52 protein-coding genes (1 of these 52 running past the window's edge) are annotated in these 57671 nt (G+C 53.3%); 40 read left to right on the top strand and 12 right to left on the bottom strand.

Annotated elements, in window-relative coordinates; translation table 11 throughout:
* The 4 genes from HS100_17725 to HS100_17710 form a co-directional block, all read left to right on the top strand.
* Window positions 1–150 carry the final stretch of a hypothetical protein gene (locus HS100_17725; protein MBE7435760.1) on the top strand. 168 nt of this gene lie to the left of the window's left edge, so only the last 150 of its 318 coding nucleotides appear in the window; its start codon lies beyond the left edge, outside the window; it ends in the stop codon at window positions 148–150.
* Window positions 140–619 carry a hypothetical protein gene (locus HS100_17720; protein MBE7435759.1) on the top strand — a complete coding sequence of 160 codons (480 nt, stop codon included), beginning with the start codon at window positions 140–142 and terminating at the stop codon, window positions 617–619. The genes HS100_17725 and HS100_17720 overlap by 11 nt, the downstream gene beginning before the upstream one ends.
* Window positions 620–1134: 515 nt before the next feature.
* Window positions 1135–1425 (top strand): hypothetical protein, encoded by a 291-nt coding sequence (locus HS100_17715; GenBank protein MBE7435758.1) that lies wholly within the window; start codon window positions 1135–1137, stop codon window positions 1423–1425.
* Window positions 1426–1556: 131 nt separating this feature from the next.
* Window positions 1557–2132 (top strand): LysM peptidoglycan-binding domain-containing protein, encoded by a 576-nt coding sequence (locus tag HS100_17710; protein MBE7435757.1) that lies wholly within the window; start codon window positions 1557–1559, stop codon window positions 2130–2132.
* Window positions 2133–2221: 89 nt separating this feature from the next.
* Here the strand turns inward: HS100_17710 and HS100_17705 are convergent, their stop codons facing one another.
* Together HS100_17705 and HS100_17700 are read right to left on the bottom strand one after the other, a co-directional pair.
* Window positions 2222–2443 carry a hypothetical protein gene (locus HS100_17705; GenBank protein MBE7435756.1) on the bottom strand — a complete coding sequence of 74 codons (222 nt, stop codon included), beginning with the start codon at window positions 2441–2443 and terminating at the stop codon, window positions 2222–2224.
* A 32-nt stretch (window positions 2444–2475) separates the two neighbouring features.
* The gene (locus tag HS100_17700; GenBank protein ID MBE7435755.1) at window positions 2476–2670 is read right to left on the bottom strand and encodes a PspC domain-containing protein; all 195 of its coding nucleotides are present in this window, start codon (window positions 2668–2670) and stop codon (window positions 2476–2478) included.
* Window positions 2671–2880: 210 nt separating this feature from the next.
* On the opposite strand from HS100_17700, the gene HS100_17695 reads away from it, so the two are divergent.
* Window positions 2881–3816, top strand: a complete 936-nt coding sequence (locus tag HS100_17695; protein ID MBE7435754.1) for a hypothetical protein — start codon at window positions 2881–2883, stop codon at window positions 3814–3816.
* Between the two features lie 38 nt (window positions 3817–3854).
* Here the strand turns inward: HS100_17695 and HS100_17690 are convergent, their stop codons facing one another.
* On the bottom strand, window positions 3855–4499 hold the full coding sequence (locus HS100_17690; protein MBE7435753.1) for an RNA methyltransferase: 645 nt from the start codon (window positions 4497–4499) through the stop codon (window positions 3855–3857).
* Window positions 4500–4557: 58 nt separating this feature from the next.
* On the opposite strand from HS100_17690, the gene HS100_17685 reads away from it, so the two are divergent.
* Both HS100_17685 and HS100_17680 read left to right on the top strand, forming a co-directional pair.
* Window positions 4558–5352 carry a hypothetical protein gene (locus HS100_17685; protein MBE7435752.1) on the top strand — a complete coding sequence of 265 codons (795 nt, stop codon included), beginning with the start codon at window positions 4558–4560 and terminating at the stop codon, window positions 5350–5352.
* Window positions 5353–5398: 46 nt separating this feature from the next.
* Entirely contained in the window at window positions 5399–5953 is a 555-nt protein-coding gene (locus HS100_17680) for a pseudouridine synthase (protein ID MBE7435751.1), read from the top strand.
* Here the strand turns inward: HS100_17680 and HS100_17675 are convergent.
* The gene (locus HS100_17675) at window positions 5897–7423 is read right to left on the bottom strand and encodes a methylenetetrahydrofolate reductase C-terminal domain-containing protein (protein ID MBE7435750.1); all 1527 of its coding nucleotides are present in this window, start codon (window positions 7421–7423) and stop codon (window positions 5897–5899) included. The genes HS100_17680 and HS100_17675 overlap by 57 nt on opposite strands.
* A 111-nt stretch (window positions 7424–7534) precedes the next feature.
* Here HS100_17675 and HS100_17670 point away from each other — a divergent pair, with 111 nt between their 5' ends.
* The 5 genes from HS100_17670 to HS100_17650 all read left to right on the top strand — a co-directional run bounded on the left by HS100_17670 (window position 7535) and on the right by HS100_17650 (window position 12283).
* Window positions 7535–8521 (top strand): LysM peptidoglycan-binding domain-containing protein, encoded by a 987-nt coding sequence (locus HS100_17670; protein MBE7435749.1) that lies wholly within the window; start codon window positions 7535–7537, stop codon window positions 8519–8521.
* 103 nt (window positions 8522–8624) lie between these two features.
* On the top strand, window positions 8625–9515 hold the full coding sequence (locus HS100_17665) for a formate/nitrite transporter family protein (GenBank protein ID MBE7435748.1): 891 nt from the start codon (window positions 8625–8627) through the stop codon (window positions 9513–9515).
* Window positions 9516–9531: 16 nt separating this feature from the next.
* Window positions 9532–9762, top strand: coding sequence for an Lrp/AsnC ligand binding domain-containing protein (locus HS100_17660; protein MBE7435747.1), 231 nt, complete (start codon window positions 9532–9534; stop codon window positions 9760–9762).
* Between the two features lie 182 nt (window positions 9763–9944).
* Window positions 9945–11435 carry an acyltransferase family protein gene (locus HS100_17655; GenBank protein MBE7435746.1) on the top strand — a complete coding sequence of 497 codons (1491 nt, stop codon included), beginning with the start codon at window positions 9945–9947 and terminating at the stop codon, window positions 11433–11435.
* Window positions 11436–11593: 158 nt separating this feature from the next.
* Entirely contained in the window at window positions 11594–12283 is a 690-nt protein-coding gene (locus tag HS100_17650) for a HAMP domain-containing histidine kinase (GenBank protein ID MBE7435745.1), read from the top strand.
* 55 nt (window positions 12284–12338) lie between these two features.
* On the opposite strand, the gene HS100_17645 is transcribed toward HS100_17650, so the two are convergent.
* Both HS100_17645 and hemG read right to left on the bottom strand, forming a co-directional pair.
* Window positions 12339–13661, bottom strand: coding sequence for a BCD family MFS transporter (locus HS100_17645; GenBank protein ID MBE7435744.1), 1323 nt, complete (start codon window positions 13659–13661; stop codon window positions 12339–12341).
* A gap of 60 nt (window positions 13662–13721) precedes the next feature.
* Complete coding sequence (gene hemG / locus HS100_17640; GenBank protein MBE7435743.1) at window positions 13722–15107, bottom strand: protoporphyrinogen oxidase; 1386 nt, start codon at window positions 15105–15107, stop codon at window positions 13722–13724.
* Window positions 15108–15316: 209 nt separating this feature from the next.
* Here hemG and HS100_17635 point away from each other — a divergent pair, with 209 nt between their 5' ends.
* From HS100_17635 to HS100_17625, 3 genes are read left to right on the top strand one after another with little or no spacing between them, the layout of a single operon-like run.
* Window positions 15317–15733 (top strand): DUF4491 family protein, encoded by a 417-nt coding sequence (locus tag HS100_17635; protein ID MBE7435742.1) that lies wholly within the window; start codon window positions 15317–15319, stop codon window positions 15731–15733.
* Window positions 15733–16065 carry a DUF4491 family protein gene (locus tag HS100_17630; protein ID MBE7435741.1) on the top strand — a complete coding sequence of 111 codons (333 nt, stop codon included), beginning with the start codon at window positions 15733–15735 and terminating at the stop codon, window positions 16063–16065. The genes HS100_17635 and HS100_17630 overlap by 1 nt, the downstream gene beginning before the upstream one ends.
* Before the next feature lie 46 nt (window positions 16066–16111).
* A complete protein-coding gene (locus tag HS100_17625; GenBank protein ID MBE7435740.1) occupies window positions 16112–17206 on the top strand; it encodes an alpha/beta fold hydrolase in 1095 nt (364 codons plus the stop codon).
* A gap of 188 nt (window positions 17207–17394) precedes the next feature.
* On the opposite strand, the gene HS100_17620 is transcribed toward HS100_17625, so the two are convergent.
* Complete coding sequence (locus HS100_17620; GenBank protein MBE7435739.1) at window positions 17395–17979, bottom strand: hypothetical protein; 585 nt, start codon at window positions 17977–17979, stop codon at window positions 17395–17397.
* 220 nt (window positions 17980–18199) lie between these two features.
* On the opposite strand from HS100_17620, the gene HS100_17615 reads away from it, so the two are divergent.
* From HS100_17615 to HS100_17530, 18 genes are all read left to right on the top strand, one after another.
* On the top strand, window positions 18200–19288 hold the full coding sequence (locus HS100_17615; GenBank protein MBE7435738.1) for an alpha/beta fold hydrolase: 1089 nt from the start codon (window positions 18200–18202) through the stop codon (window positions 19286–19288).
* Window positions 19289–19315: 27 nt separating this feature from the next.
* Window positions 19316–20209, top strand: a complete 894-nt coding sequence (locus tag HS100_17610) for a DMT family transporter (protein ID MBE7435737.1) — start codon at window positions 19316–19318, stop codon at window positions 20207–20209.
* 256 nt (window positions 20210–20465) lie between these two features.
* Window positions 20466–21482 (top strand): hypothetical protein, encoded by a 1017-nt coding sequence (locus HS100_17605; GenBank protein ID MBE7435736.1) that lies wholly within the window; start codon window positions 20466–20468, stop codon window positions 21480–21482.
* Window positions 21483–21628: 146 nt separating this feature from the next.
* Window positions 21629–23056, top strand: a complete 1428-nt coding sequence (locus tag HS100_17600) for a trimethylamine methyltransferase family protein (protein MBE7435735.1) — start codon at window positions 21629–21631, stop codon at window positions 23054–23056.
* A gap of 14 nt (window positions 23057–23070) precedes the next feature.
* Window positions 23071–23787 (top strand): hypothetical protein, encoded by a 717-nt coding sequence (locus tag HS100_17595; protein ID MBE7435734.1) that lies wholly within the window; start codon window positions 23071–23073, stop codon window positions 23785–23787.
* 413 nt (window positions 23788–24200) lie between these two features.
* Window positions 24201–25835 (top strand): ABC transporter substrate-binding protein, encoded by a 1635-nt coding sequence (locus HS100_17590; protein MBE7435733.1) that lies wholly within the window; start codon window positions 24201–24203, stop codon window positions 25833–25835.
* Between the two features lie 78 nt (window positions 25836–25913).
* Entirely contained in the window at window positions 25914–26942 is a 1029-nt protein-coding gene (locus HS100_17585) for an ABC transporter permease (protein MBE7435732.1), read from the top strand.
* 3 nt (window positions 26943–26945) lie between these two features.
* On the top strand, window positions 26946–28871 hold the full coding sequence (locus HS100_17580) for a dipeptide/oligopeptide/nickel ABC transporter permease/ATP-binding protein (GenBank protein ID MBE7435731.1): 1926 nt from the start codon (window positions 26946–26948) through the stop codon (window positions 28869–28871).
* Window positions 28868–29863, top strand: coding sequence for an ABC transporter ATP-binding protein (locus tag HS100_17575; GenBank protein MBE7435730.1), 996 nt, complete (start codon window positions 28868–28870; stop codon window positions 29861–29863). The genes HS100_17580 and HS100_17575 overlap by 4 nt, the downstream gene beginning before the upstream one ends.
* Before the next feature lie 32 nt (window positions 29864–29895).
* Window positions 29896–30669, top strand: coding sequence for an RNA methyltransferase (locus tag HS100_17570; GenBank protein ID MBE7435729.1), 774 nt, complete (start codon window positions 29896–29898; stop codon window positions 30667–30669).
* On the top strand, window positions 30666–32231 hold the full coding sequence (locus HS100_17565) for a diguanylate cyclase (protein ID MBE7435728.1): 1566 nt from the start codon (window positions 30666–30668) through the stop codon (window positions 32229–32231). Before HS100_17570 ends, HS100_17565 begins: the two co-directional genes overlap by 4 nt.
* A gap of 173 nt (window positions 32232–32404) precedes the next feature.
* Window positions 32405–32494 (top strand): potassium-transporting ATPase subunit F, encoded by a 90-nt coding sequence (locus HS100_17560; protein MBE7435727.1) that lies wholly within the window; start codon window positions 32405–32407, stop codon window positions 32492–32494.
* On the top strand, window positions 32494–34206 hold the full coding sequence (gene kdpA / locus HS100_17555) for a potassium-transporting ATPase subunit KdpA (protein ID MBE7435726.1): 1713 nt from the start codon (window positions 32494–32496) through the stop codon (window positions 34204–34206). The genes HS100_17560 and kdpA overlap by 1 nt, the downstream gene beginning before the upstream one ends.
* A gap of 88 nt (window positions 34207–34294) precedes the next feature.
* Entirely contained in the window at window positions 34295–36379 is a 2085-nt protein-coding gene (gene kdpB / locus HS100_17550; protein ID MBE7435725.1) for a potassium-transporting ATPase subunit KdpB, read from the top strand.
* A 110-nt stretch (window positions 36380–36489) separates the two neighbouring features.
* On the top strand, window positions 36490–36660 hold the full coding sequence (locus HS100_17545; GenBank protein ID MBE7435724.1) for a hypothetical protein: 171 nt from the start codon (window positions 36490–36492) through the stop codon (window positions 36658–36660).
* Entirely contained in the window at window positions 36657–37220 is a 564-nt protein-coding gene (kdpC, locus tag HS100_17540) for a potassium-transporting ATPase subunit KdpC (protein MBE7435723.1), read from the top strand. Before HS100_17545 ends, kdpC begins: the two co-directional genes overlap by 4 nt.
* A 5-nt stretch (window positions 37221–37225) precedes the next feature.
* Window positions 37226–39886: a sensor histidine kinase KdpD gene (locus tag HS100_17535; GenBank protein ID MBE7435722.1), complete on the top strand. Its 2661-nt coding sequence runs from the start codon at window positions 37226–37228 to the stop codon at window positions 39884–39886.
* Window positions 39883–40569 carry a response regulator transcription factor gene (locus HS100_17530; GenBank protein MBE7435721.1) on the top strand — a complete coding sequence of 229 codons (687 nt, stop codon included), beginning with the start codon at window positions 39883–39885 and terminating at the stop codon, window positions 40567–40569. The genes HS100_17535 and HS100_17530 overlap by 4 nt, the downstream gene beginning before the upstream one ends.
* Before the next feature lie 164 nt (window positions 40570–40733).
* Here the strand turns inward: HS100_17530 and HS100_17525 are convergent, their stop codons facing one another.
* From HS100_17525 to HS100_17505, 5 genes are all read right to left on the bottom strand, one after another.
* On the bottom strand, window positions 40734–42611 hold the full coding sequence (locus HS100_17525) for an ABC transporter ATP-binding protein (protein MBE7435720.1): 1878 nt from the start codon (window positions 42609–42611) through the stop codon (window positions 40734–40736).
* Between the two features lie 63 nt (window positions 42612–42674).
* Window positions 42675–43043 (bottom strand): four helix bundle protein, encoded by a 369-nt coding sequence (locus tag HS100_17520; GenBank protein ID MBE7435719.1) that lies wholly within the window; start codon window positions 43041–43043, stop codon window positions 42675–42677.
* A 25-nt stretch (window positions 43044–43068) separates the two neighbouring features.
* Entirely contained in the window at window positions 43069–44907 is a 1839-nt protein-coding gene (locus HS100_17515) for an ABC transporter ATP-binding protein (protein ID MBE7435718.1), read from the bottom strand.
* 291 nt (window positions 44908–45198) lie between these two features.
* Window positions 45199–46881, bottom strand: a complete 1683-nt coding sequence (locus HS100_17510) for a serine/threonine protein kinase (protein MBE7435717.1) — start codon at window positions 46879–46881, stop codon at window positions 45199–45201.
* Window positions 46878–49316 (bottom strand): hypothetical protein, encoded by a 2439-nt coding sequence (locus tag HS100_17505; protein ID MBE7435716.1) that lies wholly within the window; start codon window positions 49314–49316, stop codon window positions 46878–46880. Before HS100_17505 ends, HS100_17510 begins: the two co-directional genes overlap by 4 nt.
* Window positions 49317–49400: 84 nt before the next feature.
* Here HS100_17505 and HS100_17500 point away from each other — a divergent pair, with 84 nt between their 5' ends.
* The 7 genes from HS100_17500 (at window position 49401) to HS100_17470 (ending at window position 57415) form a co-directional block, all read left to right on the top strand.
* Entirely contained in the window at window positions 49401–50273 is an 873-nt protein-coding gene (locus HS100_17500) for an aminotransferase class IV (GenBank protein MBE7435715.1), read from the top strand.
* A gap of 235 nt (window positions 50274–50508) precedes the next feature.
* Window positions 50509–51027, top strand: coding sequence for a transposase (locus tag HS100_17495; protein ID MBE7435714.1), 519 nt, complete (start codon window positions 50509–50511; stop codon window positions 51025–51027).
* 27 nt (window positions 51028–51054) lie between these two features.
* Window positions 51055–52356, top strand: coding sequence for a hypothetical protein (locus HS100_17490; protein MBE7435713.1), 1302 nt, complete (start codon window positions 51055–51057; stop codon window positions 52354–52356).
* Between the two features lie 28 nt (window positions 52357–52384).
* Window positions 52385–53239, top strand: a complete 855-nt coding sequence (locus tag HS100_17485; GenBank protein MBE7435712.1) for an Mrr restriction system protein — start codon at window positions 52385–52387, stop codon at window positions 53237–53239.
* 164 nt (window positions 53240–53403) lie between these two features.
* Window positions 53404–54543, top strand: coding sequence for a tetratricopeptide repeat protein (locus tag HS100_17480; GenBank protein ID MBE7435711.1), 1140 nt, complete (start codon window positions 53404–53406; stop codon window positions 54541–54543).
* Window positions 54540–56753, top strand: coding sequence for a GAF domain-containing protein (locus HS100_17475; protein ID MBE7435710.1), 2214 nt, complete (start codon window positions 54540–54542; stop codon window positions 56751–56753). The genes HS100_17480 and HS100_17475 overlap by 4 nt, the downstream gene beginning before the upstream one ends.
* 14 nt (window positions 56754–56767) lie before the next feature.
* Window positions 56768–57415 (top strand): response regulator transcription factor, encoded by a 648-nt coding sequence (locus tag HS100_17470; GenBank protein MBE7435709.1) that lies wholly within the window; start codon window positions 56768–56770, stop codon window positions 57413–57415.
* Window positions 57416–57671 lie beyond the last annotated feature (256 nt).

The following is a 57671-nucleotide window of genomic DNA, read 5'->3' as shown; positions in this document are numbered from 1 at the left end:
CGAGTTCATCGAGGCATCGAGTCCCTGCGGGGGAGGAACTCGGCGTTTGAGCCTCGCGAGGCGGGGAGGCAGGCGCCGTGTCGAGCCTGTCGAGACATCGAGAGGTTGTTTGAGGCGTTGTTGGCGGAGAGTTTTGGAGATGGGAGATAAATTGTTAGAACGCGAATTTCTTGAGCGCCGACTTCCAATTGTTGAGGAACGCATTAAACATGTCAGCAACTTTGAAGTCGACAAAGACGGAAGATTCCATTTGCAATATCAACCGTCACCCCATATCGAGTATGCTTTGATTCGTGAGGCACGTTTGATTGAGAAAATGCTGGTACAAGTCGAAGAGGGGAAAGTATCTAATGCGCTTACATCTTGGAGAAAGATATTGGGCGAAAAATTATTGAAACATCGAGAGTATTATCGCCCAATGCAAGAAGCATATGACCACTGGCTTAGCCTGCCTTTCCCAACTCGAATAGAAATTCCTGAACCCCCTGCACCACCAGAGCTAAACATCATCGATTCGCAAGGAAGTGAATGGATAGTGGATGAGCATCTACTTAAAGTGATAGACGATGTTAATGATAGATTGAAAAAGTGGATTGAGAGCGATGACGATGAAGAATGATAATCACTTTTATCTACTCTCGAATTTCTACTCTCTGCCCTACGCGGGCGGCGTGTCGACTGCCCGATAGGGCGTGTCGAACCATCGAGGGGTTGTTTGAGTCCTTGTTGAGCGAGGCTTTCAATGGGTAGGGGCGACTCTTCAATGCCATCGGGCGTATTGTCAAGCAAGAGAGTCTAGCCAGACAAGGCGCAAGTCAGCCCCAGGCGAGTCACTCCTACAGATGCGTGTGCGACCCGCCGCACTTCGCGGGTCGCATTTGGGGTGGGCTAGGGAGGGGCAGAAATGCCGCGCCCACCCAGGAGCAGCCCCAAAATCAGAACCCACGCCATCGAGCTGCGAAAAGAACTTACCCCCGCCATACGCAAACTCTGGGCAGCCATCTGCAACGACCAGTTGGGCGTCAACTAGTGATCCGCTTTTGGAACAACGATGTGATGAACGAAATTGATGGCGTTATACTTGCCATCATCCACGCGCTCGAAGACGATACCACTCCTTGAGGAGCTTTAGATATGGCGAAGGTCAACATCATCACCAAAGGTCGCTCCGGCACGATCCAATATACCGAAGGCTCACTGTTCAAGAAAAATACCTGCGAGTTTTATTGGGAGTTCGGCGGCGAGGGTACCTTCGCCATCATCTGGTTTCCGAAAACGGACGCCGAATGGGACAAGGCATATCCGTGGGCGGCTGGGCGGCGCATGGATATCGTCCGCGATATGGCTGAGCAAGTCCGCAGGAAGGAAGCGCCCTCGTCCACGCTCAAGTGGGAGGAAGGGACCGTGCTCTTGGTCGGCGGATAAAAATGCTCTGCTGACCTGGTGCTTGAACATCGGCGGGAAATGCCTATAATGAGAACTGCGAATCCATTGCGGCTGAACCGGGTTCTTATGGATGATCTTGAATTGCTCGAAATTCTGAAAGGAGAGATTGTATGACCCAGAAACGAAGAATTCAAATATTCCTTCTGCTTGCCGTCCTTGTTGCTGCTCTTGGTTTTACCCGGCCCGCCTCCGCCTGGTATTGTAGTTCCTATGTCACCGTCCAATGGGGAGATACCCTGAGCGGGATCGCCGCTTATTGCGGCACCACCGTCGAAGCAATCCGCGCCGCGAACCCGGGCTTGGGCTGGTGGGTGTATGCCGGGCAGGTCCTTTACATCCCGACCGGGTCTTCGTACTCCTATACACCGGTGACCTATTCATATTCCTATTCCGGGACATATGTCGTCCAGTGGGGCGATACCCTTGCGAAGATCGCAGCCGCGCATGGGGTCACCGTCAACGACTTGCTTGCCGCCAATCCGAATATCTGGAGCGCCAGCCTGATCTATGCCGGTCAGGTGATCTACGTGCCCGCCGCGCCCGCCTATCACACCGTCACCTACGGTCAGACCATGCGGAGCATCGCAGCCTGGTACGGAACCACCGTCTACGCCCTGCAGCAGCTCAACCCGCAGATTTGGGATGTCAATCTTATCTACCCGGGTCAGGTGATTCGGGTTCGCTGATTCTGCACGCTGAAATAAAAAACAGGATGCGCCTGCGAGTCCGGCTTCGCAGGCGCAATTTCATCTCATCCGCGGCGCGAGCCGCTTTTTTACATCCCAAGGAATTTCAGGGCTTCAAATACCAGCATCGCCGGCCAGATGATTCCTTTCAGGATGCCCAGCAGGCCCATCCCAAGGGAGGTTGCTGTCGAGAGGTAGTAATACCACGCGCCGAGCAGGCCAAATCCATACACCGCATCCGACCCGCCGCCTCGATAAAGGTATTTTGTTTTTTCTTTTTTCTCGCCGCTTGAACTGACGTCAGTGGACATGTCGTTCTCCTTCCATGTGTTGGATATGGTTATTACTCCGACGGGATGACGACCATCGCGATGAGGTAGATCAAAATTCCCGGCACGCCTCCCGGAATGAAGGCGATGAACATGGCAAGGCGGAACCAGAATGGGCTGATTCCGAAGAACTCGCCAAGCCCGCCGCACACCCCGGCGATGATTCGGTCGTGTTTTGACCGTCGTAAAGCTGTTCGTTGAGCGTTCATTTTTTCTCCTTGATGTTGCATACGCAGGTCGGCTGGAAAAGTCGCATGCCCGCAGAGAAACACTCGGTCCGCGCCGGTAAGGGCATCGCCGTGGAAAAGACCGCCGTCATGTTCGGTGTATAATGCCCGTCTTGCGGTTGCGATGAAATATCTCACGATTACCGGAGCGATTGGAAATTCCCGCCCTTTGTTTGCTGGTGTAACCTCAATATGAAATCCTTTTCATTCGGCGCTCATGATTTTCGGGCGGGGGGCTTTCGCCGGTCGATGAATGTTCTCTATTTGGTCTTTTTGTTTTTGGTGACGGCTTGCCGGCAGGAGATTCATGCAGATGGATCGGTCCCCATCGTGACTTCTGTTCTGAGGGCATCTTCGACTCCCGAAAGTACGCCTCAGCCCACCCCTGTGCCTGCCACACCGACCTTTGACTTTTCCTCCCCTCGGGATCTGCCCGCCGGACCCATCAACATCATTACCATCGGCGACGACCTCACCAGGGGAGACGGTGACGAGATCGGGCGTGGCTATCCGGGACGGCTATTGGAGTGGGTAAGCCAAATTCGTCCCGGTTCCACAGTGATCAACTTTGGGCAAACCGGCTGGACGTCCGACGACTTAATTCGAGGGGATGAGAATTTTTCGGGTCAGTTGGAGCGCGCGGTTTCCGAAGTGGAGTCTGCCAGATCGCAGGGAAGGCCGTCCGTGGTGCTGGTTTGGATTGGCGGAAATGATCTCTGGGAACTATATGCGGGTGAAGCGCGGGTGACATCTGGGAATGAAGACGCGGACCTGGAACGATTTTCCAGGAACCTTGCCCAGATCTTATCCGACTTGCGCAAAGCCGGGGCGGAGGTGATCGTCGCAAAGTTGGACGACCAGTCGAAACGTCCGGCGCAGACCCGCAATGAGATCTATCCCTCCATCACCGCAGAGGAACTCGAGCGGATGTCCCTGCAGGTCGATCGTTATAACCGTGAAATTTCAAGCATGTCGGGGGAATACGGCGTCCTGACAGTCGATTTTTATGGCAGCGGGATCTTCACCAGCGACGAAACGCTTTCACCCGATGGTTTTCATCCCGATGGCTCGGGTTACGAGGCGATCGCCCTGCTGTGGTACAAGGCGCTCATTCCCATATTGCCTTGAGTTTACGTTGTCCGGCTGCGATCGAACCGTTTCCATGTTTATTTGCTTAGTGCGTAAGCCGCTACGCTGAAAGCGATTGCCACGTTCAGAGAGCGCTTCTTTCCGCGCATGGGGATGAAAAGAATTTCGTCAGAAAGGGCGATCAACCCCGGGTCGATTCCCGTCACTTCATTGCCGAGAATGAGGACAGATCTTTCACCTGCGGCAGGCGGCGTTTGCCCTATTTCATTTGCGGTCTGTTCATCCTCCAACGCGATCACCCGCCAACTCTCCTTTTTTAGTTCCATGACGAGCTCCACGGCGTCTTTGTGATACGTCCATTGAATATTTTCTTCGGCGCCGAGCGAGGTTTTAACCACCGCCTCGTTATCCGGTGTGGGCGTGATTCCGCATAGGTGGATATGGTCGAAGCCGAAACCGTCTGCGCTGCGAAAGATCGAGCCCACGTTCCATGCCGAGCGGATGTTGTCTAGCAAAACTGCGCGTTGAGTAGCGATTCGCTTCCCCCTTCCATCGAATTCGCGTTCTCTGTCCGGAATGGGCTTTTGCAGGACGGAGCGGGTCTTTCCCAGGCAGGTTGGGCAGCGCCCTCCCGCAGAGGGTGTAACTTGCAAGGGGTATCGCAGGCCGCAATTCTCACAGACGCGTATTTCGAAGATGGGGTTGGTCGTATTTTTTCTCATATTGGTGATTGAAGTTTGAGTTCTTATTTCCTATAATTTACATTGGAAGGAGGCAGCCATGACCAAGCCGAATGTCGTAAAAAAAGGTACGGATATGACCGCAGAGGTGGAACCGGAAAACGAACAAACCAGATACTGGGAATCGATCAACAAACCTCCTCTGACAGTGATCGTTCAGGCGATTCTGACCATCTACCTGAATATTACCTTGATTTTGTGGGGGGTGCTGGTCTTCGACGTCGCGACCCTGAAGTTCGGTTTCATAAAGTGGTTATTGAAAATCGATAAGGTGGAGGAGACCGACCCCCTGATTCTGATCATGCTTGCCCTTATTGGCGGGGCGATCGGCGGCATTCTGTTCGGGATGAACAAACTTTATAAATACTCGATTAAAGGAAAGTTCGATATTCGGTTTGCGGGCGATTATATCTTCCGCCAGATCGGTTCTGCGGCGTTGGGAGCGATTGTTTTCGCCCTGGTTGCCTCCGGTCTGATGACGGTGGGAGTCCCCGCGATTGGAGACCAGTCATCGGAGCAGGCAGCCGGATCCGTGAGTACTGAAGCCGCGCCAATGGGGACCGTGGTACCGGAAGAAAGCACCGACGATGGCGGCAGTGCGGTCGTTCCCACCGAAACACCGGAATCCAATTCCAATGAAAATGGAACGAACGACGCAAAAAAGGATGGAGACGATAAGGATAAATCCCCGTTCTCACGGGCGTCGGGTTACTATGTATTTGGGCTGGGTTTTCTGGCTGGGTTTGGGAGTTATCAGGTCACCAAAAAATTGGATCAGATCATCAAAGTGATATTCGGGCAGCTCACAAGCCAGGATATCGAAGATAGATCTTGAGTTTTAATCCATGGCATGGCAGGCATGAAGTATCATTGCGCCTGCCATGCGTTATATCATCTTCAACAAACCTTACGGTGTGCTCTCGCAGTTCACCGATGAAGGGACGGGGCATCCCACTCTGAAGGATTTTATAAACATTCCGGGCATTTACGCGGCAGGGCGGTTGGATCGCGACAGCGAGGGATTGTTGCTGCTTACCGATGATGGCGCCTTGATAAAACGCCTGACCGACCCGAAACATCATCTGGAGAAGACGTATCTGGTGATGGTGGAGGGGGAGCCGACTCCCGAAAAGTTGAACCAGCTCTCCAGTGGGATCCAGATCAAAGGGCATTTCACCCGTCCCGCCTCCTTCCGCCTCATCGCTGACCCAATCCTGCCAGCCAGACCCAGGCCTGTCACCCCGCACGGACCGACTCACTGGCTTGAAGTGAAATTGAGCGAGGGCAAAAAGCGACAGATCCGTCACATGACAGCGGCGGTTGGCTTGTTCGCATTGCGGATAATTCGTGTTGCGATCGGTACCGTTCGGTTGGGGAATTTAGAAGCTGGTCATTGGCGTGACCTGACCGGGGACGAGCTCATCCAATTGACCTGATTTTCGATTATCCGCGTTTGACCCCACTTTATTGCCCAAACCCGCTTCGACGACGATTCTCGGCACGATCTCTTCCCAGCCCACCGCCATGATGTGTATTCCGTTCACGCCCTGTTTGGTCTTGATCTTTTCCACCAACTCCAGCGCGATCTGTAAGCCTTCATCCTTTTCATTCCCTTTTTCTTTTGCCTTTTCCATGCGCTTGAGGATTTTCTCCGGCACGAACACGCCGGGTATTTTCTTGTCCATGTACACGGCGGTCTTGTAACTCTTGAGCGGCGTGATTCCGATCATGATGTAGACCTTGTCGAGAATGTCCCGCTTGGCGATCTCGTTCAGCCATTCATCCAACGCATCCGCATCGAAGACCACGTTGGTCTGGAAGAACTGCGCCCCGGCATTGACCTTCTTCTGTTCGCGCAGTGCCTGAAATTTCATATTCGAAGCGAAGGGCGATGCCGCCGCGCCCAGGAAGTACTTGGGCGGGGTTTGAATCTCGCGCCCGTCTAGATACTTCGCTTCGTCCCGCATCCGGCGCAGGATCCACAGCATCTGGATCCCGTCAAGGTCCACGATATCCATGCGCCCCTGCGGACCTGGTCCCAGAACCATGCTGTCCCCGGTCAGACAGAGCACGTTGCGCACGCCCAATACAGATGCGCCCATCACGCTTGATTGTAAATTGACCCGTGTATGATCTCGCCCGGTGATCTGCATGACAGGGTCAGCGCCCAGGTCTAATGCCATTTTGCTGCACGCCCAGGAGGATATGCGCGGAATCGCCGAAGCACTGTCAGTGAAATTGATCGCAGCCACATACGGCTTGAGCAATTCGATGTTTTGTTTGAGTTTATCCGTGTTGATCGATAGGGGAGGGGTGACTTCTGCCGCAACGACGAATTCACCTGCTTTTAGTCTGCGTTCGAGTTCTGAGGCGGGCGCGGTATATTTCGGCGCGTGATATTCCGCGTCGCCTTGCCACCAATCGGGTTGGCGCACAGGTTTGAAGATGGAATCAAGTGTCCGGGTCACTGCACCGGCTTCCCCTGAAGTCAGACCCGTGACAATGTTCTTTATCCCCACCTTGCCAGCCTGTTCGAACACATCGCTCCAGGCATCCGTCCCGGTTTTGCTCCAATCCATCGGCGGCAGAACTTCGAGCAGCAGTGCCTCACGCCCCAGCTTGAACGACCTTTCGTAGATCTTGTACCAGATGCACGGACGCGACTCATCGACATAACATTTCTCGGGGGTCGAGCCGCCACAGGGACCATTGCGTAGCCCTTTCGGGCACTCCATCGGGCAGATCAACGCCGTCTCCTGCAGGAGGCAGTTTCCACACATGCGGCATCCAAATAATGGACCTTTGACCGCAAGTTCGATGGCGGCCAGCGCGCGTTTTTTGAACGGCTGGCGCTTGAACGGCATAAAGGGGGGTTGATACCGGCGTCCCGGCGTGAAACCTGGCATGACTACTCCTACAGATTATACATTATATATAATTTTACCTCCAGCTTGAACGTTTTGAAAAGGTACAAATTACCCAGCCTGGGCAATTTGCCCGCCCGGTATAATTTTTTCATGAAAAATTTTTCCTTCTGGATGATAACCCCGCTTCTTGTTCTGACCTTTGCCTTGATTCCGTCCGAACGGGTGGATGCCACGCCGCAGGATTTTTCTTTCCAACAAAGCGCTGTCGATTTGATCGATAAGGTGAATGCCTTGCGCAAATCGAAGGGATTACCGGGGTACACACCGAATTCCATCCTGATGAAAATTTCACAGGAACATGCGGGGTATCTTGCCAGAACCGGCGTGTTGACTCACTTCGATCAAAACGGTCTCCGTCCGTTCGAGCGGGCGATCGCTTCGGGATACCCGGTGGGGGGCGAGCTGGCGGCGGGTGGATTGTTCGCCGAAGCGATACATTCCGGTACCGGGCTTTCAGAGGACGATGTGATCGCAATTTGGCAGGCAGATGCCAATAATTCTCGCGTTTTGCTTTCTCCGGAATATAAAGATGCGGGCGCTGGCATTGCCGCCGCCAATGGTGTGACATATTTTGTTCTGGTTGCCGGGTCTGGTGATAAGGTTGTTGTCACTACCGTTTCACCGGAGGTAGGATCCCTTACTGTGATGCCCGGTACGGTCATGCCGAACACCCCTCTTCCAGGCGGCGAGATCTATCACATTGTGCAAAAAGATGAAGCTCTGTGGAGTATTGCGATCGCCTATAACACGACCATCGCAGAACTCAAACTTTTGAACAGCCTGTCGAGTGATGAGATTTTTGAAGGGCAAAAACTCCTCGTTCGCCGCGCATCCACTGAAACCCCGACTCCGACCAGTATTCCCGTTACAGTGACTCTCGGGATACCGACTTCGACGGCGACCCGGCCGGTGACGCCAACCGCGACTCAAACCTCGACTCCTCTTCCCAGCGCCCCGACCTCCCTGCAGGCTGGGGGTAAAGTCGTTGGCGGCATTACGCTGGCTGCGCTTGTTACCGCCGGTTTGGCTTCCTTCCTTCTCAGCCGCAGAGCCGGAAATAAAAAGTCAATGGAGTAATATCACTCGCTTTCCATTACATACTAAACTGCTCCAAATTAAACCCATTCTGTTATACTTGAATTGTGAATAAAATCACAATAAAAACGAAAGGAATGTAGTTATGACTGAATTCCGTATCGATTCGCTGTTGCCATCAGAAATGGCTACTCGGGCTGAGTATCTGGGTGTCCGAAAGGCGGAAATGCCAACCTTCACCATGTTGATGCTGGCTATTCTGGCTGGAGCTTTTATTGCGCTTGGAGCGATCTTCGCAACGACTGTATCGGCGGGGGGGATGGCTGTCAATGCCGCAGATGGCAGCCAGGTTTTTTCCACCGGGTTGCCCTACGGTGTGACCCGTCTGCTGGCTGGCCTGGTCTTTTGCCTGGGCCTGATTCTTGTGGTGGTGGGTGGTGCAGAACTTTTCACCGGCAATAACCTTATCGTCATGGCTTGGGCGAGCGGTAAGGTAACGACGTGGGGGCTTCTCTGGAACTGGGGGGTTGTTTATTTGGGAAATTTCATCGGTTCGATCGGCACTGTCATCCTGATGTTTTTCACCAAACAATATACATTCGGCTCGGACTCGGTCGGGATCGCCGCCTTGAGAATCGGCGTTGCCAAATGCCAGCTCGAGTTCCTTCAAGCCATCGCGCTTGGCATTCTCTGCAATGGTTTGGTTTGTCTCGCGGTCTGGCTCACGTTCAGTGCCCGTACCACCTTGGACAAGATCATTTCTATAATTTTCCCCATCACTGCATTCGTGGCCGCGGGATTTGAGCACAGCGTTGCCAATATGTACTTTATCCCCTACGCATTGATGGTAAAGATGTTCGACCCGGCATTCATCGAGCGGGTCGCTGATAAAGTGCCCGGGCTGGACGCCCTCACCTGGCAGGCGTTCTTTGTGAATAACCTGATTCCTGTTACGATTGGAAACATCATCGGCGGGGCGGTCTTGGTTGCCGCCATATATTGGGTTGTTTTCCTGCGGTCCAAACGGGATCTCTAGAAAAAGGAGCAGAACCATGAAAGCTTATGTCATGATCAAAATCCGTGCCGGCGAGGTCAAGGATGTCGTCAGCCATCTTCGCCGCATCAAGAGCGTCAAGGAGGCGCACATGACCTTCGGTCCGTACGATGCGGTGGCTGTCGTCGAGACCGAGGATGTGGCGACGCTTGGCAAGGTTACAGCGTCTCAGATTCAACCCATTCCCGGGGTGGAACAAACCCTCACCTGTCTTGCCGTGGACGTTTGAGTCGCTCAGATTGCTTGATTGGGCTTGAGGTGCTGGCGGGGAAGCATTGATAAAACCGGTCAGGGTCTGAAGTCGTTCCTGTCGAATTGATGATTCCAGGGAAATATATTAAAGTTCGGGCTGGCCGTGAACCCGCCCGAACTTTTTCTAGTAGAATACATGGACTATGCTCTTGAGGTTCGATGAAAAGAATTGACCAGTTGACAGTCACTCGGATCGCCATGGTCCTCCTGGTGGTTGTGTATCATGGCGGTGCCACATATTACACGGCATTTTTGGATTTTTTTCCCTTCTCCGCCATTCTCAGTTCCGCGCCGACCGCGGTCTCTTTCCTTTACGTGCTTTCCGGTTTCGTCATGGCGCTCGTGTATTTCAAGCCGGGCGAACGTCTCGATATCGCCGCGTTTTACCGGGCGCGTTTTGTGCGCATCTATCCGCTGTACATCATTGCGTTCATCCTGACCTGTCTGTATTACTACGACGGTTTGTTCGGCATCAAGCCCCAGAAGTTTCTCGCTAATATATTCGTCGTGCAGGCGTGGATTCCAGCATACGCGCAGTCCTTCAATTACGCTGCCTGGTCCATGACCGTCGAGTTTTTCTTCTATGCCGTCTTTCCATTCTTTCTGCTTTGGGCGGCTCGCCAATCCTCCCGTAAACTTGCATGGACGGCGATGGCGTTCTGGGGCATTACGCAGGCAATTCATTTCGTCCTTTGGAAGGGATACCACCCTGAATATAAGGACTTCATCATTTATTTTCCGTTATTTCATCTGAATTCCTTCATACTTGGCTCGGTCGGTGCGATCTGGTACTTGCGCCACGGACGGGGGGGTAGTTTCGATCCGAAGATGGTGATTGGGCTGATGGTGATCTCGCTCATTTTGATTGCGGGATACACCGTGGTCAGTTCCGACATTTACCCCGCCCTTCCTCATGACCTGGAGACCATGACGGGTTTGCTTGCGCCGATCATGACCCTTTTTATCGTCGCCCTTTCGCTCGATAATTCCATCATCTCCCGGGTATTTCGTCACCCGATTCCCGTTAACCTGGGTGAGACCGCATATGCAGTTTACATATTGCATGTTCCGTTATCCTGGCTGTACGAGAGCGCGTTGTGGAATTTGGGTCTTTCGAATCCGCAGTACATCTTTGATCTGACATTTCTGCCGTTGATCCTCATGGTCGGTTTGTTTGCCCATTTCGTCCTGGATCTCAGACTGAGGAAATGGTTGAATCGATTCCTCCAGACCATTACCATCCGTGTCTTGCTTTTCGATCTGGCGGTCGTCCTGCTTACGGCGTTTTTCATTTTCAAAGTGCGGTTTCCCTTGTGGCGCGATTACCAGGGGTATCGGGAAATGGAACGGTTGGTGATCTGGCTGACCTTTATCATCCTGCCTGCGGCATCTCTGATCATTGGTTCATGCCGCCGCACGCTGCTTGAAAAGCCCCTCTTCCAGTGGGCACGGGTTTTGTTGGTAAGCGTAACCGTCGGGAATGCGCTTGTCGCCGGGATCGTTTATGCGGTATATCGTTTTGGCGGATTTGAGAATTTTCCCCGGAGTATCTTTCTGTATGTATGGCTGATCGTATTGTCCACATCATTCTTGATACGGTTCGTGTTCTCGGCATTGAAAAAGGAAATACCCAGCCCGGTGATTGCCTGACAGTTGCGGACATTGGAAGATGTCCGCTTTTTCTAGATGGAATTATTATTACCGGACTTCATGCAAAAATCAAATCATTTTCCTGCTCATTGCGGCGGCAGTAAATTTGCAAGAGGCCCCCTGGTAAATTCAAGAGATGGGAATTCAGGAGTAATACCATGACCGACATCCAAAAAGAATTTCTCTATAAATTTTCCTCTCACCTGCGTCAGGGACTTGCCGACGTTCAGGAAAAAGTGAACGAGCTCTACCGCATCGAAGAACTGGAGGATTATATCGATATTCCCGATTCGCCCATCGAACACATCAAAGCGGTCCTCATGCCTTTGGTGGTGCAGGTAAGCGATTTTCAGGATTACGCTGAAACCGTCACAGACCGCATGGAACTTGACCTCCAGGAAGTGGATATCCATGCCATGATGGAAGGCGTGCTAATGATGGCAGATCAACTTGCCGAACACAAAGGCGGCATTGAAATGGAAGAGGATATCCCCGAAGATCTGCCAACCATCGAAGGCGATCCGGCACGTCTTTCACAAGCACTGATGCACTACATTCACAATGCCGTCAAATTTACGGACAAGGGCACGGTCACTGTCTGTGTGGAGAAGGAAGCGGATCGCATCCTGTTCGAGGTACAAGATACAGGGATTGGCATCGCCGAAGAGGACCAGGAAAAGGTCTTTGAGCCGTTCGAGACCATCCTGGAAGATAGAAGAGACCCGCGCCTCGGCTTTGCGCTTGGACTGAAGATCGTCGAGCACATCATCGATCTGCATGATGGCGAGACCTGGTTCGAGAGTAAAGCAGGGCAGGGGAGTTCATTCTTCTTTACCGTACCGTTGTAAATCAAAAGCGACGGTCACCTTTGATTAAGGCGGCCGTCGCTTTTTTATCTACATGCTAATCCGCTGCAGCGGCTGCCGCGAGGACTTCGGTTTCTTCGGTGTGGGCGCGCGAGGCGCTCGGGTTGAGCCGTGTGGAAAGATACAATGCAATACCAAGCATGATCGCTTCCATACCGAAAAGGGAGGAGTAGGCGGCAAAAGCGTTTCCCGTCGCAATGCGGACGCTGTCTACAATTGCGCCGCCGAGCAGGTTACCAAAGGCATGACCAACCATATTCGCCACGCCAAACACGCCCATCAACATCCCGGCGCGGATCGGCGTCGTGAAAGAGATGATTCCGCTTAACATGCCTGCGCCCGCCAACCCTGTGCCAAGCCCCATCACGAAGACCAGGCTTTTGAAGATACCAACGTTGTCCATCATGCCGGTGACGATCAAGCCGACAAATACCAGAATGCTGGCGATGATGCCGGCGCGCATCAACTTCATGAATCCCAGCCACTTGATCAGGAACAAGCCTGAGGCGAGCATCGAAGCGAGCACGCCAAAGCCCCAGTACATGGTCAGGCGGGTGGTGTCGCCCACGCTCATTCCAAGCACCAATGCGCCATAAGGTTCGAGCAGGGCATCCTGCGCCAATGTGCCGACGAATGTGAAAATGACCAGCGTGAACAGAGTCCGCACTTGCGGGTCTGCCCACACCAACTCTTTGAAGACCTGCTTGAACGGCATCTTGCGCGCCTGTTCAGAAGCCGTTTGTACCACGGAACTTTTCGGTTCCTGCCCGATGGCAGCCAAGGAAGCCAGCACAAAGATGACCGTTGCTACACCCGTTGCCACGCTGATGAGGCGGGCGGGTTCATACACTTCCAACGCTTTGCCGATGAACCCAGCGCCCATTACCGCACCGAGCAGGGTTGCCACTTCATACATGGTGATGGCGCGCGTGCGATGCGTCCCCTCGTAACGGTCAGAGACCAACGCCTGATAGGTGTTGTGTGCGAGGTTGCGCCCCAGCCCGTAGAGCATGAAAGAGAGCACGCCGCTCAAGACCAACATACCGCCCAACTGCGCGGACTGCGTCGCAACATTTGCCGAAGCGATAATTCCCAAGCCGATCACCAACGCGCCAAAAACGATATACGGCTCGCGGCGTTTACCGAAAATGGGGTAACCGTCGGAGCGATAGCCAAGCCACACACGCACCGGCGAGATCAATAGCGGAATGGCAAAGAAGAACGCCACCAGCGTGGCAGGCAATGCCAGTTCTGCGATCATAATGCGGTTCAACGTCCCGCCGATCAATGCGCCGCTTAAACCATACGCAATCGAAAAGAAAGCCAGCCTGAAGTTGTTGAGAGTTCGAACGATTTTCATTATGTCTCCTTGTTTCAAATGTCATTGCGAGGGCGAAGCCCGAAGCAATCCCCTGGTTAATTAAGATTGCTTCGGCGGCACCAAACCGCCTAGCAATGACGCAACTATTTTCACCGCCGCCTCGCGCCCTTGTCGAATACAATCCGGTACGGCAATGCCGCGGTACGAACTGCCAGCCAGCGCGATACCAGCAGGCAGCATTTTTTCGATCTCATCCACGCGTTCCAAATGCCCCACTTCGGCTTGTGGAAAACCACACTCCCAGCGAAACGCCGCCCATGTTTGCGGGTCGGCGGTGATGCCAAGCACTTCGCCGAGTTCGCGCTTCACAGCGGCGATCAACTCTTCATCGCTGAATTCCACCATCTCAGGCGCGCCGCCGCCGATGAACACGCGCACCACTGCATACCCCGGCGTGGATCGCTCCGGCATCTTGCGCGACGTGAACGTGACCGCATCGATCATCCGTTTTTCACGGCGGGGAATCATCAATCCATTCACGACTGGTTTTTCAGGGATATCCGACTCGCGGTACACCAGCGACAATGTGCCGATGTTTTGCTGACGCATCGCACTTAATCCCCGGCTTGCCTCAGCGGAAAGTTCCTTGACCAACGCCGAAGCCTGTTGCGCCAGTGTCGTCAGAATCACCCCATCCGCGAACAGACGTTCTCCATTCTCCAGCATCACTCGAGACTGCCCATCTTTTTTCATCACCGAAGCGACTCGCGTGTTCAACCGCAAATCTCCTGTGAGTTGGCGCGCCAATTCATCGGTCAGGGCTTGCAGACCGTTCTTGAACGAAACAAAACGCGGTTTCTTTTCAGCATTCATTTTCTTATTGCCTCTGAAAGCGCGTTTCAACGCGCCGAGGAATAGACCGCCTCCGTCCTTTTCCATTTCACGCATCACGGGCGAAGAGACCATGATGCTTTGCTTCTCCGGGTCTGTGTTGTAGATGCCGCCCAAGACCGGACCGATAAATTTATCCAATGCTTCCTGCCCCAATCTGCGACGGACGAAATCAGCAAGAGACTCATCGCCATCGTCGCGCCGGGCGGGTTGGAATGGCTCCGCCAGCATGCGCAATTTGCCGCGCAATGTCAGCAGCGGCGTGGAAAAAAACCGGGCGGGTGAAACAGGCAGCGGGTGGAGAGAGGCGTTATCCAGCACATATGTCCCGCTCATCTCCGAGCCGGGATTCACGACCTGGTCGAGCATCCCCAATTCCTTTGCGAGAACCCATGCTTCGGGTTTGCGAGTGATGAGGGTGTCGGGTCCGCCTTCGACGAGAAATGAAGCGTTATTCAACTCGATTCTTTGTGAAATGACCTTGCCGCCCCAACGGTTGGAGGCCTCAAGTAATGTGTAGTCGATGCCACGCTGCTGCAATTCCCACGCAGCGCTCAAGCCTGTGATCCCCCCGCCAATAACAACGATGCGCATGCACGTCTCCTGTGATGCTCTCCTCGACGTTGATTTTATTTTCGTTCGTCGAATTGGGTATGGAGATTATGGAGGTTTCAGTAAGGATTTGATAAGAGAAATAACATGAAAAATGTCACTGAATATAATAGACTAACTGCATGGGCAATATCGTAAATTACACGATAAAATTTTCTGCCGCGAGTGCATCATCTGCTATGGGAGATTTTATGGAAATAAATTTTGTTGGGCTTGTCGCCGCTCTGGCGACATTCTTTGGAATATGGTGGGGGCATGTATCTGTACGCAAGATCGAACGTGACGTTGTTCATCTATGGAAGCCGACCTTGATTGCCATCCTTCTTGGTATTGGATTTCTCGCCGTCTCTTTCTGGATCTCGAACATGGTGCTCTCCGCCGCAGGCGGGATTCTCGCTATCACCTTGTTCTGGGACGCGCTCGAGATCGCTGTCCGCCAGCCAAGGCGCATCGAAAATGGGGAGGCACCCGCCAACCCAAACAATCCGCGCCATGTTAAAATTCTCGCCGAATGCCCCGGAGCGACAACGCTAGACCTGCTTGCCCGCGACCCGATCGGACGCGCATACACGGCGGAAGAACTTTCATCCATGAAGGAGCGTGCCTGATGAATACCTTTGGTTTATGGGTCGGGATTGCCGCTCTTTTCATTATCGGCCTGGGATTCATCTGGGTCATTCGCGGCGAACGCTACTTTGGCTATCTTTGGTGGCCCTATGTGATGGGATTTGGTATTGCCCTCATCGTCGGTGCATTGTTCGTCTCGAATGTCTGGATTTCCGCGTTGCTTGGCGCGGCGGGAGCATCTCTTGTTTGGGGCTCAACCGAATTGAAAGAACAAGCCGTGCGCGGAGAATTGGGCTGGTATCCGTACAATGGGAAGAAGATCGATCCACCCTTCGTGGATGTGATCAAAAAGTGGAAGGCGCCAAGTTTGTAACTTGCTTATTATCCGGCACATGGGGGTAAAGTAAAATATTGCACCAATGAAATGCCTGCTGGCTTTAACGCTTTTTCTATCCGGCTGTTCCGCGGTCCTGGTAACGCCTTCAGCCACCTTGCCTCCTCCTGTTGTAAGTATCATTACATCGACAAAGACCCCGGAATCGACACGTATCCCGGCAGTCACGCCGACGACAACTGCCTTGCCGCATTTGATGTACCCTTATACGATCGCGGGCTTGCGTGAAAGGGATTTTCCCGGCGGTCAGGTCGAAATTGGCGCGCGGATTGCCTTCAATGACCAATTCAGCAGTTATCTGTTTTCCCATCCTTCGGACGGGTTGAAGATCACCGGTGTGCTCAACATCCCGGCCGGGGAGGGGATGTTTCCTGTCGTGGTCATGAATCATGGCTTTTACCCGCGTAGTGATTATTCATCGGGTGATGGTTCCCAGCGCGCGGCGGAATATCTGGCACAGAGGGGGTACATCACCATTTCATCCGATTATCGAACATGGGGCGGCTCCGATTTCGGCATTTCTTTTTTCCATACGGGTCTGGTGGCGGATGTGATGAATTTGCTGGCTTCGCTTGATTCGATCCCGCAGGCGGATGTGTCCCGAATTGGCATGTGGGGGCATTCCATGGGCGGTGGGATTACGACGAAGATACTCACGCTTGAGACGCCTGTCAGGGCGGCGGTCTTGTACGCGCCCAATTCCGCAGACGATGCCGATCTCATAGCGCGCTGGGGATATGGCTGCATCGGTGATATTGCCGCGGGTGAATTGCTTGAGACCTGCAATTCAGCGGATGTGATTCCCGAATCGCTTTCGGCGGAGGTCATCGCCGCTTATGTCGAATCAGCTCAAAGTCCGGAAAGGATGCGCGAGATCGCCCCTTATTATCATCTCGATTCGGTGGATGTCCCCGTTCAGATCCACATCGGTTCAGCAGATGGCGACTACATTGGCTCGACTCCGCCTGAGTGGTCGTACAAATTGAATCAAGGATTGCTCGATGCTGGCGCGGATGTTGAACTTTTCATATATCAAGGTCAGCGGCATTCCTTCACGGGCGATGCATGGCTGGTGTTCATGGATCGCGTTGCCCGCTTTTTCGATGAGAATTTGAAATGAGCAAATTCGTTCATTATGTCGCATCTTTTGATACCATTCGCCAAAATCTAAACTGCCTGCGGCATTTTGTCTCGTCCCCTAGCCCTTCGATGAGCGCAGCATAAACCTCGCCAGTGGGGCACAAGCCTGCGCTGGGTGTTTGCCTTGCTAACATGGCGGGGAGGGAGTGTACGCTGTGTCAGGCGCGATTATGACTTTTCATCTTTTTGTATGCCGGCTCTGGAATACAAGTCCCAGCCGAGCCATGCCCAGCCAATGACATAAAGGAGTATGTAAATGACACGCGTCCATACCAGCGACACCGTAAGCGGTTGGATCAGACCCAGCAGTACAAGAAGCAGACCGGCCTGTTTCGGAAACACCTGTGTACGGTAGATCGAAATGCCGAAAACAAGCAGACCTGCCACCCAAACCCACTGCAGTATGGAACTGGACACAGCATACGCAGGGACTTGCGCTATTTGTTCATCAGTAGCCAAACCTGCAACCACACCCAGGCTGACCGCATCGCTTGCAACAAAATACAGCTGAGCGAGCAAGATGAGGATATAGCCGACCAATCCGAGGATGCCGCCCGCTTTAGACTGACGCGCATAGACAGCGCCGAATCCCAGAACGAATAATGCGCCTGCCATAATTCCACGCCATGTGTCCATCATGGTCGGCAGGACCGGCTGTTCGGACAGGTAATAGATCAGGCGACCAAGACCCGTTAGGGACGCCGAGAGCAGAACGGCGATCCCTCCCAGCTTAAATAAGGATGTGGTTTTCATTACGATCTCCTTCCTGCTGTTTATTTAAGTACAAACGGTGTCGTCTTTCGACGAAGAGAGAGGTGAGGCGTAAAATACCTCCTGACGGGCAGTCCTGGGCGTCAGATGTGTGTGCGCTAATTTCGATATAGAAGACCTTATATAGTTAATTATACAGTCCGTCTGCCCAGCGGACAAGAAAAAATTCACCAAAAAAGTGTCATAAAGTAAAATACCGGGCATGAAACGACTGCTGGTTTTGGGGCTTTTTGTATCGGCTTGTTCCGCGGCGCAAGTCGCCGCGCCAACTTCGGCGCAATTGATCGTCACCATTGTCCCGCCTACTCTCGAGCCGACGAAGACCCCCGTTCCCACCGCAACCCTCACGAGGGAAGAATCCATCGAGCCGTACACCATCGCGGGTTTGCGCAGCCGCGAATTTGAAAACGGGAGGATCACAATCCGCGAAACCCTCCTCGATACCGATCATTTCACGCGTTACCTGATTCAATATCCCAGCGATGGCTTGACCATCACCGGTGTTCTGCAAATTCCGAAGGCGGGCGAGCCGCCCTATCCGGTCATTGTGATGAATCATGGGTTCTTTTCTCGTTACATCTACAACTCCGGCGACGGTACTGATCGGGCCGCCGATTTTCTCAACCGCAAAGGCTATCTGACCGTGTCATCAGATTATCGCAGTTGGGGCGGCTCGGATACCGGCGAGAGTTTGTTCTACTCCGGGCAGGTCATCGATGTCGTCAACTTGATGTATGCGCTCCCATCCATACCCGAAGCGGATACGACCCGCATCGGCATGTGGGGTCACAGCATGGGCGGCGGCATCACCGCCAAAGTTCTCACCATCATTGAGGATCGCATCAAAGCCGCCGTTCTGTATTCATCCGTCAGTGCCGATTTTGCCGATATTATCGGCCGCTGGGGTCCCGGCTGTGTGGGGGATGTTTACGAAGGCGAAGCGGCATTCGGATGCAACTCCTCGGATATCCTCCCGCTGGATTTGCCTCCCAACCTCACCGCATCATACTTCGACGCGACGACGGACCCGGTTATGCTGGAGGCTGTTTCTCCGCTGTACCATTTTGACAAGGTCAAAGCCCCTGTCCAGATCGTGTATGGCACTGAAGACGGGAAAACCTCTGCTGGCACGCCGCCCGAGTGGTCAAAGAAAATGTACGATGCCTTTATCGAAGCCGGTGTGGAGGCGCAGATATTCGGCTATCAGGGCGAAGAGCACTCCTTTATTGGCGATCCATGGTTTGTTTTCATGGCAAAGACCCAGTTGTTTTTTGATAAGTATGTGAAATGAGCGATTTAATTTAACGAAATGAGAGATATGACTGAATTTTCCCTCCACCGTACCGATAATAAATCCCTCATCGCATTTCTCCTCGTCGTTTTGCTTGGAGGTTCGAATTCGGTCGCCATTCGTTTTAGTAATCTGGAACTGGCTCCGTTCTGGGGAGCTTTCCTTCGCCTTATGCCTGCGGCATTGATCTACTGGGCGATTCTGTTCTGGCGAAAAATGTCCATGCCGACGTTCAAAGATGCCGCTGTGATTGCCGTCAACGGATTCGCCTCCACAGGTGTGGGCTTCGCCTTGCTGTATTGGGGTTTGCAAACCGTCCCTGTGAGTCTTGCCACCATCGTCATCTCGACCGGACCGTTATTCACCCTGGTGTTGGCGGTTTTGCATCGTCTTGAAAGTTTCCGTCTTCGATCTCTCGTCGGCGGACTGGTGGCATTCGCCGGGCTGGCGATTTCCGTCAATGCCCAGCCGGGTGGACGTGAATTAATTCCCGGCATCATCGCCTTGCTTTTTGGCGCATTGATCGGCGCGGAGGGGAATATTATTTTCAAGATATATTCTGTGAAAAGCAACCCGGTCATTATCAATGCCTTGTCCTTGTTTGCCGGGGCATTATTCCTTGGCATTGCTTCGGTCGTTGCGCACGAAACGTGGGATTTTCCATCCACCTCGACCGGTTGGACGGCCCTTGTCTACCTTATTCTATTTGGCTCGGTGATGATGTTTTATATGTTCGTCTACGTCCTTACTCGTTGGACGGCTTCCGCGGCATCCTATTCCATTCTATTTTTCCCGCTGACCGCTACCGTCCTTGCGGCGTTGCTGGCAAATGAAAAGGTCACTTTGCCCTTCGTCATCGGCGGTTTGATCGTTATCGCCGGGGTGTGGCTGGGGGCGTTCTACCGCAAAACTGGGGCTTGACGCGTCATAACCACTGGCATAAAATTCGATCACAATCTCATTCCACGAAAGGAGGCTCGAAAACATGCAAGCCAAATCAGTACTCACTGCCAATCTGTTCAGCGCGCCTCCTTTGTGCGTGTCGTAATCGCTTTCCAACCGACGACCGCAGGCGCGCCCCGCCTGCGGTTTTTTTGTAGGATGGGACACCATCCCATTTCAGCCGCAGGATATCGCATCCTGTGGTTTTTTGTTTAATGACAAGGTTTATAACACAATGAGCAAGAACAAACTGTTGGATTATTTCGACGAACTCGACGACTCCACCGAGGAAACCGGATCAGACTCGACCCGGAAGCGGGTCTCCCAGAAACGCGAATCAAGACGAAAGGAGCAGGAGGCGCGGCTCTTTATCCGGGCGCAGGAAATTTCGCGCGAGTTCAGGTTTACATACAAGGCGGCTCGCTTCGAGGAAGCCTGGTTGCTTGATTCGCTTTCAGAGATCGCCGAACATCAATGGATCACCGACGTGATTCGCAAAGTGAAGGTTGGCAAGGAAGCCTCGGTCTATCTTTGCAAGCCGGGTCCCGCGGTGGACGTACCGCTCCTTGCGGCGAAGATTTATCGTCCGCGTTCATTGCGGAATTTAAAGAACGACCAGCTATACCGCGTCGGACGCACTGACCTGGATGAAGATGGACACGCGCTTTGGAAGGAGGCGGATGTAAACGCGATCATCAAGCGCACCAGTTACGGCGAGGAGGTGAGGCATCAATCGTGGATTGCGTATGAGTTCGTCACGATGGAAATGTTGTACGAAGTGGGTGCGGATGTGCCAAAACCGTTTGCCAGGGAAAAGAATGCCATCCTGATGGAATTTATCGGCGATCGGGGGACCTCCGCGCCCCCGCTCAACCATATCTTGCTGGAGCGGGAGGAGGCGAAGCCTCTCTTCGAGCGCGTCATCCACAATATTGACATCATGCTTTCGAAAGACCGCATCCACGGCGACCTCTCCGCCTACAACATTTTATATTGGGATGGCGGGATAAGGATCATCGACTTCCCGCAGGTTGTGATTCCCGAATCCAACCCCGCCTCCTGGCGCATCTTCCAGCGGGATGTCCAGCGCGTCTGCCAGTATTTTTCCGCGCAAGGTGTCCGCGCTGATGCGGGCGGCCTCGCCGCCGATCTGTGGACCTCTCACGGTCATCGGGTTTTTGAGAAGGTCCACCCGAAATTTTTAGACGCCGATAAACCCGACGACCGAAAACGTTGGGAGAAGGAAAAGTAGTATCGGTTGATGGGGGAGGCTGGATAATCGGCGGCGCGATCTCTTGCAAAGGAGTGAGTTTGCGCCGCCTGTTCGGCATCCAGGCTTCCTGGGAGATTATGCTGTTCACGAGGTGGGATAGAATTGCGGGCAAGGAGATCGAATTTATGAATAACGTCCGCCCGCGATTGACCTTGTTGGATGAAGGACAGATTCTGGAAGCGCATGGGAATGTTTTAAAGGTGTTGAACAAAACCGGCGTGCGCGTGGACTCGCCTGCGATTTTACATATGCTCGAATCGAAACTTGGGTTGAAATCTAAAGATCGGGTTATCAGATTCCCGTCCGAAGTCGTCGAAGAGGCGATCAAGTCTGCGCCGAAGTCCATTGATATTTATGACCGCCGCGGAAACCTTAAACTGAACTTGGGCGAAGATCGCCTGCGATTTGGGGTGGGGGTGACGGCGCTGTTTTATCAAAACCCAGTGGATGAGACCCTGGATATCTTCAAACGCGAAAATTTCCGCGACCTCGTGCGGCTCGGATCGGTGCTCGAGCATTACGATGTGATCTCCACCGTCGGCATTGTCCGCGATGTAAAGGAGGAATTGGGCGATATGTACGGCTCGTTGGAGCACATCGCCAATACGACAAAACCGCTGGTCCTGCTGGTATCCGACGAAGACCGTTTTCCAGACGTGCTGGACATGTTCGAGTACCTGCATGGCAGGGAGGTCGGGGATATGCCGTTCGTGATTCCCTACTTCAATCCGGTCAGTCCGCTAGTAATGAATGCCGGGACGGTGGATAAGATGAAGGTCGCCATCGAACGCGGACTTCCGATCATCTTTTCGAATTACAGCATGGCGGGGGCGTCCACGCCGCTAACCCCTGCGGGCACGCTCACATTGCTCATGGCGGAATTGCTTGCCGGCCTGGTCATCAGCCAGACGATCAGGAAAGGCGCACCGATTTTGCTCGGCATGCTGCCTGTTTATTTCGACATGCGTACGATGCTGAATTTTTACGATCCGCAAAGTATATTGATCAGCGTAGCCTGTTCTGAGATGATGAAATATTATGGAATTCCGCATTGTTCGACGTCCGGAAGCGGCACTGGCTGGGGCATGGATCTGATCGCCGCAGATACCTACTGGATGAATACGCTTGCGCTTCTTCTCTCCAACGGGCACCTGGCTCCGTTCATTGGGGATTCGCTTGGCTCCAAGTCGATCTCGCCAACAACCTTTGTCCATTGCCACGAGATCATCGACCAGGCTTTGCGCCTCCACAACGGCTTTCAGTTGGATGATGTAAATTCGGCGGTGGATGAAATATTCAAGGTCGGACCCGGCAAGAGTTTTCTCAACCAGCCTTCGACGTTGAAAAATTACAAGAATGGCTATTATGTCAGTGGCGTTTATCCGCGGTACAGCATGGAAAAATGGTTGGAGGCAGGTTCGCCGCCTGCGCGTCAGGTCTTGCGCCGGAAAACGCAGGACATGATGGCTTCCGCGCCTGTGCCGGATGAATATGACGAGTTCATTGAAAAAGGGGAGGAGTTTATCCGAAGGAAATTTCACGATATACTTTAAAGGCAGGAGTTTCAGTGCGTAATATCATTTTCCTTTCTGTATCTTTGGTGATTGCTCTGGCATGCGCGATTCCGGGCGTCCCTATCGCGGAGTTAACTCCATTGCCTACATTCGATGAGAATGCGCCAGGAACTGTCATTGCCCAAACCGCAGGTGCAGCGCAAACACAGACGGCGTTGAAACTGCCGACAGCCACAAGCACACCCATTCCCACCAAGATCCCATCTGCCACGCCGACATTTACTCCGACCTTCCTTTGGAGGTTGCCTACCTTTACTCCGATTTATACGATGACACTTCCTGTCACGGAAACACAGGCGGATGGCGGGGGAGAGGATTCGGACGGGGAGGATGCGGAGAAAAAGAACAAGGATGAGGATCCGCGTAAATTTACGGGGAAGCAATGGTCATGCGTAGTGGTTGGGACGTATCCCCCGCGTGATTCGGTGATAAAAGCCGGTGTGCGTTTCGTGGTGCAGTGGACGGTTTTCAATGCCGGGACTGAATCCTGGGGGTACAACGACCTGGATTTCGTTTGGAAAAGCGGTTTCCGCCATGAAGAGACCAAGATCCAGGATTTTCCTGCATCAATCCCATCGGGCGGAGAAGTAAAACTGACCGCGACCTTTGTTGCGCCTAAAAAAGCCGGTGATTACCAAAGTTTCTTTCATCTAACAGTGGGAAAAAGGGATTTCTGTGGAATGTATTACATATTCAAAGTGATCGAGTAGTAGCAAAGCCTGATTTCCAATGTGTTTTCGCGTAGTCAAATAGGTCATGATTTATCCTTATTAGTGTATGATGAACGGGTAAGTAGGTATTTATTTACGTCGCCAGGGGCGTCCTCTCCGAAAACTAGATAAACCAGCCAGAGAAAAAAAATGGGGATCAAGGAATCAAAGGATTTTCATAGCTCGCAAAGCTGGCGACACGCTCACTATAGAAATTTTCGCGTAGCCATATAACCAACAAATTATTTACAAAATAATTATTAAATCAATAATAAAGTAAAATCGACCCATACTCAGAGAAAATACATTTCCGAAATTTCCTTCACACAGGCAGCATAAGTGCTATGATATGCCATGCGTAGCGTTAGCTATATATTTCCAAGTTCGTATCAAAATTTCATAAAGAGGATGCCATGAAAAAGAAAATGCTTTTCACGATCTTAATCGCCGCATTAGCCCTTTCTGCCTGCAGTGGCGGGGGAGGGCAGGCACAGCCTGCAATCGTTCGTGTCGGATGGGCAGGAAGTCCGGATACGCTCAATCCTGGCATGGCGATCCTGACCGAGGCTTATACGATCTTCGAACTCGTCTACGATTCGATGTATGAACTCAACCTGGACGGCTCGTTCACGTTGTCTCTCGCGGAAAGTGCCAATGTTTCAGATGACGGCACGGTCTGGACCTTCAAGATTCGTGATGGACTGAAGTGGCACGACGGTCAACCGCTGACAGCGGAAGATGTTGCCTGGACCTATAACCTGTATAAAGACACGCCAGAATATCCCTACCTGAATGGATATTACACACCTTACTTCGACACAATCGAGTCGACTCCGGACAACGAGGTGGTTTTGACTCTCACGGAGGCGATCCCGAACATCGAAAGCCAGCTTGTTTTCCTTTATATTCTCCCGAAACATGTTTGGGAGAGCGTCAACAAGACTGAATATGAGAACGTGGAAATGATCGGCTCGGGTCCGTTCAAGATGGCGGAATATGTTCAGAACGAGTTCGTGCGTCTGACCGCCAACAAGGATCATTTCTCGACGCCGCCGAAGGTGGACGAGGTCATCTTCCAAACCTTCGAGAATCAGGACGCGCTTGTGCAGGCGATCCGCACTGGACAGGTTGATATGGTTACGGAGATGCCGAACACCGCGGCAGAGTCCTTGAAAGCGGATGAAAATATCGAACTCGTAGTCGGGGCGCCTCTCGCTCCCGGCGTGACCGATATCATTTTCAATCAACTCGATCCGGAGAATTGCCCCGAAGGCGGTATCTGCTCGGGCCATCCAGCCTTGCGCGACCGCAACATCCGCCTCGCTATGGCGCACGCCACCGACAAACAACAACTTATTGATGTGATTCTCCTCGGTTTGGGTAACCCCGGTTTGACGCTCATCCCGGACGGATTGGGCGTCTGGTACAACTCCTCGCTTACCGATTATGAATTCGATCCGGTGAAAGCCAATCAAATTCTGGACGATGCCGGATATGCGGATACGGACGGAGATGGAATCCGTGAGATGCCCGATGGCTCTGAGCCGCTGACCTTCCGCTTGAACTGGCCGAGTGACAGCATCAACGCTCCGAGAATGTCGGAACTGCTCGCCGAAATGTGGGGAGCGATCGGAATCAGTCTCGAACCACAGGCGGTGGATCCGGATGCGCTTACAGCGCAATGTTGTCCGGCCTTCGATTTCGACATCATGATCTGGGGTTGGGCTTCCGACCCGGATCCCAGCGCCCTGTTGTATGTGTACACGACCGAAGCCATTCCCACCGGCTCCAGCGAGACCGGTTATTCCAACCCGGAATACGATGAGTTGTACACAAACCAGCAGGTTGAGTTGGACTTCGAAGCCCGCCGTGAAATCGTCTGGCAAATGCAAAAGATGGTGTTCGATGATGTGGTGTATATCATCCCATTCTACGATGCCAATGTGCAGGCATACCGCACCGACCGGTTCACCGGATGGATCACCGATCAGGCAAAGGTCGAACTATCCGACATCACATCCCTTGTGTTGATCGAACCGGTTAAATAATATCGAAACAGCCTATCAAAATAAGCCCGCCGGTTTACATGAAACGAACCGGCGGGCTGAAAAATAAAAGAGTGTAATGTGAACCGAACGCGCGCCGTTCTTCGGAAGACCGCCTGGTCATTTTTTACGATTGTCTTTGTTGTTGTCCTGAATTTTTTTCTGTTCCGCGTCCTGCCCGGTGACCCGGCCCGGGCGGGCATACGCGACCCGCGTCTTAATAAGGATGCGATTGAGGTGATACGGGTCCGTTTTGGTTTGGATAAACCGATCATTAACTGCTTCGATTCTCTGAACCCTGTCAAAGTGGGGAATTGCGCCGTCAACCCGTTGGAAACCCAGTTCTTCATCTATGCAAAGAATCTGGTTCAAGGAGAGTTGGGGATCAGCTATCACGCCAACCGCCCAGTGGTGGACATACTCGGCGAGCGCTTATGGAATACCATCCTGTTGATCGGAGTGGGGCAGATCCTTTCGATCATTCTCGGCGCGGCGTTCGGCGTTTTTGCCGCGTGGAAGGCGCGCACATCGCTCGAGTACACTGCGGTGGGGATCAGCCTCGTCGCATGGAGTCTCCCAACCTTCTGGCTCGCGATCCTGCTTCTGTTTTGGGGAAGTACGATGGGACTCCCGGTCGCCGGAAAGGCGACACCGGGGATGAGTTCCTTTCCGTTGCTGCAGCAATGGGGCGATATTGCAAAACATATGCTCTTGCCGACGCTGACGTATACCATCATCTACATGGGCGAGTACACATTGATCATGCGCTCGAGCCTGCTGGACGTGCTATCAGAAGACTATATCCTTAGCGCAAGGGCAAAGGGTCTGAACACCGTCCAGATCCTGCGCGACCATGCGCTAAAGAATGCCATGCTCCCGTTGGTTACCGTCATTGCAATCAACCTGGGCTTTACGGTGGCGGGTGTCATCCAGATCGAGTCGGTGTTTTCATGGCCCGGCCTGGGAAGCGCTATTTACGAGGCGGTGATCCGGCGGGATTTTCCCGTCCTGCAGGGCGCATTCCTCCTGATCGCAATCACGGTCATCCTGGCTAATTTACTGGCTGACCTGACCTATACCTACCTCGATCCCCGCGTAACAGTGGAATAACTCATGCAAACCACCCTGCAAAGTTCGACGACCTTCTCCCGGCCGGAATCGGGTTTTACCGTTTTCTGGCGCGCGTTTCGTAAGAGCCGCACGGGACTTGTCGGCTTGATCATGCTCGCCATCGCCATCTTCGTCGCCATGTTTGCGCCTGCGATTGCGCCATACGAAAACGCTGCCGCCACTTCAGTGGGCATTATGGATATTTATCAGCCGCCCAGCGCGGCTCATATCTTGGGGACAGATGATGCCGGGCAGGACGTTTTCACGAATTTCATTTTCGGTGCGCGCGTATCTCTGACCGTTGGATTTTTCGCCGCGTTCATTTCCATTTTCATTGGCGGGATATTCGGTTTGGTGGCCGGGTTCTTCGGAGGGAGATGGGAAACCTTCCTCATGCGCCTGACCGACGTGATGCTGGTCATCCCGGACCTGCCACTCACCGTTGTCATCGTCGCGCTGACAAAGCCATCACTGTTGAATATTATTTTCGTCATCGGAATTCTCGGATGGACCACCACGGCGCGTGTGGTCCGTTCGCAGACTCTGGCGGTAAAATCGCGCAAGTTCGTCCTGCGGGCGCGCGCCATTGGCGCGGGCAGGATGCACATCCTTACAAGGCACGTCCTGCCGCTGGTCATGCCCATTCTGGTGGTACAGGCTGTTCTCGCCATTTCACTGGCGATCTTGAACGAAAGCACGCTGTCATTTATCGGGTTGGGCGACCCGACCGCGCCTTCGTGGGGGCAGATGCTCAACTTTGCATTCGGGCGCGGAGCAATGTCTGTGGGGGCTTGGTGGGCGCTGGTCGTTCCGGGATTTGGAATCGTTTGGGTGGTTTTGTCGTTGACCCTGCTTGGGCAGGGATTGGAACAGGTATTAAACCCGCGGCTGGATACACACCATTTAATGCCGGGCAGGCCAAAGGTCGGAACCGAGGCGCATGCTGTACTTCCTGCAAGGGACATCATCCTCGATGTGCGAAATGTCTCCATCCACTATATCAACGAGGGGAAACCACCCGCCCGCGCAGTGGAGAATGTCAGTTTATCGCTTCGCGAAGGGGATCTGCTCGGGTTGGTGGGCGAGAGCGGCTGCGGCAAGACCACATTGATGCTTTCTCTCTTGAATCTCCTTCCCGCCGCGGGGCAGATCGTAGATGGAAATGTTTACTACAAGGGCAGGGACCTTACCGCGATGAGCGAGGATGAGATCAACAAGATTCGCTGGAGCCGAATCTCCATCATCTTTCAGGGCGCGATGAACGCGCTCAACCCCGTTCGGACGGTCGGCGACCAGATCGCGGAAGCCATTCTCAAGCATAATCCTGCCTTTCCAAAAAACAAGATTCCGGACCGCGTGACCGAACTGCTCGACCTGGTGGGCATCGCGGCCTCTCACAGCGATCACTTTCCCCATCAATATTCCGGCGGAATGCGTCAGCGCGCCATGATCGCCATGGCGTTGGCGTGCAATCCGGATGTGGTGATAGCCGATGAACCGACGACCGCGTTGGATGTAATGATCCAGGCGCAGATCCTCGAACTGCTCGATGAATTGAGAAAGAAACTTGGGCTGTCCGTTATTTTCGTCACCCATGACCTTGGCGTGGTGGCGGAATTGTGCGACCGCGTTCTGGTGATGTACGGCGGCGTGACCGCCGAATACGCCGGGGTGGATACGATCTACAACGAACCGAAACATCCCTACACCCAGGAATTGCTCAAGGCGTTTCCCGATCTGACCAAACCGAAGAAGAAACTTTCCTCCATTCCCGGCTACCCTCCCCGGCTCGATGACCTTCCAGCCGGATGTCGGTTTGCTCCTCGCTGCCCTGCGGTATTCGACCGCTGTCAGGTGGAGGAACCCGGTTTACATGTACTAAAGAACCACCACCATGTGGGATGTCATCTCGCCGAGGGATCGAAATGAAGAAACCGGCAAATGCAAAATTCCTCGAAACACGCGGGTTGAAAAAATACTTCGATGCCGGAAAGCGCTGGATTTTTTCCTCTAACATAAAGAAAGTCCATGCGGTGGATGGGGTCAGCCTGACCCTGCGCCGGAGCGAGGTGCTGGCCTTGGTGGGTGAAAGCGGCTGTGGAAAAACGACGCTCGGTCTGATGTTAATGGGATTGGAAGAACCCACCGATGGGACCATTTTCTTCGAAGGTCGGGACATCACACACCTCGCCGATCATGATAGGAAGGACTTGCGCCGGAAGATTCAAATGGTCTTCCAGGATCCATACGAATCGCTCAATCCGACCCAAACCGTCAAGGAGATCATCAGCGAACCTCTTCATGTGCATGGCATTGGGGACTCCCATCAGGAACGTGACGAGCGTGTCATCAAGGCGCTTGAAGATGCAGGCTTGAAGCCCGCCGAAACGTACCTGACCCGATTCCCGCACGAACTCTCCGGCGGTCAACGGCAGCGCGTGGTCATCGCCGCTGCGCTCGTGCTCGAGCCGGAGATCATCGTTGCTGATGAGCCCGTTTCCATGCTCGATGTTTCCATCCGTGCAGAAGTGATCAACCTCCTCGCCGAGTTGCGCATTTCACGCCAGATCGCGGTTATTTTCATCACACACGATCTGGGATCGGTGGGATTCTTCGCAGACAGAGTCGCCGTCATGTACCTGGGGCGCATCGTGGAGATCGGGACAATGCTCGATGTGCTCGAACGCCCCCAACATCCCTACACAAAAGCGCTGCTGTCCGTCATCCCCGTTCCAAATCCGAGATTGCGGCATGAGCGGATTATTCTCAAGGGCGAAACGCCAAACCCTGTCGAAATTCCGCCGGGATGCCGCTTTCATCCGCGCTGTCCAGTTGCGTTCGATGCATGCAGGCTCAGTGACCCGCCGATGACGGCTGTCTCGAAAACACACCAGGCTGCCTGCCTGCTGATGCCAAAATGAATCAAGGGGCAATTCATTTCCCTGGAAAGAAAATGGACATCACCAGTTTGCAAAATCCGCGCGTCAAGCATATTGTCAGGCTCCGCGAAGAAAAGAAACAAAGACAAAAAGACGGGTTGATTCTTGTCGAAGGGTTCGATGAATTGACCCTCGCCGTCGAATGTGGACATGAACCTCTCACGCTTCTGTCCGCCCCCGAGCTTGCCAGCCGGACTTTGAGCTTTCCCCGCGCCGAACAGATCACCGTCAGCCGCGCCGTTTTCGAAAAAATATCCTATCGTGAAAATCCAGACGGCTGGTTGGGGATTCTCCCCATGCCTTCGCAAAAGTTGGAGGACATCACTCTCGCAGGGATCCCGTTGGTTCTGCTTGTAGAATCGGTGGAGAAACCCGGGAATTTGGGGGCTATCCTTCGCACTGCCGACGCTGCAAATGTGGACGCTGTCCTTGTCTGCGACCCGCGGGTGGATGTCTGGAATCCCAATGTGATCCGCGCCAGCCGCGGCGCGGTCTTTGCCGTCACTGTCGCCGAGGTGGATTCGCGTCAGGCATTGGTCTGGCTCAGGTCGGGTGGGATGCGTGTGATAGCGGCGACTCCTTCTGCCCGCAAAATTTACACGAACGTCGACATGAAAGAACCGATTGCCATCGCCGTCGGGACGGAGGATGAAGGTCTCACCGATTTTTGGCTGGAGAATGCGGACGCGCGCGTAAAAATCCCGATGGGCGGAAAGGTCAATTCATTGAACGTTTCCATTGCCGCCGCATTGATGGCTTATGAAGCGAGGCGGCAGAGATCCTTATGACTGCTGAATCAGGTTTGCATACGGACCTGAACATCTTGGCGCGCCTCGGCAGGGACCTGGCAGGCACGTCCGATGCCCGGACGGCGGCGCGTATCATCCTGGATGCCGCGGACAAACTGATGGGGTGGGATGCCTGTTATCTCATTCTGTATGACCCGGAACTGGACGAAGAACCCTGCCCTTTGTTGACGATCGATACGATCGGGGGGGAACGGGTGATCCAGCCTGATGCCGCCCCCAAGCGGCCGAGCGATAATATGCTGAAGGCGATCCGTGAGGGCGGCTTCCTCTCGCAGTATGATCGATATTTCGAGATCGAACCCTCCCTGTCATTCGGGGACCACAGCAAGCGCACCCTCTCCCAACTGTTTGTGCCGGTGGTGAGCGGATTTCGGACGATCGGTGTGCTATCCATCCAAAGTTACCAGCGCAATTACTATACAAAGGAACAGCTTGAATTATTGAAGGATCTTTCCAGTCACTGCGCCGGGGCGTTGGAGCGCATTTGGGCGCAGGATGCCCTGAGCGAATTCAGCGGCAGGTTGAGTGTCCTCCACTCCGCGCTGAGCGAGATCAACGCCAGCCTGGATCTGGAACGCGTCTGTCAGGTGGTCTATGAAACCGTCACCCAGGTGATGCCGTGCGATGATTTCGTCATCGATGGTTACGACCCTGAAAGGAACGAGATCGTTCCGATCTATGCGGTGGAATATCCCAACCGGCGCGTGTTCACCAACCGTTATATCGCGGATCATGGAATGGCTGGCGAGATCGTGCGCACATTAAAGCCGTTGCTGTTCAATAACACCCGGGAGATGGATGAAAGCGGAATCCAATTCGAACTGTACGGCTCGGCAGTGCAGGAGGACCCCACCCAATCCATCATTGCCGTACCCATGATCCTCCACAACGCGATCTATGGCATGGTGTCTGCGCAGTCCTATCGGGAGGACGCCTATGACCATGACGACCTTTACCTTTTGGAAGTGCTGGCTTCCCATGCCGCCATCGCCATCGAAAATGCCCGGCTGTTCGATTCGATTCAAAAACTTGCGATCACCGACCCGTTGACGGGCATCCTCAACCGCCGCCGCTTCTTCGAGCTCGCTGAACGGGAATTCGCCAAAGCCGAAAAGACCGACACGCCCTTCTCCGTCATCATGCTGGACGTGGACGACTTCAAACAGTTCAATGACCGGCACGGTCACAAGGTGGGGGACGAGGTATTGATCCGCGTTGCCGCATCCTGTATAGGCTCTCTGCGCTCCGGCGACATCCTTGGCCGCATGGGCGGCGAGGAATTTGCCGTCGCCCTGCCCAACACCCGCCTTGCAGACGCGCTGGAGATCGCCGACCGCCTGCGGATTTCAATTCAGGAGGCCGTCCTGCCTGAAATTGCCGACCTGCAATCCGATCTGCATGGGATCACCGTCAGCGTCGGCGTGGCAGAGTACACGTCTTCCTGTAAAACGCTCGATGCGCTCATCGACCGCGCCGACAAAGCCATGTACATATCTAAAAATTCAGGGCGGAATCAGGTGCGTGTATGGGAAAATTCTTGATTTTTTCTTGATATTCTTTTCTCTCTTCTTAACCCCAAGTTGACCAACAACTGAATACACTGCCTCATGGAGGCACGTATGAACGACCTTTTATTACTTGGCTTAACCGTTCTGTTCTTTTTGCTTTCCATTGGGTTGCTGAATGCGCTTGATGGTTTGCGGGAGGACAAGTCATGAATCCGCTTTATTTAATTGTGGGAGTTGTGGCGTTAGGGTTAATGTTCTATCTCGTTCTGGCTTTAGTGAAACCGGAATGGTTCTGATGAATAACTGGATTCAATTGATTCTTTACTTTGCGATTTTGCTCCTGCTGGCAAAGCCGCTCGGCGCATACATGGCAAAAGTCTATCAAGGGGAACGCCTCTTTCTGGACCCAATACTGGGTCCAGTTGAAAGATTCCTTTACCGCCTCTCAGGCATTGACCAGCGCTCCGAGATGACGTGGAAAACGTACGCTGTTGCGATGTTGTTCTTCAACATCCTCGGCTTGATCGTGGTCTATCTGCTGCAACGTTTGCAAGGGATTCTGCCCCTCAACCCGCAGGGACTCGGTGCAGTCACCCCTGACTCGTCTTGGAACACGGCGGTGAGTTTTGCCACAAATACCAACTGGCAGGGCTACGGTGGCGAGACGACCATGAGTTACCTCACCCAAATGCTTGGCATGACTGTGCAAAACTTTCTCTCTCCAGCAACTGGCGTGGCGGTGATGGTTGCATTGATTCGCGGAATCGTGAGACATACCACCAAAGAGATCGGCAACTTCTGGGTGGATATGACTCGTTCCGTTCTCTACATCCTTTTACCGCTCTCGTTGGTTCTTGCATTAGCTCTGGTTTCTCAAGGTGTTGTGCAGACTTTCAGCGAATACAAAACTGCGACTTCGCTTCAATCAAGTGAGACCCAACTCATCGCAGTGGGACCTGCCGCGTCGCAGGTCGCGATCAAACAACTTGGCACCAACGGCGGCGGATTCTTCAACGTCAATTCGGCGCACCCGCTGGAAAACCCGACTCCGTTCTCGAACTTTCTGGAGATGTTATCCATTCTGCTGATTCCTGCCGCGCTTTGTTACACCTACGGCAAAATGGTGGGAGATACCCGTCAGGGTTGGGCATTGCTGGCGGTGATGACGATCGTGCTGGTTGCGTTGTTGGGCGTGGCGATTTGGTCAGAGCAAAGTGGAAACCCTATGCTCGCAAAACTCGGCATTGACCAAACGCAAACAGACATCAACCCAGGCGGGAACATGGAAGGCAAGGAAGTCCGCTTTGGGATCGTGAACTCGGCACTGTGGGCAACTGTCACCACTGCTGCGTCGAATGGATCGGTCAACGCCATGCATGACTCGTTCATGCCGTTGGGCGGACTCGTCCCGATGTGGCTCATGCAACTCGGTGAAATTATTTACGGCGGCGTTGGCTCAGGCTTGTACGGAATGTTGGCATTTGTCATCATCGCGGTCTTTGTCTCTGGCTTGATGGTGGGACGCACGCCCGAATATCTCGGCAAGAAAATTGAAGCCTACGAAATGAAGATGGCATCCATCGTCATTCTCATCCCCGTCATGGTGGCGTTGATTGGGACTGCCACAGCCTTGATGACCGAAGCAGGGCGGGCGACGATCTTAAACCCGTCCGCGCATGGATTCAGCGAAGTGTTGTATGCGTTCTCGTCTGCTGGGAATAACAACGGCTCGGCATTTGCAGGATTGGGCGCGAACACGCCCTTCTATAACATCGCGCTTGGCATTGCCATGTTCGTATCTCGTTATTGGCTGGCAATTCCCATGCTGGCGATTGCGGGTTCACTGGCGAACAAAAAGAAAGTCCCAGCCAGTGCAGGGACATTGCCCACGCATACCCCGCTCTTCATTGCCTGGGTCATCGGCGTCATCATCATCGTCGGCGCGTTGAGTTTTCTCCCCGCCCTGGCGCTCGGACCGATTGTGGAACACTTAATGATCTTCGGATAAAACCTGTCAACCACAAAGGGTCACGAAGGTACACAAAGGTTTTTTCTTTGTGACCCCTTGTCTCCTTCGTGGTGAAAAAAGAGACTCTATGACTACCAAAAACAAAACCCAAGCCCGCCGCGAAATGTACCAACGCGCTGTGCTGGACTCTTTTATCAAACTCAACCCGCGCTGGATGGTGCGCAACCCTGTCATGTTCGTGGTGGAAGTGGGCAGCGTGCTCACCACCCTGTTGTGGATTCAATCTCTCATCGGCAAAGGCGAAGCGCCTGCGGGTTTCATCGGCGCGATTGCGCTTTGGCTGTGGTTCACTGTCTTGTTCGCCAACTTCTCTGAAGCTGTCGCCGAAGGACGCGGGAAGGCGCAAGCAGAATCACTGCGCAAGGCAAGGCAGGATACGCCCGCTAAAAAAGTTGGCAAGTTGCAGGTTGAACGTTTACAGGTTGAAGGTGCAAACGTCGAGCATGAGATTGTTTCATCAACGGCTCTCAGAAAAGACGATTTATATCTTGTGGTGGCTGGCGACATTCTGCCTGCTGATGGCGAGATCGTAGTTGGAATCGCTTCGGTGGACGAAAGCGCTGTGACTGGCGAATCCGCTCCAGTTGTGCGTGAGGCGGGCGGTGACCGTTCCGCTGTCACAGGCGGCACGCGACTGCTATCTGACTGGCTCATCATCCGCGTCAGCGCCGACCCTGGACAGGGATTTCTCGACCGCATGATCAGCATGGTTGAAGGTGCGAAGCGTCAGAAGACGCCGAACGAAATTGCGCTCAATATTTTGCTGGCGGGTTTCACCATCATCTTTCTCATCGTCTGTGCCACGCTGCTGCCGTATTCGATTTACAGCGTCGAAGCGAGCGGAAGCGGCGCGCCCATTACCATCACCGTGCTCATTGCGCTGCTCGTTTGTCTCATCCCAACCACCATCGGCGGCTTGCTTTCCGCCATCGGCATCGCGGGCATGGACAGAATGATTCAGCGCAACGTCATCGCCATGTCGGGTCGCGCGGTGGAAGCGGCGGGCGATGTGGATGTGCTGCTGCTCGACAAAACGGGAACCATCACGCTTGGCAATCGTCAGGCGGTCGAGTTCATCCCAGTCAACGGCGCGAACGCCAACGAACTCGCCGAAGCCGCGCAACTCGCTTCGCTTGCGGATGAAACGCCCGAAGGTCGTTCCATCGTTGTGCTTGCCAAAGAAAAATTCGGTCTGCGCGGTCACACCGTGGACGGCATGCACTTCATCCCGTTCACCGCGCAAACCCGTATGAGCGGAGTGAATTTTAACGGGACGCAAATTAGGAAGGGAGCGCCTGACACGATGATGGGCTTGATTCAATCGAACGGAAACGGCGTCGCCTCAGACCTCAAGACGACAGTTGATTCTATTGCCCGAGCAGGTGGCACGCCTTTAGTGGTGACTCGCGACAACAAGGCGCTGGGAGTCATCCACTTGAAAGACATCGTCAAAGGCGGCATGAAGGAACGCTTCGCGCAACTGCGCAAGATGGGCATCAAGACCGTGATGATCACAGGCGACAATCCGCTTACCGCTGCCGCCATCGCCGCCGAAGCAGGCGTGGACGATTTTCTGGCGCAAGCCACGCCCGAAGCCAAACTCAAACTCATCCGCGAATATCAAACGGGCGGACGCCTGGTTGCAATGACGGGCGACGGCACGAACGACGCCCCCGCTCTTGCTCAAGCCGACGTTGCCGTGGCGATGAACACAGGCACGCAACCCGCGCGCGAAGCCGCCAACATGGTGGACTTGGACAGCAACCCGACCAAGTTAATCGAGATCGTCGAGATCGGCAAGCAACTGCTGATGACTCGCGGCGCGTTGACCACTTTTAGTCTTGCGAATGATGTCAGCAAATATTTCGCCATCATCCCTGCCGCATTCGCCAGCACATATCCGCAGTTGAATGCACTCAACATCATGCGCCTTGCCACACCTGAAAGCGCCATCATGTCCGCTGTGATTTTCAACGCACTTATCATCATTGCGTTGATTCCGCTGGCGTTGCGCGGCGTGCCGTATCGTGCTGTGGGTGCAGCACAGTTATTGCGCGACAACTTGCTCATTTACGGTCTCGGCGGTCTGCTCGTGCCGTTCATAGGAATCAAGGTCATTGATATGTTGCTGGTGGCGTTGCATTTAGTTTGATGTCATTGCGAGGAGCACTCTTGCTCTTTGCAACGAAGCAATCCCTCACAGTCTGAGATTGCTTCGGGCGGAAGGACACCGCCCTCGCAATGATTTGAATGGAGTACAAAATGAAAACAAAACTTTCCCTTTCTAAGATCGCTGGCATTCTTTCTACGGCTGGGCTTGCGGCTGCCAGTGTTGCGCCAAATGCGTTCAATATCCCCATTCCTTTGCAACCATGGGTTTTCATATTCACCATCGCGTGGACATTGCTCGTCGTCTCTGGAGTCTTTTCATGAAAGCACAACTTCGCCCAGCCATCACGTTGCTGGCATTGCTTACCATCATCACTGGAGTGATTTATCCGCTCACCGTGACGGGACTCGCTCAAGTCCTTTTCCCGCATCAGGCAAATGGTAGTCTCGTCGTCATAGACGGAAAGACCTACGGCTCGGAACTTATCGGTCAGCAGTTCGATGACCCAAAATATTTCTGGGGTCGTCCCTCTGCGGCGGGATACAATGCCGCTGCTTCGTCAGGCTCCAACTTGGGACCGATGAATCCATCGCTTGAAGAAGTTGTGCAAGCACGCATCGACGCGCTCCATGCGGCAGACTCTGATAACACACTTCCGATTCCTGTTGACCTGGTCACTGCTTCGGGAAGCGGACTCGACCCGCACATCAGCGTGGCGTCGGCGTTGTATCAGGTTCGAAGGGTGGCATCCGCTCGCGGGTTGAGTGAAGCGGTAGTCACATCCTTGGTGGAGAAATATACCGAAGGGCGTCAGTTTGGGATTTTTGGCGAGCCGCGAGTCAACGTCTTGTTATTAAATCTCGCGTTAGATGGACTACAATAGATTCGATGGATAAACGCCCCGACCCTGATGAACTGCTAAAAAATATCCAAGCCGAAGAAACGCGGCGCGGACGGTTGAAGATCTTCCTTGGCTATGTGGCGGGCGTGGGAAAGACCTATGCCATGCTCGAAGCCGCGCATCAACGCAAGGCGCAAGGCGTGGATGTAATCGTCGGTTATATCGAAACGCACAAACGCGCCGAGACGGAAGCACTGGTGCATGGTTTGGATGTATTGCCGCGCAAGCAGGTGGAATATCACAACAAAGCCCTGCCTGAAATGGATGTGGACGCGGTCATTCAACGCAAGCCGCAATTGGTGCTGGTGGATGAGTTCGCGCACACGAATGCGCCAGGCTCACGACATGCCAAGCGCTATCAGGACGTGCAGGAGATTCTCGCGGCAGGCATTGACGTGTACACCACGCTCAACATCCAGCACCTTGAAAGCCTGAACGACATCGTGGCGCAGGTGACGGGAGTCATTATCCGCGAGACCATCCCTGACCGTGTCATTGATGAGGCGTCAGAAATCGAAGTGATTGACCTGCCGCCCGATGAGTTGCTCGTGCGTTTGCAGGAGGGCAAGGTCTATGTGCCCGACCAGGCAGCGCGGGCGATCCAGAAATTTTTCCGCAAAGGGAATCTCACCGCGCTGCGCGAGATGTCTTTGCGCCGCGCTGCTGAACGTGTAGACGACCAAATGCGCGCCTACATGCAGACCCGCGCCATTCAAGGCATTTGGGCGGCGAGTGAAAGACTTCTGGTTTGTATCAGCCCTAGCCCGTTGAGTGAGAGACTGGTCCGCACTACAAGGCGGCTTGCCGATGAACTCAACGCCGAGTGGATTGCCTTGTATGTGGAAACACCGCAATTTGCCTCGATGTCGCAGGCTAAGCGTGACCGTGTGGCGGGTATTTTGCAATTGGCAGAAGATCTGGGGGCGCGATCGTATACCCTCTCTTCCAGCAATTCGATGGATTCCGTTTCGCAAACCATTATTGATTTCGCCCACAAGAACAATATCACCAAGATCGTGGCAGGGAAGCCGCTCCGCCCGCGCTGGCAGGAGATTCTGCGCGGATCACTGGTGGATAAGTTGATCCATCAGAGCGGCGACATAGATGTGTATGTGGTTACGAGCGCCGATAAACCATCTGCACCCGCAGAAGAAAGTCCGCTGCGTTTACATAGTTCGGTCAGTCGTTATGGGTGGAGTCTGTTTTTGGTTACGCTGGCAACTGGGGTGGGGGTATTGATCGGCGGACGTATCGAAGCCACCAATTTGGTCATGGTGTATTTGTTGGCTGTCGTGATCGCCGCCATCTATCTGGGACGTGGTCCAGCCATTTTTGCGTCACTATTGGGCGTCTTGACATTCGATTTTCTGTTTGTACATCCCTTTTACACGTTTGCAGTTGCAGATACTGAATACATCATCACGTTTATCGGTTTGTTTCTGGTGGGAGTGGTCATCAGCCAGCTAACAGCTCGGGCGAGTGAGCAGGCAGAGGCGGCGCGTCAGCGTGAGGCGGAAACGGCTGAATTGTATGACCTCAGCCGCGATCTCGCATCCGCTGCCGATCTCGAATCCATTTTGTCTGTTTTGCAAAAACATTTGGAGCAAACTTTCGGCCGAATCGTTGCCATCCTTTTGCCTGAATCGAATCGGCTTGTCACGCATTCGTTGAGCAAGGGCATGAGTTTGAATGAAGAAGAACTTGCCGTTGCAGATTGGGTCTATCGTCACGCCGAGCCGGCGGGACGACACACCAACACCCTGCCTGCCGCGCAATTGCGTTATCTGCCGCTGCGAACTTCAAAGGGAGTGGTTGGAGTTCTTGGGGTTGGCAAGGCAAATACTTCTGATTCTGATCTTTCCCCCGCGCAGCGCCGATTGATGGAAGCCTTTGCGAATCAAGGCGCGCAAGCCATCGAGCGGGCGCAACTCGAAGAACAGAACCGTCAGATCGCGTTATTGCAATCGGCGGAGAAATTACAGAACACGTTGCTCAATTCAATCTCACACGACTTGCGCACGCCGTTGGTTGCCATCACAGGCGCGCTCTCTGCGCTCGATGAAAAAGATGTGGAGATCGATGAACCAACGCGTAATACGCTGATCGAAAACGCGCGCGGTGAGGCAGATCGGCTAAATCGTCTGGTTGGAAATCTTTTGAACATGACGCGCATCGAAAGTGGTGCGATCAAACTTCGGCTTGAACCTTGCGATGTGCAGGATCTGATCGGTACAGCGCTTGAGCAACTCGGGGCACGCGCTGAGAAGAATCCCATTCAGGTGAATGTGCCCGCAAATTTTCCGCTCGTGCCCATGGACTTCACGCTGATGGCGCAGGTCATGGTCAATCTCTTGGAAAACGCCATCAAATACTCACCGCAGGATTTGTTGATCGAAGTGACCGCTTCGGTGAATGGCTCAAAAGCCCGCCTCCAAATTCTGGACCGTGGGGTTGGGATTCCATCCGAGGACCTTTTCCGCGTCTTCGATAAGTTCTACCGAGTCCAACGCCCTGAGAGTGTCAGTGGCACCGGGCTGGGACTCTCCATCAGCAAGGGTATTGTCGAGGCGCATGGCGGCGAGGTCCACGCGAAGAACCGTGAAGGGGGCGGCACAATTTTGGAAGTTGAATTACCATTGAGCGTATGACGACACCCACTAATCAACGCGTGCTGGTCGTGGATGATGAAGCGCCCATTCGGCGTTATTTGCGCGCGGCATTGAGCGCACAAGGTTTCACCGTGTATGAATCTGCATTGGGGGAAGAGGCGCTGCAAGCCGTGCTCAGTCATCGCCCCGATATGATCATCCTCGATCTGGGACTGCCCGACATCGACGGCATCGAAGTGACGCGCCGCCTGCGTGAGTGGAGTCAAACGCCGATCATCATTCTCTCCGTCCGCGAAGCCGAGCAGGATAAGATCGCCGCACTCGACGCAGGCGCGGACGATTACCTCACCAAGCCCTTCGGCACGGGCGAGCTTCTGGCGAGGATGAGAGTCGCGTTGCGCAAACAATCGTCGGCGGCGAATGAGCCGGTCTTTGAATCCAAAGGTTTGAGCATGGATTTTGCCCGTCGCTTGGTCACGGTCAATGAAAAAGAAATCCAACTCACACCTACAGAATATGACCTGCTCAAAATTTTGGTAACGCACGCGGGTAAGGTCATCACTCATCATCAATTGCTGCGGCAGGTGTGGGGCGAGGGCTACGACGATATGCACATTTTGCGCGTCAACATCAGCAATTTGCGGGGAAAGATCGAACCCGATCCATCCCGGCCGACCTACATTCACACGGAGCCGGGGGTGGGGTATCGGTTGAAGATTTGAATTGATAAAATCTTGATCTGCCTTAACACTTCCTTGACCCTAATTTGACTGACAACTGAATGGACTCACGTGAAAACACAATAAATAAATGAAAGATCAAAAAGCAAAGTCCTCTAAGATATTTGTCTCGGAGGACTTTGCTTTTCACTACTACCTATTCACAATCAATCCGCCGCCACGCTCTCCCTCTTCATCACAACCGAATCTGCCGTCACACCTTCGCGCTCGTTCCCATTCTCATCTGCAACTCCATATTGCACTTCCAACTCATGCCGGAACTGCTGGGTGTACAGACGGTAGTAATGTCCGCGGGCACGGAGGAGCTCAGCATGCGTGCCATGCTCCGCGATGCGACCGTACTCGATCACTAAAATGCGGTTCGCGCGGCGAATGGTGCTGAGTCTGTGCGCGATCACGAAGGATGTGCGTCCCTTCATCAGGGCTTCCATGCCTTTTTGGATCAATGCTTCGGTCAGCGTGTCCACCGATGAAGTCGCTTCGTCCATGATGAACAGCTCCGGCTTGGCAAGCACCGCGCGCGCCAGTGAGATCAACTGCTTTTGTCCCACCGAAAGCAGGTTGCCGCCTTCGCCCACGTTCTGGTCGTACCCCTTTTCGAGCGTCAGGATGAAATCATGCGCCCCGGCAATTTTCGCGGCTTCTTCCACTTCGGTGTCGCTCGCATCCAGTTTGCCGTAGCGGATGTTCTCCCGCACCGTTCCCGAAAACAGGTGCGGCGTTTGCAGCACGATGCCGATTCGTTTGTGGATCGACTCAAGCGTGTACCCGGTGTAGTCCCTGCCGTTGATGCGGATTATGCCGTTCTGTGGCTCGTAGAAGCGGCACAGCAGGTTCACGATGGTGGACTTCCCGCCACCTGTCGGACCGACCAGCGCGATCATCTCCCCTGGCTTGACCTTCAGCGTGAAGTCGGTCAGTACCGGTTTGCGGTCTTCGTAGAAGAAGTCCACGTGATCGAATTCGATCTCACCAAGCAAAGTTTTCGCCTCGACGGCGTCGGCTCGGTTATGGACCTCGGGCTGGGTATCCACCAATTTGAAGATTCTCTCCGCCGAAGCGATGCTGTGCTGAGTCTCGGCGTAGACGCGAGCCAGATCCTGCACGGGCCACATCATGAAGGTCAGGTACGAGACAAAGGCTTGGATTCCGCCGATGGTGATGAAGCCGGTCGAGATCTCCACGCCGCCATACCAGACGATGGCTCCCAACGCAAATGCCGCAATGATCTGCACAGTGGGGAGGAAGAGCGCCGAAAGCCACGCTGCGCGGTACGATGAGCGATACATGGTCGAGGTCAGGTTCTGGAATTCGACTAGATTGGCGTCTTCACGTCCCAGGGCTTTGACAACACGTACGCCCTGAATGTTCTCGTTATATGCGCCCGTGATCTTCGAGTTCGTCCGGCGCGTGGTGCGGAATTCCACCAAAATGTACTTCTGGAACTTGGTCGCTACGAAGATCATGACCGGGATGATGACCGAAACGATCAGCGCCAGCTTCCAGTTGATGATCGCCATGAAGGTCAGCGAGGTGATAATGTTCATCAACGCCCACACGCTGTCCACGATGCCCCAGGTCACCAGTTCCGAGACCCGCCCCGTGTCCGAAGTGACGCGAGCGATCAAGCGTCCCACTGCATTTTGGGCGTAATACGAAAGCGACAAGTCCTGCAGGTGATTGAAGAGCAGTTTGCGCAAATCATATTGCACGCGCTCGCCCAGCACTCCGGCGAGATAAATGAACGTGAACACGAAGACGGACTGCATGAGCAGGAACGATCCGTATATCCATGCGATGCGGGTGATGAACGCCTTATCCGAAAGCACGATGCCGTAGTCCACGATCTCCTTGTTCAAGTAAGTGAAATAAGCATCCAGTCCGGAGACCAGTCCGATCGTAATGAGAAAACCCAGCACCCACTTCCAATGCGGCTTGATGATTCCCATGATCCGCTTGAAGACCGGGAAGGTCATTTGTGATGTATGTTCTTCTTCTTCGAGTTCCAATAATTCGTCGGTCATTTTTGCTCCAATTATGAATTCGGAATGATGAATTATGAAAGCTGATCAGTCCTGAATTCACAGCTACTTCTTATTAATTCGTTTCTTCACTTTGGTAACGATGGTTACGAGGATGGCAATGATCTCATCGATTTCCTTGCGAAGCGCCTCGAGGCGTTGAGCTGGAACAATTTCCGCTTTTACCAGCAATTCAAGCCAATAAGCGGTCTCATCGGCTTCCTGCAAACATCCTTCCAGCTTGTTAATGAAATCCACATCCGATTTTGCGCGTTGGCTTTCACGGAATTGAGCGCCGACGGATGTTCCTGAGCGTAAGACCTGTTTGCCTAAAGTTTGCGCTTCCGTGGTCTTCGGCAGTTGGGTGTACATTCGAACGATTCTCAAGGCAAACTCTGTGGTTCTTTCTCGCAAGTCGTTTTTCGCCTCACTCATCGTTTTCTCCTTCGGGTTTCTGAATTCATAATTCAGATTTCATAATTTCCTGTTCCAGTTCCTCATCGATCCTTGTCTGAATGTCATACACTCTTCGGTACATGCTTCCGATTTGTGTGACCAGTTCCTCGTGAGTTCCATGCTGCACGACTTGACCCTTATCCAACACCAGGATCTGGTCCGCTTTCATCACGGATTGAATACGGTGTGCGATGATGAAGGTCGTGCGGTTCTCCATCAGGTCGTCCAACGCCTGGCGGATGGACGCTTCGGTCTCGGTGTCCACTGCCGAAGTTGAGTCGTCGAGGATTAGGATCTTCGGGTTCTTGAGGATCGTCCGCGCGATGGTCACGCGCTGCTTTTGACCGCCAGAAAGCGTCACGCCTTTTTCGCCGACGATGGTGTTGTAACCGTCCGGGAATCCGACGATCACATCATGCACAGCGGCGGCTTTCGCGGCGGCTTCGATCTCATCCTGCGTTACGCTGCGGCCCACGCCGTAAAGAATATTCTCGCGGATCGAGCGGCTGAACAGGAACGGCTCCTGCTGGACGATGCCGATCTGCTCGCGCAGGTACTTGCGCGGGTAATCCTTCAGATCCAAGCCGTCGAGCAAGATCTGCCCGTCCGTGTAATCGTGGAATCTCGGCAGTAAATTCATCATTGAGGTCTTCCCGGAACCGGTTGACCCGAGCAGCGCGATCGACTCTCCCGGTTTGATATGGAACGAAATATCCTTGATGACATGATGCGTCCCGTCTGAGTAGATGAACGAGACGTTTTTGAATTCGATCTCGCCTCTCACCGGACCCGCCGGATGCACTTTGCCGCCATCCAGGTCTTCCCGTGTCTGTTTTGTGATGTCCATCAGGCGCTGGTAAGAAACCATCCCGGTCGAAGTTTGCACGATCACACGCCCCAGGTTGCGGATCGGGAAGATCAGCCAGACCAGCAAGCCGACGTAAGCCACATAATCGCCTACGGAAATTTCGCCGTTGATCGCCATAAAAGCGGCATAGATGAAACCGAACAGCATCTGTCCGCCCAGCACGATGTCCGATAAAGGCCAGAAGAGCGAGTGCATCAGGAGCAGGAATTTGCCCTTGATGTATTTCAGCCAGTTATCCTTCTCGAACTTCTCCATCTCATAGTCTTGCCGGGCAAAGGCTTTGACCACGCGCACGCCGGTCAGGTTTTCCTGCAGGGTGGTGGAAAGCACCGCCTCCTGCGCCTGGTAATCCTCGTAGGCTTTGGTCACTTTCTTGAAGAACCACAACGAGACCCACAGGATCAGCGGTATTGTTGCGACGGAGATCCATCCCAGCTTTACATTGATGTACAGGATCGCTGCCCAGTTGATGAAGAAGAGCAAAACGATTCTGCCGACGCCGATCGCCTGCTCCGAGAAGAAGCGCCGCAGGGCGTCCACATCCGAGGTCACGCGCTCGATCAGGTCGCCCGTCGGCGTCTGGCTGTGATACGAGAAACTCAGGCGTTGGATATGGTCGAAGAGAAAGTCGCGTAAACGGCGCGTAATGCCTTCGGCGGTGTAAGCCGCCAGCCGTCCCGACAGGAACGAGCCGCCGCCTTCGATAAAGGCAAGCCCGATGAACCCCAGACCGATCCATAAAAAGGTTTGGGTCATACTTGAGCCGATCAACTTTCCCTGCATAAGGACATCGTCCGCGAAGAAGCGCAGCAAAAGATAGACCGAGGTCTTCGCCAGCGCAGAGAGGGCGAGCGCGATCGTTGCGGCGATGTAGGAAAGGCGAAAGTCCGTCATCATGCGCCACAGACCGGCGAGCCGGTTGGCGTGAAGCGCATTGCGAAAGTCAAAGGTTTGTGCGTTGTTGGTCATGGCGATTTCTCCATTACTAAAAAGACCTGACAGGTTTGTGGAAACCTGTCAGGTCTCCACCATACAGAAACAAAAAGGCTGTAGCGCGTGCGCCACAGCCCAATAACTACAAAGGAACTGAAAGAGACCTAGGAACGGTCAACAGGCGCACTCCGAGAAGGCAATTTGCCAACTGCATCGGGAAGGGTGATGAAGATTGTGTTGCTCATCAAGAGTGCGCTCCTTTCGTGGAATTTTTATTGCGTCTCGCAGTTTACACCCGTGAACGGATTTGTGTCAAGGATTCTGGGAATGGGATCAGGGAATGAAAACCTCGCACACACCGGCGGCGATGTCGCAGCGCGCCACTTCTTCATCCACCCATACCACGCGGAATTGCCTGGAACCTTCCTTGGGAGTCCAGAATAAAACCTCGAAGGGTCGGTCCCAGCGCGCTTGGACGGTGTTTACGACTCCCGTCGAGCACTCGTCCGGGTCGAGGTATGGCGGGTCCTGGTCGCCGTAAATGGTGATATTCGCGCAATAGTTGCGCGGCAGGTAGTCGAGCGAGGCCGTTTCCCAGCGATAACCTTCGAAGTAGTCTCTTGCTATTGAACTATCCTCGTTCAGGCGTTGGAAGAAAAATCCTGAGATGCTGCGGATGTCATAGGAACGGTTGAGGATGAAGAAACTTGTTTCGTTATAGAAAAGCGTGTAATGATTCCCTTCAGGGTAAAGGACGGTGGGAACTCCGTCCAGGATCGGCGGCGGTTCAGGAGTTGGCGTGAACGGGATCGGGGTCGCTGACGGGATGAAAGTTCCGGTGGGGGTTGAAGCCGGTGTCGACTGAACAGGGCTGGGCGTGGATGGAAGCGTGGGAGATGAAGTTGCTGTGGAGGGAACTGCCGGGAGGAGGAATCCGCTGCGAGTGAAGAGAAAGGCTCCGATTCCCAATATCAGTAGTGGCACGAACCAGATCCAATAATTTCGTTTTTTGCCGGGTTGACTCGTGCGCCCTGTGGCGGGAATTTTTCCAATGACGAGTTCGGGCGCTTCGAACGGTTTTCGTTCTGAACGTTTTGCGATCTGCTCGATGGACTTCTCGCTCCGGCGAACGGTTGGCACGCCGACAGGCAGCGGCGGCAGCGGGGTTTTCTTCCCGGAACCGGTGTCGTCAAAAGCGGCTTCGAGCGCGTCCATGAATTTCCCGCCGGTCTGATAGCGCTCCCTGATATCCTTCTCAAGGACCTTCATCAGGACTTTTTCGACGGAAGCCGGGAGAGTCGGATTGACACTGCGCGGCGGCGGGGGTTTCTCCGAAATATGCTGCAGGGCAATGCTCGCAGGCGATGAGTCGTTGAAGGGAACTTCGCCGGTGAGGATCTCATACATGATGACTCCCAGCGAGTAGATGTCGGACTGGGGCACCGCATCGGCGGAACGTTTGGCTTGTTCGGGCGATATGTAATGCGGCGTCCCGAAAATGTCTCCCATCGATCCGTCGCGCACTTCCAACGCCATGCCGAAATCCCCGATTAATACCCGCCCGTCCTTGGCGAGGAGGATGTTCGACGGTTTAATATCGCGGTGGATCACCCCATGCCGATGGGCGTAGTCGAGGGCGCTCGCGACCGCCCTGCCCACGCGCAGCGCATCTGTGATGGGCATAAGGGTTTTTTCTTCGCGGTATAGCGCGATGATCGCGCCCAAGTCCGGGCCGTCCACGTATTCCATGACGTAATAGGGGAAGCCGTGCGCATCGTCGGCGTAATAGATCTGGATGATGTTCTCGTGCCGCCACTGCGCCATCATGCGCGCCTCTTTGACGAAGCGGCCGGCATAGGTGCGATGGTCCTTATAGCGCTTATCCAGCGCTTTGATGGCAACCGGGCGGTGCAGTTTGACGTCCTGCCCGAAATACACCGTGGCCATGCCGCCCTGCCCGATCAGGCGTACCACGCGGAAGTTGGCAAGCGACATTCCGATCAGCGGGTCTTTCATTGCACGGAATTTCCTTTGTTCAGTAGCTTCGACATGGATCTCCGGCTGGCGGTGGTGATGCGTGAAAGGTCGCGGATGTAACGATTGAATCCTTCGGCATAGGCGTCCAGATAGTCGCGTGCGATGAGAGCGGCAAGGTCTTTGCGTCCGCTGCGAAAAAGTGTGTTCACATGCGGTCTGAAGTCTCTCAGGTGAATGTGCAGGACGCTTTGTGCATCTGTAATGATACCCCAGGCGAGCTGCTTCTGTTGATTATCGTCCTTGGCGGTCATGAAGCGGGTTAGCGTACTGCCTGGAGGTACCGCGCCCACGTTCGAGACGACTTCACGCCCTTTGATGATGTTGTTCAGAACTTCGAATCGCTCGGGGATCCTGTCAAGTAACCTCTGAAGGGGCGGCGGCAGGTGAGCCAAAAGTTTGATCGCCCCGGTGGCTGCGCTCTCGCCTTGCACCGCCATAGCTTTTGCGCGCGAAAAGTAAGCGCCTAATCCCTGCAGCAGGGCGAGATATTCCCGCTGCGTCGTGGCGAATCTGTCGATGATCGTGGCTCGATCGTCTTCGGGTGTTTCCTCGAGAGTGTCCAGCAGGTTCAAAGTCTGTTCATGGATGGTGGGCAGGTTCAATTCAGCGAGAGGGACTTCCATGCACATCGGGAAGACCCGCTCGCGTGGGGCTTTAAGACTGGCATCCATCGGGATCAGGATGGATGGATTGGTACGGCTCCCTTCCTCCACGAGCTGATGAAGGACAGCGGAAAGATCGGGCTGGGTCGTCGAAAGTTTTTTGATCTCTTCCGACAAACGCCTGGACGGCACGTACGTGGCGGCATGAATGGCGCGATATAAGACCAGCAGGTCGTTCACGGTCAGTTCGATCTCTTCGCTGCGTTGTTTGAATTCCTTCCGCAGAGCCAGGCAGGCTTTGATATCCACTTTATCGGTTTCCGCCCCCGCCTCCTGGGCGGCGTACGGCGCCTGCCTGACCAGATCCAGGTCGGCGGGGGAGAGTTGAAGCCTGAGCGATGTATAAATTCGGGTTTTGGCAGGCTCCGCTGGAGGCACCAGGCTCAGGTATCTTGCCCAGGATAACGCTTCATTGGTCATGATCTCGGAAAGCGCTGTGCCCCACGCGCCATCGAAGAAGATGTGCGATTGGTCAAAGACGAATGTCTCGCCGGTATCAAAGATCGTCAGCGCGTGTGAGCCGATGCCGCGTTCCGTTTGGCGCAATTCAGAAAGCGGAAGCGCCCGGGAACGGAGATCGGTCGAGATAAGGATCGGCGCAAACTTGAGGTTATCCAGGTCGCTTACCAGTTCCGGGCTGAGTTTGGAGCGCAGGCTCGCCAGTGCAGCGCGTTTGACCTTTGCCAGCGGTGCGATCTGTGAATGTGCAACGAACGGCGCGGAGAGCAATGCCGCGACCTGCGAACGAGCGGTGTTCACATCCAGCAGGTTTCCCGCCTCGTCGCAAACCGGCAGAAGATAATAGCCGTCGTTGTGGATGATTCCGATTTTGGCATCCTTAAGATCGTATGTTTCTCGCGTCTCTCCATAAAGTCCCGGCTCGAGCGTGGCAAGGATGGACATTTGTTTTTTGTAGGCATCCAACTCCTGCTCCTCGGCACGTTTCAACGCCGTCTGCCAGGCATTTCCCACAGCTTTGGGCAGTGTCTGCGAACGTGTGAACAGAAACTCTTCGAACTTCATCCGGCGATAGGTGGGGTAATCGAATAATGCGCCGTCTTCGCCCCGCACATAAGGACGTTGACTTTCCCACTCGCGCAGAATGACCTTCGGTTTCTTTGTTTCCAGGCCGGTTCTCCGCATGGCTTTTTCGAGCAGTGATATCGACACCCGCTCCCGCCACTCATTCTCGAGCAGAGCGGGATACTGTGACAGGCAGGTGATGGCAGCCATGAACCAGGCGGTTACCCGGTCGGTTTTATCGAGCCGGATCTCATGCTCATTGAGAATGGAATCGAATCCGTGTGTTTCGTTCGTGTGCCGCGCCGTATCCTCGCGCAATGCGTACTCGGAATAGAATTGCCACATCCCCTCCGGGAAGGCAGACTCGGGATCTTTGCCTGCCAGCCTCAACAGATTCTGGTATCCCCAAAGCACGGCGGCGGGTCCGGCGAAGAAGGCGGCATATACAGCCCGGTCGAGGATCTGTTCCACACCGCTGAATAAAGCCGTCACATCCTGCTGCAATTTCTGTGCGGGGATTCGTCTGCCCGGGAGCCGCGCCAGCCCGCTCAAGATCATGCCGGGCACGTTCCCAGCCGGGATGACGCGCGAGACCAATTGCACCACCGCCTCGATCTCCGGAAGGGTCAACCGGGATAGTTGCTGGACGGAGATGCTCTTGGCTACCGTTCGCAGGTTTGCGGCGGTCAGTTCCGACGCTCGTTTGACCGAAGCAGTATCGAGTCCCATCTCTTGAATTATATTTCACGTTCGTTTGGCGGTCATTTCATACCATCTTGCAAATTTGTTAGGTGCGCGATTTATAATGGATGCATGCCAATCCAGGGTTATCGACTTACAAGAAAAGGGAGCTTCCCCCTCGATTTCTCCGCCTCCTCCCTCGACGAGTTGACGGGTCGTCTTTCAGAAGGTTTTTATACCACCTTTACCACCCATTCCGGCGGGAAGCGAGTCCTCGGGTTGACCTCCCACCTGAAGAGACTCTACGATCCGATCAAAGATTTACGTATTCATCCCTCGGTCGATGAAAAACTCTTGCGTGTATATATCGCAGGTTTCGCGCAGACAAACCTGCCGGATGAATCCCGCATCAGACTGATCCTGACCAGGGATACCGGCGACGTGTTCATCGGCATCCAGCCATTTTCACCTTTGCCGGCTTCCGTGTATGAAAAAGGCGTTCATGTCGTCACCACAGAAATGGCGCGCCACGATCCGCGCATCAAAGGCACCGATTTCATCACCCAAAGCGCCGAACTGCGGAAACTCGTTAAAGGTGATGTGTTTGAAATTCTGTTGGCTCATCATGGAAGGATACTGGAAGGCATGACGTCGAATTTTTATGTCATAATGCATAACCCTGCCGCGAGCAAAGTGAGAGGCGCGAGACCTGCCGCTAAACTCATCACCGCCCAAAGGGGTATCCTCCTCGGCGTGACGAGACGTGCCATATTGAAACTTGCAAGAGGGGAGGGAATGACCATCGAATACCGCCCGCCAAGCATGGATGAAGATTTCGACGAAGCGTTTCTCACATCCAGTTCGCGGGGCGTGGTCTCCATCGTGAGAATCGACGATAAGCCGGTTGGGCTGGGCAAGGTGGGTGAGTATTCGAAAAGGCTGATGCGTTCGTTCGAGAACTTGTATGCCGCTAAAAGCGAATGGCTGATTCCCGCAGATCAATAATAATATTAAATTTAAAGGTTCACGGCAATACCCCTTCAGTCCCTGCCGGGAAGGTATTTTTACAAATCCACCTTGCATTATTGTAAGTAGTAAGATTTCAATTTCATTGTAAAATCAATTTAAAATTATACGCAGACGGGAAAGTAACTTTAGCGGTAGCTACATTATTAATCTTATTGTCCATACAAATTCTGTCGACATATTGCAGGGAAGGCTCGGGCAGGACCCTTGAACAATGGAATCCGATAATCAAATCGACCAGGATAATAGAAAGACGACCTATTTCAATAGGTTTTTGGGGCGTATTGACAAAAGACCGGATTCCGATTTTGAATTTAAGTATGTGGACAGCAACCCCTATGAAATATCGTATGCCTGTCTGTTGATTCCGCGTTTCCATAACCATCTTCTGGTGGGGGATATCACCTCATATCTCACCGATTGGATGCAAAAGATCTGTATCTCATTTGCATGGAAACTGGAGATGATCGACATTCAGCCTGCATATTTCCATTGGGGGATGAGCGTATCCATGACCAATTCACCCGCTCAGTTCATCCGCAACATTCGGAAGTCGACCTCCAGCCAGATATTCGAAGAGTTCCCAAGGTACAGGAAGGACAATCAATCGGACGATTTCTGGGCGCCAGCCAACCTGATCCTGGCGGGAAAACAACCCCATCCCGCGCCCATGATCGAGGAGTTCATCAACATCGCAAGAAGCCAGCAGGGATTCAACTTTTGGAAGCGATGACATCGAAATAAGCACTAGAGAACCCCAATGACGCCGGTCTTTGAGCTCATAATTGCATTGTTGCTGTATTGGTACCTGTTGAGCGGGCTGACCATGCAGGCATTGGAATGGGTGGCGTCCTCTCTTCAATGGCGGTCGAAGGACCTTTACGGGGGAATTCGTAAGATCTTTGGCAGTGAAGGTTTGACATTTTACTTTTATCGGCATCCGCTCATCCAGGGGCTGCATGTCGGCGGCGGGGAGAATCGCCGCATGCCGTCATATATTCCCGCCAGCCAGTTCTCTTCCGCCATAATCAATATTCTTCACTCCGCCGATCACGAATTGTTCTTTCTGAGCTACAACCTTCAATGGCTGTCAGCAAAGATTTCGGTAATAAAGGACAAGCGCCGTCGGTCTGCTGCCTCATCGGATTTCGACAGGATCCTTGCCCTTTGCTCTCTCGACGAGCCCATCGGAGAAAAACCGAATGAAGCGTTTACCAATCTGGTGGCTGCAACCGCTGAAAGGAATTTGCAAAACCTGGCGGAAACATTCCCCGAGCTGGCTGACGACATTTCCGCTGCGTTGACAAATATCAATCTGCAAAGGGATAAAAGTCTCGAACAATTGAAATCCCTCCATCATGTGGAGGCAGCCGGGGATGGCGGAGATCTCGATCTGGTGGAAGGCATGATGGTCATTGGCACCATCTCGCCCAAACTCAAGACGTTATTTGGGAGCCTTATGCCCGCCTCTGTCCCTGCTGGCGGAGGGCACGGTCCTTCGTTGACCGATCATCTGAAATCCGAGTTGGAAAAATGGTACAACGCATCCATGGACCGGCTCTCGGGCCACTACAAACGAAAGACCCAATGGGCTGCTTTTCTTATTGGGATTTGTGGTGCCCTCCTTTTCAATCTCGACAGTCTTGAATTTGCCGGAAATGCATGGAAAAACGCTGCGTTACGTCAGGTGCTGCAAACGATCGCGGAGTCAAGAATAACTGGATCAACCGGTTCCCCGCTTGACTTAAGCCCTGAATCCATCCTGAGCGACCTCTCCGAATTCCCCATTGGTTGGAAGTTCGATACAGCCCCCCTGGCAGGCGGGGAATGTCACTGGATTCCCCCTGCAAATCAGCCAATTGGGATTAAAATGGGACGAATATGCCTGATGCCGGGCACGTATTCAACAGCTACGAATGGTTGGTCATGGCTGTCTGTGAAATTAGCCGGGTTCCTTCTCACCGCCTTCGCTTGTGCCCAGGGGGCGTCGTATTGGTTCGATATTTTGAAGCGGTTTATCAACGTGCGTTTCTCCGGCCGCAAACCGCTGGAATTCGGATGAGTCATCCTTGAAATGAGAGAGATCGGATTTGAGTAAAATCACCACTCAGCGTGTCGGCGAATTGATCAGGGCTGTTTTGGAGCTTCTGTGGAGCAAGCCTGGCGGTCTGCCCGCATCCGAAATCATTGCCTTCATTCCTCAATTAACCCATCTGACAGATTATGAAAGGGAATATGTGCCGCCGTCGAATATGCCGAGGTACGAGCGTTACCTCCGGCTGGCAACCATTCCGCTGGTCAAGGCCGGATGGCTCGTTAAAAGCAACAAGGGCAGATGGCACATTACAGAGGAAGGCAGAAATGCCTGCCTTACCCATAAATCTGCCCAGGAATTCTATGATGCCGCCATCCGCCAATTTGAAGATACGAAGGTGGCAAATCCCGGAATTATTGCAGAAGCCGAGAGGGCGGAGGAAAAGGCGTGGGAGCAGATCGAAGCGTTCCTGCTTGGTCTTAAGCGCAGGGAGTTCATAAACCTGGTGGCGGATCTTTTCACCTCGATGGGATTTCAACTCATCTGGACCGCCCCGCCGGATAAGGATCGGGGGCAAATCGATCTAATTGTGAACAAGGACCCGCTTGGCTCAAAGGAAACACGGATATTTGTCCAGGTCCGGCATGATGAAAGGTCGATCACGGAAAAGGACCTCAAGAGTTTTGTCACTGCCATCACGCCATCCAGCCACGGCGTCATCGTTTCCACAGCGGGATTTGCCAACGAATTGAATGAGACTGTAAATGCTAATCCACAATCAAAGATCACCCTTTTGAGCCTGGAATCGTTTTTCGACTTGTGGGTGAGGAATATTTCAGACCTCGATTCTGAAGCGCTGTTGCGTTTCCCGCTGAAGATCGTCTATTTTCTCGCCGGGTACCCCAGGTAGAAATGACCAAAGGCGAAAGAACTTTTGATGCGAATGTAAAGGCTCTTGTTGATGAATTGGAGAGTGCTTCCAGGTGGGATAGACCTAGTATTTTATTTGCGGTCTGCGATGATTTTTGGGTGAAGACCAGGGCGGTATTGCTGCTGGAAAGGAAATTGTCATCCATGGGGTTTGAAGAACCCCTGAAGTTGAACTTTGCCCAGGTTCCCGAAACCAGCCTGGTTGCAACGATCAAGGCTCTGGGACCGAAGATCTGCTTTGCATCGAACCTGCTGGACCCGCTGGATGAGGAAGAGACCATATCCTACAAAGCCCTTAACATGCAAAGGGAAACCTTTGTGGAAGGCAGAGTGAAGATGGTTTTTTGGCTGACGTCAAGGGAAGCTTCCTGCTTCCCGGGCTTTGCCCCCGATTTTTGGTCATTCCGGCACAGGGTGATCATTTTCAACGATTCGAGATCGATTTCGAATCGTTCCATTTGTCCTCACCTCATGCTGTGGTGGTGGGACGGGGACGTGCCTTTGGACATCGATGCAAGGAAGAAAGCCATTTCCGCTGAACTCCCCTTATACGAATCGGGCTCGAAAAAGCAAAAGGAACAGCTCCTCGTTTCGCTAAGCAGGTTGACAAAGTTGTACTGGTCCATTGGCGAACGAAACAGATCCTTCGATTTAGCAAGAGAAGGGCTGGACCTGTATGACGGCCGGGCTGTTGTTGGTACGGAATATGTGAATCTGTGGATCGGCATGTCTGCAAACTTGTATGCCAACGGGATGTACAGGGAGGCGGAGAATGTATTGTCCGACCTGGGTGAAAAAGCGGGAAGGGCGCCCATTGTTTTGTCGAACCTTGGTGACCTGTACGTTTGCACCGGAAGGAAAAGGGAAGGGCTTGAACTGGCAAGCCAGGGAGTGCAGGCTTCTGGCCACGAGGTTTCTTCTTCGCTGCTTTATGGCTTTCTGCTTCTGGTGGCCGGAAGGATCGAAGACGCTGTTTCGTGGTTCGGAATGGAATTGGAGAGATGTGGAGATTCTTTGTTCGGGGAGGCGCAGGGTCTTTGCCAGATAAAATCCGGCAGGTTTCCCGCAAACCGGTTGGGAGATTTCCAGCCGGAAGGATTCCTCCCGGCTCATGGGAAACATATCAAGCCTGCCGATTCCGCTTCACTATCCGCCCTCGCTGCGATGGAGAAAGTTGCGCCGTCGATCTTTGGTTCGAAGCAAAATCAATTTTTTAATCCGGGTCTTTGGGTCGCTGCCTATCCTGAAAATCCGGAGGATGTATTGAAAGGTTTGAAAAAATGAAGGGATTGGAAAATGTTCTTGCCAGTGAGAGTTTCCTTCTTATCTATTTGATTGCCGCGTTCTGCCTGTCGATCTTTGTCCTTTCCCGAAACAGGGATTTAAAGGAACGCCTTGTCCTGGCGGCTTACTTTATTCTTATCGCCTATTGGGCGGGCGTGACTGCCTGGCAGCCCGTCACCAGCAGGCCCGTTCACACGACCGGACTGCTTCTATTTTTCTGTTTTTCCTTGGTTATTTCTTGTAAGTTCATGGCAAGCCTGGCTATCGGATTCGAGGGGAAGGGGAAATTTTGGTCTACCCTTGCTTTGCTCATGGTGATTCCGATCATTTCGATGCTGATATATATTTTCGACCTTCCCGGGGTCGATTTTCATTATTCAGAGGTCATAAGTGCAAATGGGTCTTACGTATCTGGGGTTTGGTCCCTGGTCGTGCTTGCCTACTTGTTCGTCTTGATCGTCATCGCTATTTTCTTGCTCAGAAAGGGTTTTAAGGCATCCGGGTTCTCGATGCTCCTCTTTCGCTGGTCGCTTATCCACGCACTGGCCGTATCGCTTTTTTCCATATTTTCATCGGTATCGGGGAGATTCCCCGATTGGTTCATTTCAGTGGATGTATTGTTCAGATACGAAGTGTTTTCCAGTTATTTTATTTTATGGGCGGTCTTTGGCTGGACATCTTCGAACAGGGTGAATCGTGGGGCCGTTGTGGAAAGTATGCATGATGGCTGGATGGTCATCGACCAGAAGAATCATATTATCGACATCAATGAAAGCGCGGCAGGGGTACTTGGCGGCACTAGGGATTCGATCCTGGATTTGCCCCTCACAAAGTTCGACCTTGGGATTCCTTTAAATCGATCTTCTATGGATCAACCGTCCAGCTTTGAGATACAAAAGAGCATAAAAAGGCGTGAAGAAAACAAATACTACAGTGTCCAGGTGAGTTCGATTTCCGAATCAGCAAACGGACCCGAGCAGCTTCTCCTCTGGCGCGAAATAACGAATAAAAAACTGGTCGAAAATGTTAGACAAAAGACAAGGGATGCAATGTTCGTGCTGTTAAATGCAGTATCCGGCGAGGCGAGTCAGTCTGCATCTGTTGCCGAGTTTTTGGATGGTGTCATCTACCAGCTGATCTTTACCTTCCGCACCCAGGCTGCCGCTGTCTACCTGGGGGATAAGGTCGAAAAAGGTATCGGCGGTTCATACGAGATTTACCAACCTGTCTCTGTCTTCGGTCTGCCCGCCGACATGATGCCGGTGATCCAGTCTGGCAGTGGCGCATTTGAGATCATCAATACTGTCTTTGACTCCGGAGAGCCGTTTCAGATCGAAGACCCAGCGCATGAAAAAAGGTTGCCGCCTGCCCTCCGGGAGGAATCCTTTGTAGCAGTGTTGGTACTGCCCCTCAAGATCGGGCAGGGGGGAGACGCTCAAAATATTGGCTGCATGTTCCTCATCAGGAAGGAAAAGCCATGCTACAACAATAGCGAATTATTGCAGCTCGGCACCCTTGCGGACCATATTGCGAATCTGGTGGATAATGAACGCAGGCGGAAATTGGCGATCGCATTGACCGAACGACAGCGCCTGATGCGCGATCTTCACGATTCCGTCAGCCAGAAACTTTACGGTCTGGTAACCCTGACCGAAGCCGCACAGGCGATCATCGAGACCGGCGGAAGGTTCGAGCCTGAAAAGATTCTTTCGAAAATAGGCGAAAACGCCCGTCAGGCTGTAAAGGAAATGAGGCTGTTCTTGCATCAGATGCATCCGGTCGAAATTGAGAAGGAGGGCTTTATCTCCGCGCTTCATCACCGCCTCGCTGCCGTCGAAGGAAGGGCGGACATCAAAGCGGGTCTTATCGCAGATGAAAAAATAAAACTCATGCCTGATATCGAAATTGCCTTGTATTACATAGCGCAGGAGGCTCTGAACAACATCCTTCGGCATGCCCGCGCCGCCAGCGTGATGGTCACCTACAAACAATCCAAGAAGAATATCATCCTGAAGATCACGGATGATGGAAGAGGTTTTGATCTTAATGAGATCGACCGGTCAGGCTTGGGCCTGGAAAGTATGAAAGAGCGCACGCAAAAGATCAATGGCATTTTCAAGATTTCCTCCACCCCGGGTAGCGGCACCGCCGTAACGGTTACAATACCAAAGAGCAATGCAATCGGGTGGTCTCCGGAGATGATTCAATGAAGAAGATACGAGTGATGGTTGTGGACGATGAAAGTGTTGTCCGGGAGGGGATCGTCACGATACTTTCCCTGCAGCCCGACATCCATGTTGTTGCAGACTGCAAGGATGGCGCGGAGGCCGTCATTCTTGCAAAGGAAAAGAAACCGGACGTCGTTCTTTTGGACCTCGTCATGCCGCGCCAGGACGGGTTAACGACGATTCCCCTGTTGAAAGCCATTTCTCAGAATATTCAGATCATTGTTTTGACAAGCTTTGCGGAAAGCGATCGTGTATATCAGGCGATCAAATCGGGCGCGGTCGGGTTCCTGCTGAAGGATGCCACCCGTGCGCAATTACTGGAGGCTATTCATGAAGTAGCGGACGGCAAGGGCGCCATCCAACCCGCAATTGCATTGAAAGTCATCAATGAGATCAATCATCCGTCTGAATTTTTTTACACATCCCAGCCGTTGACGCCCAGGGAACTTGAAACCCTCAAACTGATCGCCCGGGGTTATAACAATCAGGATATCGCCGAGGCGCTTGTTGTGCATGAACGCACCGTGGCAAAGCATGTAAGCTCGATATTGGAAAAATTACAACTGGCCAATCGAACTCAGGCTGCTTTGTACGCCATTCGAGAGGGCTTGTCGGACGGGGGAACTATGAAAAAGAAAAAATAAAGGCGTGTTTTCTTATTGATCAAAAGAACCGGCTGTCCCAAGCCGGTTCTTTTGATTCATGGAATGGGCGATCATGTCAGGCGGTCGTTCCGTGCTCAGTCTGGCATCTCCATAAATGTCATAAAACGCCTATGACAGACATCACGGACCTAGCAAAATTATGGGCGATATCGGGGGCGCAAAATGACCGGTCATTTATTTCCGTCTTCCACCGCAAACATGGTCAATAAAGAACAACATGGTTTTCGTATTTCCA

It is taken from the genome of Anaerolineales bacterium (assembly GCA_015075725.1).
Classification (GTDB): Bacteria; Chloroflexota; Anaerolineae; order Anaerolineales; family Villigracilaceae; genus Villigracilis.
The sequence above is the reverse complement of the archived record's forward strand: the minus strand, read 5'-3'. Positions and strand labels throughout refer to the sequence as shown.

What these genes read in the sequence shown, in the direction of transcription:
- HS100_17720 (MBE7435759.1), top strand. Translation starts at nt 140, where the DNA reads ATGGGAGATAAATTGTTAGAACGCGAATTTCTTGAGCGCCGACTTCCA.
- HS100_17715 (MBE7435758.1), top strand. Translation starts at nt 1,135, where the DNA reads ATGGCGAAGGTCAACATCATCACCAAAGGTCGCTCCGGCACGATCCAA.
- HS100_17710 (MBE7435757.1), top strand. Translation starts at nt 1,557, where the DNA reads ATGACCCAGAAACGAAGAATTCAAATATTCCTTCTGCTTGCCGTCCTT.
- HS100_17705 (MBE7435756.1), bottom strand. Translation starts at nt 2,443, where the DNA reads ATGTCCACTGACGTCAGTTCAAGCGGCGAGAAAAAAGAAAAAACAAAA.
- HS100_17700 (MBE7435755.1), bottom strand. Translation starts at nt 2,670, where the DNA reads ATGAACGCTCAACGAACAGCTTTACGACGGTCAAAACACGACCGAATC.
- HS100_17695 (MBE7435754.1), top strand. Translation starts at nt 2,881, where the DNA reads ATGAAATCCTTTTCATTCGGCGCTCATGATTTTCGGGCGGGGGGCTTT.
- HS100_17690 (MBE7435753.1), bottom strand. Translation starts at nt 4,499, where the DNA reads ATGAGAAAAAATACGACCAACCCCATCTTCGAAATACGCGTCTGTGAG.
- HS100_17685 (MBE7435752.1), top strand. Translation starts at nt 4,558, where the DNA reads ATGACCAAGCCGAATGTCGTAAAAAAAGGTACGGATATGACCGCAGAG.
- HS100_17680 (MBE7435751.1), top strand. Translation starts at nt 5,399, where the DNA reads ATGCGTTATATCATCTTCAACAAACCTTACGGTGTGCTCTCGCAGTTC.
- HS100_17675 (MBE7435750.1), bottom strand. Translation starts at nt 7,423, where the DNA reads ATGCCAGGTTTCACGCCGGGACGCCGGTATCAACCCCCCTTTATGCCG.
- HS100_17670 (MBE7435749.1), top strand. Translation starts at nt 7,535, where the DNA reads ATGAAAAATTTTTCCTTCTGGATGATAACCCCGCTTCTTGTTCTGACC.
- HS100_17665 (MBE7435748.1), top strand. Translation starts at nt 8,625, where the DNA reads ATGACTGAATTCCGTATCGATTCGCTGTTGCCATCAGAAATGGCTACT.
- HS100_17660 (MBE7435747.1), top strand. Translation starts at nt 9,532, where the DNA reads ATGAAAGCTTATGTCATGATCAAAATCCGTGCCGGCGAGGTCAAGGAT.
- HS100_17655 (MBE7435746.1), top strand. Translation starts at nt 9,945, where the DNA reads ATGAAAAGAATTGACCAGTTGACAGTCACTCGGATCGCCATGGTCCTC.
- HS100_17650 (MBE7435745.1), top strand. Translation starts at nt 11,594, where the DNA reads ATGACCGACATCCAAAAAGAATTTCTCTATAAATTTTCCTCTCACCTG.
- HS100_17645 (MBE7435744.1), bottom strand. Translation starts at nt 13,661, where the DNA reads ATGAAAATCGTTCGAACTCTCAACAACTTCAGGCTGGCTTTCTTTTCG.
- hemG (MBE7435743.1), bottom strand. Translation starts at nt 15,107, where the DNA reads ATGCGCATCGTTGTTATTGGCGGGGGGATCACAGGCTTGAGCGCTGCG.
- HS100_17635 (MBE7435742.1), top strand. Translation starts at nt 15,317, where the DNA reads ATGGAAATAAATTTTGTTGGGCTTGTCGCCGCTCTGGCGACATTCTTT.
- HS100_17630 (MBE7435741.1), top strand. Translation starts at nt 15,733, where the DNA reads ATGAATACCTTTGGTTTATGGGTCGGGATTGCCGCTCTTTTCATTATC.
- HS100_17625 (MBE7435740.1), top strand. Translation starts at nt 16,112, where the DNA reads ATGAAATGCCTGCTGGCTTTAACGCTTTTTCTATCCGGCTGTTCCGCG.
- HS100_17620 (MBE7435739.1), bottom strand. Translation starts at nt 17,979, where the DNA reads ATGAAAACCACATCCTTATTTAAGCTGGGAGGGATCGCCGTTCTGCTC.
- HS100_17615 (MBE7435738.1), top strand. Translation starts at nt 18,200, where the DNA reads ATGAAACGACTGCTGGTTTTGGGGCTTTTTGTATCGGCTTGTTCCGCG.
- HS100_17610 (MBE7435737.1), top strand. Translation starts at nt 19,316, where the DNA reads ATGACTGAATTTTCCCTCCACCGTACCGATAATAAATCCCTCATCGCA.
- HS100_17605 (MBE7435736.1), top strand. Translation starts at nt 20,466, where the DNA reads ATGAGCAAGAACAAACTGTTGGATTATTTCGACGAACTCGACGACTCC.
- HS100_17600 (MBE7435735.1), top strand. Translation starts at nt 21,629, where the DNA reads ATGAATAACGTCCGCCCGCGATTGACCTTGTTGGATGAAGGACAGATT.
- HS100_17590 (MBE7435733.1), top strand. Translation starts at nt 24,201, where the DNA reads ATGAAAAAGAAAATGCTTTTCACGATCTTAATCGCCGCATTAGCCCTT.
- HS100_17580 (MBE7435731.1), top strand. Translation starts at nt 26,946, where the DNA reads ATGCAAACCACCCTGCAAAGTTCGACGACCTTCTCCCGGCCGGAATCG.
- HS100_17575 (MBE7435730.1), top strand. Translation starts at nt 28,868, where the DNA reads ATGAAGAAACCGGCAAATGCAAAATTCCTCGAAACACGCGGGTTGAAA.
- HS100_17570 (MBE7435729.1), top strand. Translation starts at nt 29,896, where the DNA reads ATGGACATCACCAGTTTGCAAAATCCGCGCGTCAAGCATATTGTCAGG.
- HS100_17565 (MBE7435728.1), top strand. Translation starts at nt 30,666, where the DNA reads ATGACTGCTGAATCAGGTTTGCATACGGACCTGAACATCTTGGCGCGC.
- HS100_17560 (MBE7435727.1), top strand. Translation starts at nt 32,405, where the DNA reads ATGAATCCGCTTTATTTAATTGTGGGAGTTGTGGCGTTAGGGTTAATG.
- kdpA (MBE7435726.1), top strand. Translation starts at nt 32,494, where the DNA reads ATGAATAACTGGATTCAATTGATTCTTTACTTTGCGATTTTGCTCCTG.
- kdpB (MBE7435725.1), top strand. Translation starts at nt 34,295, where the DNA reads ATGACTACCAAAAACAAAACCCAAGCCCGCCGCGAAATGTACCAACGC.
- HS100_17545 (MBE7435724.1), top strand. Translation starts at nt 36,490, where the DNA reads ATGAAAACAAAACTTTCCCTTTCTAAGATCGCTGGCATTCTTTCTACG.
- kdpC (MBE7435723.1), top strand. Translation starts at nt 36,657, where the DNA reads ATGAAAGCACAACTTCGCCCAGCCATCACGTTGCTGGCATTGCTTACC.
- HS100_17535 (MBE7435722.1), top strand. Translation starts at nt 37,226, where the DNA reads ATGGATAAACGCCCCGACCCTGATGAACTGCTAAAAAATATCCAAGCC.
- HS100_17530 (MBE7435721.1), top strand. Translation starts at nt 39,883, where the DNA reads ATGACGACACCCACTAATCAACGCGTGCTGGTCGTGGATGATGAAGCG.
- HS100_17525 (MBE7435720.1), bottom strand. Translation starts at nt 42,611, where the DNA reads ATGACCGACGAATTATTGGAACTCGAAGAAGAAGAACATACATCACAA.
- HS100_17520 (MBE7435719.1), bottom strand. Translation starts at nt 43,043, where the DNA reads ATGAGTGAGGCGAAAAACGACTTGCGAGAAAGAACCACAGAGTTTGCC.
- HS100_17510 (MBE7435717.1), bottom strand. Translation starts at nt 46,881, where the DNA reads ATGAAAGACCCGCTGATCGGAATGTCGCTTGCCAACTTCCGCGTGGTA.
- HS100_17505 (MBE7435716.1), bottom strand. Translation starts at nt 49,316, where the DNA reads ATGGGACTCGATACTGCTTCGGTCAAACGAGCGTCGGAACTGACCGCC.
- HS100_17500 (MBE7435715.1), top strand. Translation starts at nt 49,401, where the DNA reads ATGCCAATCCAGGGTTATCGACTTACAAGAAAAGGGAGCTTCCCCCTC.
- HS100_17495 (MBE7435714.1), top strand. Translation starts at nt 50,509, where the DNA reads ATGGAATCCGATAATCAAATCGACCAGGATAATAGAAAGACGACCTAT.
- HS100_17490 (MBE7435713.1), top strand. Translation starts at nt 51,055, where the DNA reads ATGACGCCGGTCTTTGAGCTCATAATTGCATTGTTGCTGTATTGGTAC.
- HS100_17480 (MBE7435711.1), top strand. Translation starts at nt 53,404, where the DNA reads ATGGGGTTTGAAGAACCCCTGAAGTTGAACTTTGCCCAGGTTCCCGAA.
- HS100_17475 (MBE7435710.1), top strand. Translation starts at nt 54,540, where the DNA reads ATGAAGGGATTGGAAAATGTTCTTGCCAGTGAGAGTTTCCTTCTTATC.
- HS100_17470 (MBE7435709.1), top strand. Translation starts at nt 56,768, where the DNA reads ATGGTTGTGGACGATGAAAGTGTTGTCCGGGAGGGGATCGTCACGATA.